Origin of the sequence: Delftia sp. WSY_16 (genome assembly GCF_043104415.1) — a bacterium.
Classification (GTDB): Bacteria; Pseudomonadota; Gammaproteobacteria; order Burkholderiales; family Burkholderiaceae_C; genus Comamonas; species Comamonas tsuruhatensis.
Genome location: NZ_JBICKS010000037.1, coordinates 334,912 through 390,511 on the forward strand (window position 1 = coordinate 334,912; position 55,600 = coordinate 390,511).

50 protein-coding genes (1 of these 50 cut by a window edge) are annotated in these 55,600 nt (G+C 67.8%); 27 read left to right on the plus strand and 23 right to left on the minus strand.

Features of this window, described 5'->3' with window-relative positions:
* Together lptC and ACF8O7_RS19495 are read left to right on the plus strand one after the other, a co-directional pair.
* A protein-coding gene (gene lptC / locus ACF8O7_RS19490; RefSeq protein ID WP_016447249.1) for an LPS export ABC transporter periplasmic protein LptC crosses the window boundary here: on the plus strand, positions 1–562 show its 3' portion. The gene continues 56 nt to the left of window position 1, outside the view; 562 of the gene's 618 nt are visible here — the last part of the coding sequence; its start codon lies off the left edge, out of view; it ends in the stop codon at positions 560–562.
* Positions 563–603: 41 nt separating this feature from the next.
* On the plus strand, positions 604–1,404 hold the full coding sequence (locus tag ACF8O7_RS19495) for an SDR family oxidoreductase (RefSeq protein ID WP_126312538.1): 801 nt from the start codon (positions 604–606) through the stop codon (positions 1,402–1,404).
* Positions 1,405–1,507: 103 nt separating this feature from the next.
* Here the strand turns inward: ACF8O7_RS19495 and ACF8O7_RS19500 are convergent, their stop codons facing one another.
* Together ACF8O7_RS19500 and ACF8O7_RS19505 are read right to left on the minus strand one after the other, a co-directional pair.
* Complete coding sequence (locus ACF8O7_RS19500) at positions 1,508–2,035, minus strand: RNA-binding protein (RefSeq protein WP_082001643.1); 528 nt, start codon at positions 2,033–2,035, stop codon at positions 1,508–1,510.
* Positions 2,036–2,290: 255 nt separating this feature from the next.
* On the minus strand, positions 2,291–2,656 hold the full coding sequence (locus tag ACF8O7_RS19505; protein ID WP_016447246.1) for an RNA-binding protein: 366 nt from the start codon (positions 2,654–2,656) through the stop codon (positions 2,291–2,293).
* A gap of 493 nt (positions 2,657–3,149) precedes the next feature.
* On the opposite strand from ACF8O7_RS19505, the gene ACF8O7_RS19510 reads away from it, so the two are divergent.
* The 4 genes from ACF8O7_RS19510 to ACF8O7_RS19525 all read left to right on the plus strand — a co-directional run bounded on the left by ACF8O7_RS19510 (position 3,150) and on the right by ACF8O7_RS19525 (position 6,798).
* On the plus strand, positions 3,150–3,728 hold the full coding sequence (locus ACF8O7_RS19510; protein ID WP_034348253.1) for a TMEM165/GDT1 family protein: 579 nt from the start codon (positions 3,150–3,152) through the stop codon (positions 3,726–3,728).
* 106 nt (positions 3,729–3,834) lie between these two features.
* Positions 3,835–4,983: a homoserine O-acetyltransferase gene (locus ACF8O7_RS19515; RefSeq protein ID WP_026062280.1), complete on the plus strand. Its 1,149-nt coding sequence runs from the start codon at positions 3,835–3,837 to the stop codon at positions 4,981–4,983.
* Positions 4,980–5,564 carry a methionine biosynthesis protein MetW gene (metW, locus tag ACF8O7_RS19520; RefSeq protein WP_012207840.1) on the plus strand — a complete coding sequence of 195 codons (585 nt, stop codon included), beginning with the start codon at positions 4,980–4,982 and terminating at the stop codon, positions 5,562–5,564. The genes ACF8O7_RS19515 and metW overlap by 4 nt, the downstream gene beginning before the upstream one ends.
* 70 nt (positions 5,565–5,634) lie before the next feature.
* Complete coding sequence (locus ACF8O7_RS19525; RefSeq protein WP_193615994.1) at positions 5,635–6,798, plus strand: glycerophosphodiester phosphodiesterase; 1,164 nt, start codon at positions 5,635–5,637, stop codon at positions 6,796–6,798.
* On the opposite strand, the gene ACF8O7_RS19530 is transcribed toward ACF8O7_RS19525, so the two are convergent.
* Positions 6,782–7,423 (minus strand): NAD(P)H-dependent oxidoreductase, encoded by a 642-nt coding sequence (locus tag ACF8O7_RS19530; protein WP_046984813.1) that lies wholly within the window; start codon positions 7,421–7,423, stop codon positions 6,782–6,784. The genes ACF8O7_RS19525 and ACF8O7_RS19530 overlap by 17 nt on opposite strands.
* Positions 7,424–7,461: 38 nt before the next feature.
* Positions 7,462–7,851: a MerR family transcriptional regulator gene (locus ACF8O7_RS19535; RefSeq protein WP_016447240.1), complete on the minus strand. Its 390-nt coding sequence runs from the start codon at positions 7,849–7,851 to the stop codon at positions 7,462–7,464.
* Positions 7,852–7,974: 123 nt separating this feature from the next.
* On the opposite strand from ACF8O7_RS19535, the gene ACF8O7_RS19540 reads away from it, so the two are divergent.
* Positions 7,975–9,489 carry a M20 family metallopeptidase gene (locus ACF8O7_RS19540; RefSeq protein WP_016447239.1) on the plus strand — a complete coding sequence of 505 codons (1,515 nt, stop codon included), beginning with the start codon at positions 7,975–7,977 and terminating at the stop codon, positions 9,487–9,489.
* The gene (locus ACF8O7_RS19545; RefSeq protein ID WP_126312536.1) at positions 9,489–10,373 is read left to right on the plus strand and encodes an alpha/beta hydrolase; all 885 of its coding nucleotides are present in this window, start codon (positions 9,489–9,491) and stop codon (positions 10,371–10,373) included. The genes ACF8O7_RS19540 and ACF8O7_RS19545 overlap by 1 nt, the downstream gene beginning before the upstream one ends.
* Here the strand turns inward: ACF8O7_RS19545 and ACF8O7_RS19550 are convergent.
* Positions 10,360–11,112, minus strand: a complete 753-nt coding sequence (locus ACF8O7_RS19550; RefSeq protein ID WP_046984816.1) for a 16S rRNA (uracil(1498)-N(3))-methyltransferase — start codon at positions 11,110–11,112, stop codon at positions 10,360–10,362. The genes ACF8O7_RS19545 and ACF8O7_RS19550 overlap by 14 nt on opposite strands.
* Positions 11,113–11,125: 13 nt before the next feature.
* Entirely contained in the window at positions 11,126–12,223 is a 1,098-nt protein-coding gene (locus ACF8O7_RS19555) for an aminoglycoside phosphotransferase family protein (RefSeq protein WP_392444047.1), read from the minus strand.
* A gap of 92 nt (positions 12,224–12,315) precedes the next feature.
* Between ACF8O7_RS19555 and ACF8O7_RS19560 the strand changes: the two genes are divergently transcribed.
* The 3 genes from ACF8O7_RS19560 (at position 12,316) to rsmA (ending at position 17,064) form a co-directional block, all read left to right on the plus strand.
* Positions 12,316–14,751, plus strand: a complete 2,436-nt coding sequence (locus tag ACF8O7_RS19560; RefSeq protein WP_126312534.1) for an LPS-assembly protein LptD — start codon at positions 12,316–12,318, stop codon at positions 14,749–14,751.
* A gap of 41 nt (positions 14,752–14,792) precedes the next feature.
* Positions 14,793–16,220 carry a peptidylprolyl isomerase gene (locus ACF8O7_RS19565; protein WP_126312533.1) on the plus strand — a complete coding sequence of 476 codons (1,428 nt, stop codon included), beginning with the start codon at positions 14,793–14,795 and terminating at the stop codon, positions 16,218–16,220.
* 76 nt (positions 16,221–16,296) lie between these two features.
* Positions 16,297–17,064 (plus strand): 16S rRNA (adenine(1518)-N(6)/adenine(1519)-N(6))-dimethyltransferase RsmA, encoded by a 768-nt coding sequence (gene rsmA, locus ACF8O7_RS19570; protein ID WP_126312532.1) that lies wholly within the window; start codon positions 16,297–16,299, stop codon positions 17,062–17,064.
* Positions 17,065–17,130: 66 nt separating this feature from the next.
* Here the strand turns inward: rsmA and ACF8O7_RS19575 are convergent, their stop codons facing one another.
* From ACF8O7_RS19575 to ACF8O7_RS19620, 10 genes are all read right to left on the minus strand, one after another.
* Entirely contained in the window at positions 17,131–17,556 is a 426-nt protein-coding gene (locus ACF8O7_RS19575) for a barstar family protein (RefSeq protein WP_126312531.1), read from the minus strand.
* Positions 17,557–17,705: 149 nt separating this feature from the next.
* The gene (locus tag ACF8O7_RS19580; protein WP_016447232.1) at positions 17,706–18,125 is read right to left on the minus strand and encodes a ribonuclease domain-containing protein; all 420 of its coding nucleotides are present in this window, start codon (positions 18,123–18,125) and stop codon (positions 17,706–17,708) included.
* A gap of 324 nt (positions 18,126–18,449) precedes the next feature.
* Positions 18,450–20,759 carry an NADP-dependent malic enzyme gene (locus tag ACF8O7_RS19585; RefSeq protein WP_016447231.1) on the minus strand — a complete coding sequence of 770 codons (2,310 nt, stop codon included), beginning with the start codon at positions 20,757–20,759 and terminating at the stop codon, positions 18,450–18,452.
* Positions 20,760–20,967: 208 nt separating this feature from the next.
* Positions 20,968–22,434 (minus strand): M81 family metallopeptidase, encoded by a 1,467-nt coding sequence (locus tag ACF8O7_RS19590; RefSeq protein ID WP_126312530.1) that lies wholly within the window; start codon positions 22,432–22,434, stop codon positions 20,968–20,970.
* Positions 22,431–23,726 carry a Zn-dependent hydrolase gene (locus ACF8O7_RS19595; protein ID WP_209670367.1) on the minus strand — a complete coding sequence of 432 codons (1,296 nt, stop codon included), beginning with the start codon at positions 23,724–23,726 and terminating at the stop codon, positions 22,431–22,433. The genes ACF8O7_RS19590 and ACF8O7_RS19595 overlap by 4 nt, the downstream gene beginning before the upstream one ends.
* A gap of 32 nt (positions 23,727–23,758) precedes the next feature.
* Complete coding sequence (locus ACF8O7_RS19600; RefSeq protein WP_013804788.1) at positions 23,759–24,469, minus strand: ABC transporter ATP-binding protein; 711 nt, start codon at positions 24,467–24,469, stop codon at positions 23,759–23,761.
* Positions 24,466–25,245 (minus strand): ABC transporter ATP-binding protein, encoded by a 780-nt coding sequence (locus tag ACF8O7_RS19605; protein WP_012207823.1) that lies wholly within the window; start codon positions 25,243–25,245, stop codon positions 24,466–24,468. Before ACF8O7_RS19605 ends, ACF8O7_RS19600 begins: the two co-directional genes overlap by 4 nt.
* Entirely contained in the window at positions 25,242–26,234 is a 993-nt protein-coding gene (locus ACF8O7_RS19610; RefSeq protein WP_026062103.1) for a branched-chain amino acid ABC transporter permease, read from the minus strand. The genes ACF8O7_RS19605 and ACF8O7_RS19610 overlap by 4 nt, the downstream gene beginning before the upstream one ends.
* A 5-nt stretch (positions 26,235–26,239) precedes the next feature.
* Positions 26,240–27,100: a branched-chain amino acid ABC transporter permease gene (locus tag ACF8O7_RS19615; RefSeq protein WP_012207821.1), complete on the minus strand. Its 861-nt coding sequence runs from the start codon at positions 27,098–27,100 to the stop codon at positions 26,240–26,242.
* Between the two features lie 194 nt (positions 27,101–27,294).
* Positions 27,295–28,500 carry an ABC transporter substrate-binding protein gene (locus ACF8O7_RS19620; protein WP_034365479.1) on the minus strand — a complete coding sequence of 402 codons (1,206 nt, stop codon included), beginning with the start codon at positions 28,498–28,500 and terminating at the stop codon, positions 27,295–27,297.
* Positions 28,501–28,744: 244 nt separating this feature from the next.
* Here ACF8O7_RS19620 and ACF8O7_RS19625 point away from each other — a divergent pair, with 244 nt between their 5' ends.
* Complete coding sequence (locus ACF8O7_RS19625) at positions 28,745–29,749, plus strand: FadR/GntR family transcriptional regulator (protein WP_016454211.1); 1,005 nt, start codon at positions 28,745–28,747, stop codon at positions 29,747–29,749.
* 109 nt (positions 29,750–29,858) lie between these two features.
* A complete protein-coding gene (locus ACF8O7_RS19630; protein ID WP_016454212.1) occupies positions 29,859–30,887 on the plus strand; it encodes a tripartite tricarboxylate transporter substrate binding protein in 1,029 nt (342 codons plus the stop codon).
* 79 nt (positions 30,888–30,966) lie between these two features.
* Here ACF8O7_RS19630 and ACF8O7_RS19635 read toward each other — a convergent pair whose 3' ends face one another.
* The gene (locus tag ACF8O7_RS19635; protein WP_016454213.1) at positions 30,967–32,325 is read right to left on the minus strand and encodes an aspartate aminotransferase family protein; all 1,359 of its coding nucleotides are present in this window, start codon (positions 32,323–32,325) and stop codon (positions 30,967–30,969) included.
* A gap of 246 nt (positions 32,326–32,571) precedes the next feature.
* Between ACF8O7_RS19635 and ACF8O7_RS19640 the strand changes: the two genes are divergently transcribed.
* Positions 32,572–33,540: a LysR family transcriptional regulator gene (locus ACF8O7_RS19640; RefSeq protein WP_016454214.1), complete on the plus strand. Its 969-nt coding sequence runs from the start codon at positions 32,572–32,574 to the stop codon at positions 33,538–33,540.
* 410 nt (positions 33,541–33,950) lie between these two features.
* On the opposite strand, the gene ACF8O7_RS19645 is transcribed toward ACF8O7_RS19640, so the two are convergent.
* Positions 33,951–34,223 carry a DUF2061 domain-containing protein gene (locus ACF8O7_RS19645; RefSeq protein ID WP_046238009.1) on the minus strand — a complete coding sequence of 91 codons (273 nt, stop codon included), beginning with the start codon at positions 34,221–34,223 and terminating at the stop codon, positions 33,951–33,953.
* Between the two features lie 138 nt (positions 34,224–34,361).
* Between ACF8O7_RS19645 and ACF8O7_RS19650 the strand changes: the two genes are divergently transcribed.
* The 5 genes from ACF8O7_RS19650 (at position 34,362) to sigJ (ending at position 41,375) form a co-directional block, all read left to right on the plus strand.
* Positions 34,362–38,150 carry a PAS domain S-box protein gene (locus ACF8O7_RS19650; protein ID WP_126312528.1) on the plus strand — a complete coding sequence of 1,263 codons (3,789 nt, stop codon included), beginning with the start codon at positions 34,362–34,364 and terminating at the stop codon, positions 38,148–38,150.
* Positions 38,147–39,148: an HD-GYP domain-containing protein gene (locus ACF8O7_RS19655; protein WP_016447218.1), complete on the plus strand. Its 1,002-nt coding sequence runs from the start codon at positions 38,147–38,149 to the stop codon at positions 39,146–39,148. The genes ACF8O7_RS19650 and ACF8O7_RS19655 overlap by 4 nt, the downstream gene beginning before the upstream one ends.
* A gap of 87 nt (positions 39,149–39,235) precedes the next feature.
* Positions 39,236–39,778, plus strand: coding sequence for a GNAT family N-acetyltransferase (locus tag ACF8O7_RS19660; RefSeq protein ID WP_126312527.1), 543 nt, complete (start codon positions 39,236–39,238; stop codon positions 39,776–39,778).
* A 102-nt stretch (positions 39,779–39,880) separates the two neighbouring features.
* Complete coding sequence (locus ACF8O7_RS19665) at positions 39,881–40,381, plus strand: NUDIX hydrolase (protein WP_017407282.1); 501 nt, start codon at positions 39,881–39,883, stop codon at positions 40,379–40,381.
* A gap of 70 nt (positions 40,382–40,451) precedes the next feature.
* Entirely contained in the window at positions 40,452–41,375 is a 924-nt protein-coding gene (sigJ, locus tag ACF8O7_RS19670; protein WP_016454217.1) for an RNA polymerase sigma factor SigJ, read from the plus strand.
* On the opposite strand, the gene ACF8O7_RS19675 is transcribed toward sigJ, so the two are convergent.
* The 3 genes from ACF8O7_RS19675 to fur form a co-directional block, all read right to left on the minus strand.
* Positions 41,376–42,590, minus strand: coding sequence for a DUF1501 domain-containing protein (locus ACF8O7_RS19675; RefSeq protein WP_046987749.1), 1,215 nt, complete (start codon positions 42,588–42,590; stop codon positions 41,376–41,378).
* Positions 42,591–42,606: 16 nt separating this feature from the next.
* Positions 42,607–44,184, minus strand: coding sequence for a DUF1800 domain-containing protein (locus tag ACF8O7_RS19680; RefSeq protein ID WP_126312526.1), 1,578 nt, complete (start codon positions 44,182–44,184; stop codon positions 42,607–42,609).
* Between the two features lie 143 nt (positions 44,185–44,327).
* Complete coding sequence (fur, locus tag ACF8O7_RS19685; protein ID WP_013804774.1) at positions 44,328–44,753, minus strand: ferric iron uptake transcriptional regulator; 426 nt, start codon at positions 44,751–44,753, stop codon at positions 44,328–44,330.
* Positions 44,754–44,909: 156 nt separating this feature from the next.
* On the opposite strand from fur, the gene ACF8O7_RS19690 reads away from it, so the two are divergent.
* From ACF8O7_RS19690 to ACF8O7_RS19705, 4 genes are all read left to right on the plus strand, one after another.
* Positions 44,910–45,458, plus strand: coding sequence for an outer membrane protein assembly factor BamE (locus ACF8O7_RS19690; protein WP_016447212.1), 549 nt, complete (start codon positions 44,910–44,912; stop codon positions 45,456–45,458).
* A gap of 124 nt (positions 45,459–45,582) precedes the next feature.
* Positions 45,583–46,419 carry a 4-hydroxy-tetrahydrodipicolinate reductase gene (gene dapB, locus ACF8O7_RS19695; protein ID WP_017407286.1) on the plus strand — a complete coding sequence of 279 codons (837 nt, stop codon included), beginning with the start codon at positions 45,583–45,585 and terminating at the stop codon, positions 46,417–46,419.
* A 30-nt stretch (positions 46,420–46,449) separates the two neighbouring features.
* Entirely contained in the window at positions 46,450–47,181 is a 732-nt protein-coding gene (locus tag ACF8O7_RS19700; RefSeq protein ID WP_016447210.1) for a MotA/TolQ/ExbB proton channel family protein, read from the plus strand.
* 24 nt (positions 47,182–47,205) lie between these two features.
* Positions 47,206–47,685, plus strand: coding sequence for a biopolymer transporter ExbD (locus ACF8O7_RS19705; RefSeq protein ID WP_016447209.1), 480 nt, complete (start codon positions 47,206–47,208; stop codon positions 47,683–47,685).
* 59 nt (positions 47,686–47,744) lie between these two features.
* On the opposite strand, the gene ACF8O7_RS19710 is transcribed toward ACF8O7_RS19705, so the two are convergent.
* Positions 47,745–48,959 (minus strand): mechanosensitive ion channel family protein, encoded by a 1,215-nt coding sequence (locus ACF8O7_RS19710; protein WP_016447208.1) that lies wholly within the window; start codon positions 48,957–48,959, stop codon positions 47,745–47,747.
* A 351-nt stretch (positions 48,960–49,310) separates the two neighbouring features.
* Here ACF8O7_RS19710 and leuS point away from each other — a divergent pair, with 351 nt between their 5' ends.
* The 3 genes from leuS (at position 49,311) to holA (ending at position 53,768) form a co-directional block, all read left to right on the plus strand.
* The gene (leuS, locus tag ACF8O7_RS19715) at positions 49,311–52,046 is read left to right on the plus strand and encodes a leucine--tRNA ligase (protein WP_392444054.1); all 2,736 of its coding nucleotides are present in this window, start codon (positions 49,311–49,313) and stop codon (positions 52,044–52,046) included.
* A gap of 157 nt (positions 52,047–52,203) precedes the next feature.
* Positions 52,204–52,710 (plus strand): LPS assembly lipoprotein LptE, encoded by a 507-nt coding sequence (lptE, locus tag ACF8O7_RS19720; protein WP_016447206.1) that lies wholly within the window; start codon positions 52,204–52,206, stop codon positions 52,708–52,710.
* 5 nt (positions 52,711–52,715) lie between these two features.
* Entirely contained in the window at positions 52,716–53,768 is a 1,053-nt protein-coding gene (holA, locus tag ACF8O7_RS19725; protein ID WP_016447205.1) for a DNA polymerase III subunit delta, read from the plus strand.
* Positions 53,769–53,778: 10 nt separating this feature from the next.
* Here holA and ACF8O7_RS19730 read toward each other — a convergent pair whose 3' ends face one another.
* Complete coding sequence (locus ACF8O7_RS19730; RefSeq protein ID WP_016447204.1) at positions 53,779–54,081, minus strand: hypothetical protein; 303 nt, start codon at positions 54,079–54,081, stop codon at positions 53,779–53,781.
* Between the two features lie 189 nt (positions 54,082–54,270).
* On the opposite strand from ACF8O7_RS19730, the gene ACF8O7_RS19735 reads away from it, so the two are divergent.
* A complete protein-coding gene (locus ACF8O7_RS19735; protein ID WP_126312525.1) occupies positions 54,271–55,551 on the plus strand; it encodes a glutamate-5-semialdehyde dehydrogenase in 1,281 nt (426 codons plus the stop codon).
* Positions 55,552–55,600 lie beyond the last annotated feature (49 nt).

Genomic DNA, 55,600 nt, shown 5'->3' on the forward strand with positions numbered 1-55,600 from the left:
GCTGATGGGCCTGCTGGCGCTGGGCACCTGGTGGCTGGTGCGCAATGCGCCGCAGCCCCTGGCCAGCGGCACCGAAAAGGCCGTGGCGCACGAGCCCGACTATTTCATGAAGGATTTCTCGATCAAGAGCTTCGATGCCACGGGGCGTCTGAAGAGCCAGATCGAGGGCAGCATGGGCCGCCACTATCCCGATACCGACACGCTTGAAATCGACAACGTCCGCATGTTCGCGGTCTCGCCCGAAGGCCGCATCACGCGCGGCAGTGCGAACCGGGCGCTGAGCAATGCCGATGGTTCCGAGGTGCAGATGTTCGGCAATGCCATCGTCACGCGCGAGCCATTTGTGACAGCAGGTAAACAGCCGCAGCCGCAGTTGCAATTCCAGGGCGAATTCCTGCACGCCTGGCCCAACGAGGAGCGCGTGAGTTCCAACCAGCCCGTGGTGCTGACCCGTGGCAAGGACCGCTTCACGGCCGACAGCATGCAGTACAGCAACCTGGATCTGGTCATGAAACTGCAGGGCCGCGTGCGCGGCACCCTGCAGCCTTCCAGGACCAAGTAAGGCGCCAGCGCAAGCGCAGGCATGCCGATGGAGAACAAGCCATGACGACATCCTCGCGCAGCCCGGCACCCCTGGCCTTCATCACCGGCGCATCCAGCGGCATAGGCCAGGCCCTGGCCTGGCACGCCTACCAGCAAGGCTGGTCGCTGGCGCTGGTGGCTCGGCGCGGCGACGTGATGGCGCAATGGGCTGCGCAACAGGGCCTGGACTCCTCGCGTTTCGCCCTCTACGAGGCTGATGTGGGCGTGCCTGACAGCATCATCGCCGCCGCCCGGCGCTGCGAGCAGCAGCAGGGCCTGCCCGATGTCGTGATCGCCAATGCTGGCGTCAGCTGGGGCGTGGACACCTCGATGCGCGAGGACCTCGACACCATGCAGCAGGTGCTGGCCGTCAACACGATGGGGGTTGTGGCCAGCTTCCACCCCTTCATCGCACCCATGGTGCAGCGTGGAAGCGGGCAACTGGTCGGAATTTCCAGTGTGGCCGGGCTGCGCGGCCTGCCAGGACACGGCGCTTATTGCGCCAGCAAGGCTGCAGTCATTGCCTATTGCGAAAGCCTTCGCGGTGAATTGCGCAGTAGTGGCGTAAAAGTCACGACATTGCTTCCTGGCTATGTGGATACACCCCTCACGCGTGGTAACCGCTATGGCATGCCATTCCTATTGGAGCCGCAGGAGTTTTCCGCAAGGGCCTGGCGTGCCATTGAAGCTCGCCGCAGTCTGGTCATCATTCCATGGCAAATGGCCTGGGTGGGGCGGTTGATGAAAATTCTCCCCAACGCGATATTCGACAGGCTGCTTGTAGGACGGAAGCGCAAACATCGGCATTTGGAAAATCCCTGATGCCCATTGCCGTTCGGAATATGTTCATGCACGCATCTTGTGCGTAAAAAAGGCTCCATGAAGGAGCCTTTTTGATTCGGGGTAACACTGAGAACCGTGGATCTCATTCCCCGTTGTTATTGTTGTTTCCCCAGCCGCCGCCACGGCCGCCATTGCGGGGGCCGGAGCCATAAGGGCTGCGGAATCCGCCGTCGCCACGACCGCCGTAGCCGCCGCCACCGCCGCCGTCACCACGGCCATAGCCGCCACGGTCGCCACCGTCACCGCGTCCGTAGCCACCGCCATCACCGCGGCCACCGCCACCGTAACCGCCGCCGCCACCATCACCACGGCCATAGCCGCCGCCACCGCCGCCAAAGCCGCCCGAACGCGGGGGGCGAGGCTCCATGGGACGTGCTTCGTTCACCACAAGGCTGCGTCCGCCCAATGGCTGGCCATTCATGCCCTGAACGGCAGCCTGAGCCTCGGCATCACTGCCCATCTCGACAAACCCGAATCCCTTGGAACGGCCTGTGTCGCGCTCCATCATGACCCGGGCGCTGGTGACAGCGCCGAACTGGCTGAATGCCTGCTCCAAGTCGTTGTCACGCACACCATAGGGAAGGTTGCCGACGTAAAGCTTATTGCCCATCAAAAACTCCTCAACTCCTCAATGCTCACTGGTTTGCGCTCGGCTTCAGGACGCACAGACATCAGGTTCCTTGTATACAAGAGCCTGGCCAACCTTCCTAAACACATAGCGTTCGAACGGGTCTGCCCGAAACTAAATTATGAAGCACAAAAATCAAAAAGATAAATGCTCGAAAACACAAGCTGATAACGTTTGGCAACAAAAAAGGGGCCCGGAGGGCCCCTTTTTTTGCTAACGCATGCTCTAAGCGAGAGCTTAGTAGCTGTTGCGACGGCCACCGCCGTAGCCGCCGTCGCGGTTGCCACCGCCGAAGCCGCCACCGCCGCCACCACCGAAGCCGCCGCCGAAGCCGCCGCTACGGGGAGCGCGGGGCTCCATCGGGCGGGCTTCGTTGACCACCAGGTCACGGCCGCCGCGGTTTTGGCCGTGCAGGCCTTGGATAGCAGCTTGTGCTTCGGCATCGCTGCCCATTTCGACGAAGCCGAAACCCTTGGAACGGCCGGTGTCGCGCTCCATCATTACCTTGGCGCTGTTAACGGCGCCGAATTCGCTGAAGGCTTGCTCCAGATCGCTGTCACGGAAGGTGTACGGCAGGTTGCCGACGTAAAGCTTGTTGCCCATGGAGGACTCCTGAAAAAACTGGAAAACGCGATGGAGCCCTAGGGAGTCAACACGGGATGACAACGTTAGAGACGCAAACGCACTAGCACTCATTGAGCCGAAGCCCGAACGAAAGCTCGCCCATTATGTGGCAGAAGTTTTCGCACGTTATTACTGTTTCGCAAAAATTCGTCGTGCCCGCCACAGAATGCCCCTGGGAGTTACCCTGAAATTGCGGCAGCGCATAAGCAAGTGCCTTGGCGGCAGTGGGGGCCGGCATGCAGATCCGAGGGCTGCTATGATCGCCGGCTCAGTCTTTGGGGAGTAGATCGTTCGGCTCAGCAGCCGGATGCATGCGTCAACAAACTTGGGCCTTCGCTGGCCTATGGCGTATGCGGCGCGCAGTGCAATGCTGCGTGTGACCGATCGAGACCATTGACCGCGCACCGATCCAAAGGCCGGAGTCGGAGCGTGGTCAATGCGTGCTCTATCCGGCCGGATAAATCCCCACACCATGGAAGCCTTCCTGATTTCAACCTCCGTCGTCGCGCTTGCCGAGATGGGGGACAAGACCCAGCTGCTGTCGCTGGTGCTCGCCGCGCGTTTTCGCAAACCCTGGCCCATCGTTGCGGGCATTTTCGTGGCCACCCTGGTCAACCATGCGCTGGCCGGTGCCGTGGGCGCCTGGATCACCAGCTATCTTGGCGAGAACGCCATGCGCTGGATTCTTGGCCTGTCCTTCATCGCCATGGCGGTCTGGATGCTGATCCCCGACAAGCTCGACGAGGACGAGGTCTCCGGGCATTCGCGCTGGGGCGTCTTCGGCACGACGCTGGTGGCCTTCTTTCTGGCCGAGATGGGCGACAAGACGCAGATTGCCACCGTGATGCTGGCGGCCAAATACAACGCCTACCTGTGGGTGGTGGCGGGCACCACGCTGGGCATGATGCTGGCCAACGCTCCCGTGGTGTGGCTGGGCGACAAGCTGGTCAAGCGCGTGCCCATCCGGCTGGTGCATGTGATCTCGGCCGTGATCTTCCTGGTGCTGGGCGTGCTGGCCCTGTTCCTTCCGGGGGCAGGCGTTTTGGCATAATGATTCTTCATGCGCCGATTTGCTTCTGCTTGCGGGCGCTTTATAAATCCAGCTAAAGACGACACCAGAGAACCCGGCCTCGTTTTTAGCGATGCCGGGTTTTTTCATGTCCTTCATCGCCACACCACAATCCATGCACTTCGACGAGCCGCTGCCGCTGCAGGGCGGCGGCTCGATCCGTGACTACGACCTCGCCTACGAGACCTACGGGCAGCTCAACGCCGACCGCAGCAATGCCGTGCTGGTCTGCCATGCGCTCAACGCCTCCCACCATGTGGCCGGCGTGTACGAGGGCCAGCCCAAGAGCGAGGGCTGGTGGGACAACATGATCGGCCCCGGCAAGCCCGTGGACACGAACCGGTTCTTCGTGATCGGCGTGAACAACCTGGGCTCGTGCTTTGGCTCCACGGGCCCCATGCACGCGCATCCGGACACCGGCAGGATCTATGGCGCCGACTTTCCTGTGGTCACCGTGGAGGATTGGGTGGACGCCCAGGCCCGGCTGCTGGACCGGCTGGGCATAGCGCAGCTGGCCGCGGTGCTGGGCGGCAGCCTGGGCGGCATGCAGGCGCTGTCCTGGTCGCTGCGCCATCCGGACCGCATGCGCCATGCCGTGGTCGTGGCCAGCGCGCCCAACCTCAATGCGGAGAACATCGCCTTCAACGAGGTGGCGCGGCGCGCCATCGTCACCGATCCGGATTTCCATGGCGGGCATTTCTACGAGCATGGCGTGGTGCCGGCGCGCGGCCTGCGCATCGCCCGCATGATCGGCCACATCACCTACCTGAGCGACGACGTGATGAACCAGAAGTTCGGCCGCCAGCTGAGGGAGGGCCTGGACCTGAAGTACAGCACGCAGGACGTGGAGTTCCAGATCGAGAGCTACCTGCGCTACCAGGGCGAGAAGTTCAGCAGCTACTTCGACGCCAATACCTACCTGCTGATCACGCGCGCGCTCGACTACTTCGACCCGGCGCGCACGCATGGCGGCGACCTGACCCAGGCGCTGTCGGTGGCCAAGGCCGGCTTTTTGCTGGTCAGCTTCACCACCGACTGGCGCTTCGCGCCCGCACGCAGCCGCGAGATCGTGAAGTCGCTGCTGGAGAACAACCGCGACGTCAGCTATGCCGAGATCGACGCGCCCCACGGCCATGACGCCTTCCTGCTCGACGACCCCCGCTACATGAACGTGATGCGCTCCTACTTCGACGGCATCGCCCAGGAAACCACGACAGCCGCCAAGGAGGCCGCATGACCGAGCTGAACACCATGCAGGCGATTGCGCGCCTGATCCCCAAGGGCTCGCGCGTGCTCGACCTGGGCTGCGGCGATGGCGCCCTGCTGTCGCACCTTCAGCGCGAGCGTGGCTGCACCGGCTACGGCGTGGAGCTGGATGACGCCAACGTGCTGGCTTGTGTGCGCCGGGGCGTGAACGTGCTGCAGCTGAACCTGGAGGACGGCCTGGCCATCTTCCAGGACAACAGCTTCGACGTGGTGCTGCAGATCGATACGCTGCAGCATCTGCGCAATGCCGAGACCATGCTGCAGGAGACGGCGCGCATAGGCCGCGCGGGCATCGTCGCCTTCCCCAACTTCGCGCACTGGCCCAACCGCCTGTCCGTGCTGCGCGGGCGCATGCCGGTGACGCGGCGCCTGCCCTACCAGTGGTATGACACGCCCAACATCCGCGTGGGCACCTACAAGGACTTCGAGGTGCTGGCCACCCGGAACCGGCTGCGCATACTGGACTCCTTCGGCCTGCAGGATGGCCGCAGCGTGCGTACCCTGCCCAATCTCATGGCGGGCACGGCGGTCTTCCATTTCGAGCACGCCTGAGCGCAGGCGGGCCATGCCCGTGTCATCCCCGGCGCGCACAATCGAATGCCCCGAGACCCCGGAGACAGACATGGACAACCTCCCACGCCGCTGCGCGCTGGCCCTGGCCGGCGCGGCCGCCGGCCTGCTGGTGGCCGGCTGCGCCGCATCGCAGGCGCCCGCCCGAAGCGATGCCGCTGCCGACTGGCCGCCCCGGCCCGCGCTGATCGCCCATCGCGGCGCATCGGCGCTGCGGCCAGAGCACACGCTGGAGGCATACCGCGAGGCCATACGCGCGGGCGCCGACTTCATCGAGCCCGACCTGGTCATCACGCGCGATGGCGTGCTGGTGGCGCGGCATGAGAACGCCATCGCCATCCTGGCGGCCGACGGCAGCCTCAAGGAGGCCACGACCAATGTGGCCGACCGCCCCGAGTTCGCGGCGCGCAAGACCACCAAAACCATCGACGGGCAGGCGATCACGGGCTGGTTCGTGGAGGATTTCACGCTGGCCGAGCTGAAGACGCTGCGTGCGCGCGAACGCATCCCGGCGATCCGCCCGGCGAATGTGCAGTTCAATGACCGTTTCGAGGTGCCCACGCTGCAGGAGGTCATCGACCTGGCCCGAGCCGAGAGCGCACGCACGAGCCGCACCATCGGCATCTATCCCGAGACCAAGCACCCGAGCTACTTCCAGTCCATCGGCCTGCCGCTGGAGCCCGCGCTGCTCAAGCTGCTCGCGGACAACGGCTGGAACCATGCGCAGGCGCCGGTGTTCGTGCAGTCCTTCGAGGTCGAGAACCTGCGCTGGATCCGTGCGCGCAGCAGCCTGCGCCTGGTGCAGTTGCTGGCGCCCAAGGGCAAGCCCTATGACAGCGTGGCACGCGGCACGGGCCCCGGCTATGCCGACATGGTCACGCCCGCAGGCCTGGCCGAGATTGCGCGCTACGCCAACGGCATAGGGCCGAGCAAAAGCATGGTGATCCCCGTGGTGCAGGGTGCGAATGCCGCGCCCACTGCGCTGGTGGCCGATGCCCATCGCGCGGGGCTGCTGGTCCATCCCTGGACGCTGCGGCCCGAGAACGCCTTCCTTCCCCTGAGCCTGAAATCTCCGCCCGCACAGGACGGCGCCCGGCGTGGCAATGCGCGCGCCGACATGGACGATTTCCTGCGCACGGGCATCGATGGCATCTTCACCGACGACCCGTCGGTGGGGCGAGCCGCCATTGACGCATTGCTCAAGTCGCGGCCTTGACCGGACGTGCTGCCGTGCGCCGGCCCGCTGCCTGCGCCTGCTCCAGCCACTGCTGGCGGCGTGCGGCATCGGCGCCGAGCACGGGTCCGAAACTGTGTATGCGCACGGGCCGGATGCCGCTGAACTCCAGGATGGCACGGCGCATCTGGTGATGGCCCGGCATGTGCGCCAGCCAGCGGTAATACCAGGGCGGGGAATCCATGCTCACCAGCAGATCGGCGGTGCGGCCGGCCAGCAGCCGGTCCCACAGCATCGAGCCCTTGCGGTACTTGAAGGCGAAGCCCGGCAGAAAGATGCGGTCGATGAAGCCCTTGAGCAAGGCCGGCAGGCCGCCCCACCAGGTCGGATAGACCCAGGCCAGGTGGCTGGCCCACAGGATGTCGGCCTGGGCCTGCTGCAGGTCAGGCTCCAGGGGCTGATCCTGGCGATAGCCGGCGCGCAGCAGCGGGTCGAATTCCAGTTCGCCCAGGCGCAGCGTGCGCACTTGGGCACCGCTGTCGCGTGCGCCCTGGGCGTAGGCATCGGCCAGGCCGGCGCACAGGCTGCCGGCCGACGGGTGGCCGAGGATGATCAGGATGCGCTGGGGATGATGGGGGTGCGTGGTGCTTGGAAACATGGCGGCCATGTTCGCCTTGCCCCAAGGGGCAGGGTCAAGACCCTGGATCAAGCCATGGCGGTCTCGCAGGCGCGTTCTCTGGAATCCGCCGGCTCCAGGCGGCATTCGAGCAGCTCACGCTCCAGTGCGGCCAGCTGCGTCTGCAGTCCCTGAAGGTGCTGCATCTGCGCCTGCACCTGCTCGCGGCGGCCGCGCAGCAGCCGGGCCAGCGCGTCCCAGCTGTCGGCGTGGTCCAGGCGCTGCAGGCCATGCAGCTCGTCGAGCCGAAAGCCCAGCCCCAGCGCCTGGCGGATGCGCTGCACCAGCACCAGATCCTGCTGTCCATACACGCGGTAGCTGCCTGCCCGCGCCACGGCACCGAGCAGGCCCCGTGATTCATAGAGCCTGACGGCCTTGGGCGAGCAGCCGGCGCGTCGGGCGAGTTCTCCGATATACATGGGGCGTGATCGTAGTCGCTGGCGCCGGGCTCTCATGGTCTGCATGGCGTTGGCGCACAATGACCGGATCGCGGCGCTGGCTTCGCTCGAACGGTGCGCCCATCCCTGACACGAGGACCCACCATGAATGCACGCACTCCTTCACAACTGCTGCAGCCCGCAGCCGCGCTGGACCGGATCAGCCGCTCCTGGGACGAGCGCATCGTCCCGGCGCTGACCGAGTACATCGCCATTCCCGCCAAGTCGCCCATGTTCGCGCCCGACTGGGAGCAACAGGGCCACCTGGAGACCGTGCTGCGCAATGCGGCCGACTGGGTGCAGGCGCAGAAGGTGGCCGGCCTGACGCTGGAGATCGTGCGCCAGCCGGGCCGCACGCCAGTGCTGTTCTTCGAGGTGGAAGGCACGCAGGACAAGGCGGCCTCCAGCCCCACGGTGCTGATGTACGGCCATCTGGACAAGCAGCCCGAGTTCGACGGCTGGCGCAGCGATCTGGGTCCGTGGACGCCCAAGTACGAGAACGGCAAGCTCTATGGCCGTGGCGGCGCCGACGACGGCTATGCGGTCTACGCCAGCATTGCCGCCGTGCAGGAGCTCAAGCGCCAGGGCGTGCCGCACCCGCGCATCCTGGGCCTGATCGAGACCTGCGAGGAAAGCGGCTCGCGCGACCTGCTGCCCTATGTCGATGCCCTGCGTCCGCGCCTGGGCGATGTGGGCCTGGTGATCTGCCTGGACAGCGGCGCCGGCAACTACGACCAGCTGTGGCTGACCACCAGCCTGCGCGGCATGGCCAGCGGCACGCTGAAGGTGGAGATCCTCACCGAGGGCGTGCACTCGGGCGATGCCTCGGGCGTCGTGCCGTCGTCCTTCCGCATCCTGCGCCAGGTGCTGGACCGTCTGGAGGACAGCAAGACCGGGCGCCTGCTGCCCGCCAGCTTCCACTGCGAGGTCCCGGCCGACCGCATGGCCCAGATGCGCGCCACGGCGGCCATCCTCGGCGAGGAGACCTATGCGCGCTTTCCCTGGGCGCACTACGACTGCGGCGGCTCCACGCTGTTTGCCCTGCCCACCACCACCGACCCGGTGCAGGCGCTGGTCAAGCGCACCTGGGAGCCCACGCTGAGTGTCACAGGCGCAGAGGGCCTGCCCGCGCTGCAGGATGCCGGCAACGTGCTGCGGCCCTACACGGCCTTCAAGCTCAGCCTGCGCCTGCCGCCCCTGGTCGATGCCGCCGCCTGCGTGCAGGAGATGAAGGCGCTGCTGGAGGACAACGCGCCCTACCAGGCCCGTGTGACCTGGCAAGGGCTGTCGGGTGCCAGCGGTTGGAATGCGCCAGCCATGGACGGCTGGTTCGAGGACGCGCTCAACGCCGCCAGCCAGGCGCATTTCGGCGCTTCCTGCGGCTACATCGGGCAGGGCGGCACGATTCCGCTGATGAACATGCTCAGCCAGGGCTTTCCCAAGGCCCAGATGATGGTCTGCGGCGTGCTCGGCCCCAAGAGCAACGCCCACGGTCCCAATGAATTCCTGCACGTGCCCTATGCCAAGAAGCTCACGGCCGCCGTGGCCCAGGTGATCGCCGCCATGGCCGGGACGCAGGCAGCTTCCGAAGCCGGTGCCGGCACTGCCGGCGTGGCGTGATGGCAGCGTCTGCCCCCGCACCCGTTCCTGCATCTGCCTCGCAAGGCCTGGTCACGCGCCTTGCGTCCAGCGACGGCGCCGAGCTGTCACTGTGCGATTGGCCTGCCGGCGAGGGCCCGGCGCGCGCCACCGTGCTGCTGGTGCACGGCCTGGGTGAGCACATCGGCCGCTATGCGGCACTGGCCCAGCGGCTCAATGCCTGGGGCTATGCCGTACGCGGCTACGACCAATATGGCCACGGACGCTCGGCAGGGCCGCGCGGTGGCCTGACGGGCGACAACCGGCTTCTGGACGACCTGGCGGCCGTGGTGGATGACACGCGCGCCCGGCAACCGGCCGGCCAGCCGCTGGTGCTGTTGGGCCACAGCCTGGGCGGCCTGGTGGCGGCGCTGTTCGTGGCCCGGGCCATCCGGCCTGTCGATGCGCTGGTGCTGTCCTCGCCAGCCCTCGATGTGGGTCTGTCGCCGATCCAGAAATTGCTCGTTGGCACGCTGCCGCGCCTGCTGCCCGATCTGCGCGTGTCCAACGGCCTGCAGATTCCGTATCTCTCGCATGACGTGGCGGTCTGCGATGCCTACCGCGCCGATCCGCTGTGCCACGACCGCATCAGCGCACGGCTGGCGCGCTTTCTGGCGCAGGGCGGCCCGCAGGTGCTGGCCCGTGCGGGCAGCTGGAGTGTGCCCAGCCTGTTGCTGTGGGCAGGGGACGACAGGCTGGTGGCGCCGGCCGGCAGCCAGGCCTTTTCCGACCGTGCGCCGCCGGCCGTGGTGCAGGCGCAGTGCTTTGACGGCGCCTACCACGAGCTGTTCAACGAAAGCGATGCCTTCGCCGCGCCCGTGTTCGCCAGGCTGCGGCAGTGGCTGGGCCGGTTCAGTCCAGCGTGAGCGCCGCCAGCGCGGCCAAGGGCGCGGTTTCCGCGCGCAGAACGCGTGGACCCAGCGTGACGGGCACGAAACCCTGGGCGCGGGCCAGGGCCTCTTCGGCCGGAGAGAGGCCCCCTTCGGGGCCCGATAGAAAGACCACGGGCGCATCCTCGGCCATGGCGTCCACGATCTCGCCCAGCGGCCGGGTTCCCTCGCCCAGCGACAGCAGCAGCCGCAGCGTGCCGGGCGGCAGCTGTTTCGCGCCGCCCTCCAGCCAGTCTTGCAGGTCGGTGGGCGCATGCAGCGGCGGCACGCGGTTGCGTGTGCACTGCTCGCAGGCCGACACGGCCACGGCCTGCCAGTGCGCCAGCTTTTTCTCGGCGCGCTCGCCCTTGAGCTTGAGCACGCTGCGCTCGGCCACCAGCGGCGTGATGCTGGCGGCGCCCAGCTCGGCGGCCTTCTCCACCAGCCAGTCCATGCGTTCGTTGGCCGTGATGCCTGCCAGCAGGTGCACGGGGCGCAGCGGTTCGCGTTCCACGGCGTGGTGCGCGCCGATGCGCACGGCCACGTCGCTGCGGCCCATGCGCAGCACGGTGGCCTCGAACTCGCCGCCGCTGAAGCCTTCGCCGGCACGGCCCTGAAAGAGGGTGATGCCGTCGCCGGGCTGCAGGCGCAGCACCTGCACATGGCGCGCCGCGCCGGGCGGCAGTTCGATGTCGTCGCCGCTGTGCAGCGCGATGGGGCAGTGAAAGCGTGGCATGGCGTACCTGTCCTCAAACGCGCCCGTAGGCCCAGCCCACCTGGGGCTGGATGTTCTCGATCTGGTCCACCAGGCGCAGCAGCGGCGTCAGCTCGCGGTAGCGGCTGCAGGTGGCGCGGATGTAGTGGATGAAGCGCGGCGTATCCGCCAGGTAGCGGGGCTTGCCGTCTCGCAGTGTCAGCCGTGCAAAGATGCCGGCCACCTTGAGGTGGCGCTGCATGCCCATCCACTCCACGCCACGGTAGAACTCGCCGAAATCGTCGCCCCAGCCGCTTTGGCTGCGCGCACCCACCAATCCCGACTTGCGTGCCTTTTCCCAGTAACGCACGGTAATGTCGATGACAAAGTCCTCTTCCCAGCTGATGAAGGCATCGCGCAGCAGGCTGGCGATGTCATAGGTCACTGGGCCGTAGACCGCATCCTGGAAGTCCAGCACGCCCAGCGGGCCGCTGGCGGTCACGGGCTGCATGAGATTGCGCGTCATGAAGTCGCGGTGCACGAAGACGCTGGGCGCCGCCAGGTTGTGGGCCACGATCTGGTCGAAGGCCTTGGCCAGCGTGGCCTGCTGCCTGTCGTCGAGCACGGTCTCGCGGTGGCGCGCGATGTACCAGTCGGGGAACAGCTGCAGTTCGCGGCGCAGCAGGGCGTCGTCATAGGCGGGCAGCACGTCGGGGCGCGAGGCGGTCTGCCAGGCCAGCAGCACCTCCAGCGCCGAGCGGTACCAGGCTTCCGCGTCCTGGGGCTTTTCCGGGTCCAGCGCCTCGATGACGGTGTGGCCGCCCAGGTCGGACAGCAGCATGAAGCCGTGCCCGGCGTCCCAGTCCAGGATCTGCGGCACGGCCAGGCCGGCCGAGGCCATCAGCGCCTGCACCTTGGCGAAGGGCGCGCAGTCTTCCTTGTCCGGCGGGGCATCCATGACGATGAGGCTGGCGCCGGCGGCGGTGTCCAGGCGCAGATAGCGGCGAAAGCTGGCATCGGCCGATGCCGGGCGCAGGGTTTCGGGGCGCAGCGCGTGGCGGGCGGACAGCGGGGCCAGCCAGGCGTCGAAGGCGGCATGGCGGGCGGGGTCGGCCCAGACAACGCCGGCCGTGGGGGTGTTTGGATGGCTCATGGATAATCGCGATTCTACAAACCGCCACCCCGGCGAATGCCCGGCGGTGATGCTAGGCTTGCGCCTTTGTCCACCCGCCGCTGTTGACCACCGTGTACCTCCGACCGCCGCTCCCCGATCCGCTGGCTGCCCGCGCGCCCGCGCGCCCCGCTGTACGCCCGCTGGCCTGGCTTGTGGCTCTCGCATGGGCCGGTGGCTCGACGCTGGCCCAGGCCCAGCCCGCTGCGGCCGATGAAGGCCGGCTGCAGCAGGTGCGCCCGCTGCGCCCCAGCACGCTGATGCAGGAAACCTACCCTGAGGCGGTCCGCTCCCAGCAGCCCGTCTACGTGCGTGGCGACGCGCTCAGCGGCCAGCCGGACATCAATGCGGTGATCGAGGGCAATGCCGAACTGCGCCGCGGCGACACCATGATCCGCGCCGACCGGCTCGAATACCAGGTGCCCGACGACCGCGTCAATGCCTCGGGCGCCGTGCACATCAACCAGGCCGGCAATGTCTACGAAGGCTCGCAGCTGGACCTGCAGGTCGATGCCTTCAAGGGCTTTTTCGACAACGCCGGCTACCGCTTCCTGGCCAACGGGGCCTACGGCAAATCCTCGCGCGTGGACTTCATCGACCGCGACCATGCCGTGGTCCATGACGCGACCTACACCACCTGCCAGCGCGATGACGAAGCCACCTGGCAGCCGGCCTGGATGCTGCGCGCCCGGACCTTGCACATCGACATGGCCGAGGAAGTCGGCGTGGCCGAAGGCGCGGCCCTGCAGTTCAAGGGCGTGACCGTGCTGCCCGTGCCGCGCATGAGCTTTCCGCTGTCGGACAAGCGCAAGTCGGGCCTGCTGCCTCCCACCATGGGCCTGGACAAGCTCAGCGGCATCGAATACACGCAGCCCTACTACTGGAACCTCGCGCCCAACCGCGACATGACCCTGTATCCCTCGGTCATGAGCAAGCGCGGCGTCAACCTGGGCGCCCAGTTCCGCTATCTGGAGCCCACCTATTCGGGCGAGGCCTACGCGGCCTACATGCCGGGCGACCGCCAGCGCGACCGTGACCGCTGGGCCTACTCGCTGCAGCACCGGGGCGTCATCAGCTCGCCCATCGGCGGCCTGGGGTTGAACATGAACCTCAACCGCGTCAGCGACGACAACTACTGGCGTGATTTCCCGCTGGCCGCCCGTACGCTGCGCGAGCGCCTGCTGCCCAGCGACGTGAACCTGTCCTGGGCGCGTGGCGACGGGGTGCTGACCCTGCGCACCCTGTACTGGCAGACCATGCAGGACGCATCGGCGCCCATTGCCCCGCCCTACGGCATGAAGCCGCAGCTGCAATGGCGCTACACGCCGCTGGACCTGCCGCACGGCCTGGACTTCAGCTTCGTGGCCGACACCACGCGCTTCGAGATCGACAAGCCCCTGGCCGGCATGACCTACAACAACGGCCAGCGCAGCTACATGCAGGCGCAGCTGAGCCGTCCCTTCCTGTCGCCGGGCGCCTTCATCACGCCCAGGATCCAGTTGCACACCAGCAACTACCAGGTGGACCGCCTGATGAGCAACGGCAGCCGCAATGCCTCGCGCACGCTGCCCACGGTCAGTGTGGACAGCGGCCTGGTGTTCGAGCGCGACACCACGCTGTTCGGCCGCCAGCTGCTGCAGACCTTCGAGCCGCGCGCCTTCTACACCTACACGCCCTACCGCGACCAGAGCTTTCTGCCGCTGTACGACACGGCGCGCAACGACTTCAACTTCGCGAGCATCTACTCCGAAAACGACTACAACGGCCAGGACCGCATTGCCGACAACCACCTGCTGACCCTGGGCGCGACCACACGCCTGATCGACGGGGCCACGGGCGCGGAGAAGGCGCGCTTCGGCATTGCGCAGCGCGTGCGTTTCTCCGACCAGAAGGTCATCCTGCCCGGCGAGGTGCCTGCCACCAGCCGACTGTCCGACGTGCTGCTGGGTGCGGCCATCAACTGGACCGATGCCTGGTCCACCGAAGGCACGACCCAGTACAACCGCGACCTGAACCGCCCGGTGCGCACCACCTTCGGCGCGCGCTACAGCCCCAGCTCCTACCGCACGGTGAACGTGGCCTACCGTACCCAGTACGACACCGTGGCACGCACCGATGCCAGCAAGCTGGTCGATGTGGGCTGGCAATGGCCCATCAACGACCTCTGGGGCGACAAGGGCCGTGACCTGGGGGCCGGCCGTGGCCAGGGCGGCGGCCGCTGGTACACGGTGGGCCGGCTGAACTACAGCCTGAAGGACCGCAAGCTCGTCGATACCGTGGTCGGGCTGGAGTACGACGGCTGCTGCTGGATTGGCCGCGTGGTGCTGGAGCGCCTGCAAAGCTCCATCACCCAGTCCAACACCCGGCTGCTGTTCCAGATCGAGTTCGTAGGCTTCTCGCGGCTGAGCCTGGGTGCCGACCCGCAGCGCAGCCTCAAGCAGAATGTGCCGCGCTACCAGTACCTGCGCGAGTCGGTGACGCCGCCCAGCCGCTTCACCAATTACGATTAGAGCCAAGGCTCCAAACACGCTTTTTGCAAGGCATCTCTCCCATGCGTTTTCTTTCCCAGACCCATTGCTGCGCAGCGGCCGCTGTGGCGCTGGCCTTGCTGGCCACCACAGCCCAGGCGCAAGGCCTGCGTGTTCCGGGCCAGTCCAGGGCGCCCCAGGCCGGCGATGCCTCCGTCTCGCGCGCGCTGGACGCCACCAACCAGCCCTTGTCGCGTGATCGCGGCGGCAATGCCGGCGTGCGCTCGGCCGACTACATCGTGGCCGTGGTCAACTCCGAGCCCGTGACCAACAACGAGGTGCGGGCCCGCATGGCGCGCGTGGCGCAGAACATTGCCGAGCAGGGCGGCCAGATGCCGCCCGAGGCGCTGCTGGCCCGCGAGGTGCTGGAGCGGCTGATCGTGGAAAAGGCCCAGCTGCAGGAAGCCAAGGACACGGGCCTGCGCGTGGATGACTACGCCGTGGACCAGGCGCTGACCAATGTGGCGCGGCAAAACGGCCTGGACAAGGCCGGCCTGCAGTCACGCCTGCGGGCCGAGGGCGTGAACGAAAAGCAGTTCCGCGAAGAACTGCGCCGCCAGATCACGATGCAGCGCCTGCGCGAGCGCGATGTGGACGGCCGCGTGCGCGTGACCGAAGCCGACATCGACCGCTACCTGGCCGAGCAGCGCAGCGGCGGCGCCGACAAGGCGCCGGCGGCCGTGAACCTGGGCCACATCCTGATCGCCGTGCGCGAGGATGCCAGCCCCGCCGAAGTGGCCGAGCGCGAAGCCCGCGCCAAGCAGGCTGCCGAGGCGGCCCGCACGCAAGGCGACTTCCTGGCCGTGGTCAAGGAGTTCTCCGATGTGCCCGACGGCCAGGGCGGCGGCGCCATGGGCATGCGCCCGCTGGACCGCTACCCCGAACTGTTCACCAAGGCCGTGGGCCAGACGCCGCAGGGCGGCATCGTCGGCCCCTTCCGTTCGGGCGCGGGCTTTCACGTGCTCAAGGTGCTGGAGAAGTCGCAGGCCGGCATGCCTTCCGTGGTCACGCAAAACCATGCGCGCCACATCCTGCTGCGCATCGGCGACCAGATGACCGAGGCCGATGCCGCCAAGCGCCTGGCCGACTACAAGCGCCGCGTGGACAGCGGCCAGGCCAGCTTCGAATCGCTGGCCCGCGAGTTCTCGCAGGACGGCAGCGCGCGCAACGGCGGCGATCTGGGCTGGGCCTCGCCCGGCCAGTTCGTGCCCGAGTTCGAGCAGGTGCTCAATGCGCTGCAGCCCGGGCAGGTCAGCGACCCGCTGGTCTCGCGCTTCGGTGTGCACCTGATCCAGCTCATCGAGCGCCGCCAGGCCGCGCTGACGCCGCGCGAGCAGCGCGACATGGTGCGCAACGTGGTGCGCGAGCGCAAGCTCGAAACCGACTACCAGACCTGGCTGCAGGAGCTGCGTGGCCGCGCCTACGTCGAGTACCGCGAGCCCCCGCAATAAGACACCCCCCAAGCAGCCATGGCTGCGGCAGTCCACAATGGAAGGCGGTGCCATGGCGCACCGCCTTGCTTTTTCTATGAAACACATTCCTCGCAAACGCTTCGGCCAGAACTTCCTGACCGATGGCGGCATCATCGACGGCATCGTGCGTGCCATCGATCCCCGGCCGGGCCAGTCCATGGTCGAGATCGGTCCGGGCCTGATGGCCCTGACCCAGCCCCTGGTCGAGCGCCTGGGCCGGCTCACCGTGATCGAACTGGACCGCGACCTGGCCGTGCGCCTGCGCCTGCACGAGCAGCTCGACGTGGTCGAGTCCGACGTGCTCAAGGTGGACTTTCGCGCCATCGCTGCGCGCCTGGGCGTGCCCAAGCTGCGCATTGCGGGCAACCTGCCCTACAACATCTCCAGCCCCATCCTCTTTCACCTGCTCGAGCAGGTGGACGTGGTCGAGGACCAGCACTTCATGCTGCAAAAGGAGGTCATCGACCGCATGGTGGCCTCTCCGGCCACGGCGGCCTATGGGCGGCTGACGGTCATGCTGCAGTGGCGCTATGCGATGGAGAGCGTGCTGTACGTGCCGCCCGAGAGCTTCAATCCGCCGCCCAAGGTGGACAGCGCCGTCGTGCGCATGGTCCCGCGCGAGGCGCCGGCGGCCCTGGACGCGAAGCTGCTGGAGGAGATGGTGCAGGTGGCCTTCAGCCAGCGGCGCAAGATCCTGCGCAACACGCTGGGGCGCTGGCTGGAAGCCAAGGGCTTTGACGGGGAGTTCGACCTGCAGCGCCGCGCCGAGGAAGTGCCGGTGTCCGAGTACGAGGCACTTGCAGCCCGGTTCAAGCGCAGCTAGACGCAGGTGGCGCACGGCGCCAGCGCCCGCATGGGACGCTGGCGCCGTGCCATCAATGTGCGGCTCTTACAGGAAAGAGTAGAAGCAGCGGAACGGGACCTTGCGCTCGGCCCAGTACTCGGCCGCGTCGCGGAAGCTGTCCAGCAGCTGCTCGCGCACTTCCTTGTCGAACTTGGGCGTGGTCGGGATCTGGTCGAGCACGAGCACAAAGCCCGGCTGCGGGCCGGCCTTGTGGATGGGGTCGGTCAGGCAGTCGTAGAGCGCGTCGAAGTTCTTGCCGAAATGCGCGGGGAAGAAGAACTGCGTGGCCAGCAGTTCCAGGATGTCGGCCTTGGTCTGCGCATGGGCCAGGTTGGCATACAGGAAATGGCACCCCAGCGTCTCGGCCGCCTGTTGCAGATCCTCCACCCTGTAGGCGCGGATGGACTGCACGATGTTGGCGCGCACGTTCCGCAAAGGGGTGTCCGGGATCTTACGAAGTGGTGCATCCATCTCCGTGGCTCTTTCTCTAACGTGGATGTGGCCTGCGGGTACGGGCACGTGGCCTGCGGCGTCCCCGGGCTGTGGATGAAATGCAGACCCCTGCCAGCGCACTGCGTCGGACGCGGAGGGTCGAACTGGCTGCAAAGACTGGGTCGAGGTCATTCGATGATCTTGCGAAAGCTGCTGTAGTGGTCGCTGGTGTAGTAGCAGGCATCGGGCTGCTGGGGCTCTCCGCCGCAGACGATGCGGCGGGCTCCGCGGTCACGCGAGCCGGGCGTGCGCACCGTGTACTCACGGTAGTAGCCGCGCGACTGGCGCGGCAGAATGCGCTCGCGGTTGCCGAACACCGTGCCGTCCTTGTCGTGGGCAAAAGGCCCGCCGCGCAGGATCAGCGTATAGGTGGAACGGCCTTCGCGCGGCAGCTCTGACAGGGTGACGGTGGCCATGGCCGCCGTCGAATCCGCGCTCTCGGGCGCCGAGCGGCGCGCATCAGCGAGCGAGGGCGACAGCACAAAGGCGGCCCCGACGATGAGCGCTAGACCGGACTGGTACGCCTTGGCGGCGGCTGCCTTCAGCATCAACTACACCTTTCAGAAATCCAGGGAAGCCCTGAAATCTCGACCCGCTAGTGTGACGGAACACCCCTCAAAATGCAAGTTCTGCCTAAAAAACAGGCAGCTTGACCGAGGAAATGTCTGGGGATTGAACAGTGAGAAGGCAACTCTGCGTCTGAGTTGCCTTCCATTCAATGCAAATACCGCCCGTTGTCTCAAAAACGCGCGCGGCCAAAACGAGGGACACCGAGCAAGGGCCGCCCCGCAGCGAGGGTGTCGTCCCCCTCCCGCGAAGCGAGAGAGGGCGCCGTGCACACGGGGGAAGCGGCGAAGCCGCTCAGGGGGTGCTTAACGGTTAGCGTTAGCGTCCGCCACCGTCAGCGCCGTCATGTTGACGATGCGGCGCACCGTCGTGCTCGGCGTGAGGATGTGCACGGGGCGGGCGGCGCCCAGCAGCACGGGGCCGATGGCAATGCCGCCGCCAGCGGCCTGCTTGAGCAGGTTGTAGCTGATGTTGGCCGCGTCGATGTTGGGCATGACCAGCAGGTTGGCATTGCCCAGCAGCGTGCTGTTGGGCATGAGCTGGGCGCGGGCCTTGCCGTCCAGGGCCACGTCGCCGTGCATCTCGCCGTCCACTTCCAGCCAGGGGGCCTGCTCGCGCAGCAGCTCCAGGGTCTGGCGCATCTTGACGGCGCTGGGCTGGTTGCTGGAGCCGTAGTTGGAGTGCGACAGCAGGGCGGCCTTGGGCTTGACGCCGAAGCGCATCATTTCCTCGGCGGCCATGATGGTGATCTCGGCCAGCTGCTCGGCCGTGGGGTCGTAGTTGACGTGGGTGTCCACCAGGAAGACCTGGCGGTCGGGCAGCAGCAGGCCGTTCATGCAGGCATAGGTCTGCACGCCGGCGCGGCGGCCGATCACCTGGTCCACGTACTGCAGGTGGTGCGATGTCTGGCCCCAGGTGCCGGTGATCAGGCCGTCCACTTCGCCCTTGTGCAGCAGCATGGAGCCGATCAGGGTCAGGCGGCGGCGCATCTCGATCCTGGCGATGGGCACGGTGATGCCCTTGCGCTCGGTCATGCGGTGGTAGGTCTGCCAGAAGTCGCGGTAGCGCTCGTCGTGCTCGACGTTGACCACGTCGTAGTCCTGGCCCTCCTTCAGGCGCAGGCCGAACTTCTCGATGCGCTGGGCAATGATGGCCGGGCGACCGATCAGCGTGGGGCGCGCAATGCGCTCGTCCACCACGATCTGCGCGGCGCGCAGGATGCGCTCTTCCTCGCCTTCGGCATAGGCCACGCGCTTCTTGGTGGCCTTCTTGGCCGTGGCGAACAGCGGCTTCATCATCGTGCCCGAGGCGTAGACGAAGGTCTGCAGATGGGCGCGGTAGGCATCCATGTCCTGGATCGGGCGCTGGGCCACGCCGCATTCGGCGGCAGCCTGGGCCACGGCCGAGGCGATCTTCATCATCAGGCGCGGATCGAAGGGCTTGGGGATCAGGTACTCAGGACCGAAGCTCAGCTGCTCGCCCACGTAGGCTGCCGCCACTTCCTCGCTCTGCTCGGCCTGGGCCAGTTCGGCGATGGCGTGGACGGTGGCGATTTCCATCTCGGTGGTGATGGTGGTCGCGCCGCAGTCCAGCGCACCGCGGAAGATGTACGGGAAGCACAGGACGTTGTTGACCTGGTTGGGATAGTCCGAGCGGCCCGTGGCGATGATGGCGTCGCTGCGCACGGCCTTGACATCTTCGGGAACGATTTCGGGGTTGGGATTGGCCAGCGCGAAGATCACCGGGCGCGCGGCCATCTTGACCACCATGTCCTGCTTGAGCACGCCGCCAGCGGACAGGCCCAGGAAGACGTCGGCGCCTTCGATGACCTGGCCCAGGGTGCGCAGCTCGGTGGCGCGTGCGAACTGGGCCTTGTCCTCGTCCATCAGTTCGGTGCGGCCTTCGTAGACCACGCCGGCCAGGTCGGTGACGAACACGTTCTCCCGGCGCAGGCCGACCTTGAGCAGCAGGTTCAGGCAGGCCAGGGCGGCAGCGCCCGCGCCCGAGGCGACGAGCCGGACCTCCTCGATCTTCTTGCCCGCGACCTTGAGCGCGTTGACCATGGCCGCAGCCACGGTGATGGCCGTGCCGTGCTGGTCATCGTGGAAGACGGGGATCTTCAGGCGGCGGCGCAGTTCGCGCTCCACGAAGAAGCACTCGGGCGCCTTGATGTCTTCCAGGTTGATGGCGCCGAAGGTGGGCTCCAGCGCGGCGATCACGTCGACCAGCTTTTGCGGGTCCTTCTCGTTGATCTCGATGTCGAAGACGTCCACGCCCGCGAACTTCTTGAACAGGACGGCCTTGCCTTCCATCACCGGCTTGGAGGCCAGCGCGCCGATGTCGCCCAGTCCCAGCACGGCCGTGCCGTTGGAGATCACGGCCACCAGGTTGCCGCGCGCCGTGTACTTGAAGGCGGCGGCCGGGTCCTTGACGATCTCTTCGCAGGGCGCTGCCACGCCGGGCGAGTAGGCCAGGGCCAGGTCATGCTGGTTGGCCATGGGCTTGGTCGGCACGATGGTCAACTTGCCGGGCTTGGGAAACTCGTGGTATTCGAGTGCGGCACGGCGCAGCTGGGCACGTTTATCGGAAGGGGTCGGGGCCGTGTTGTCGGACATCAAGCGTCTCCAGCGAAGGCATGGCCAACGCACGCGCGGATCAGCCCGCGTGCCGTCGGCCGAGGTAGGGGGGAACCGATTGTAGGCCGACAGGCAATAGCCGGGCCCTGCTGTGAAACTGTTGTGATGCCTGGTTGCCCAATGTCCTGCGGCGGCGGCGGTCTTTGCTTGCGCGGCGCCGCAAAGCCGGGCAATCAGATGGCGTCCATCAGATGGCGTCCAGCGGAAACACCGGGCGGCTGACCCGGGCGAACGGAAAGCGCGAATAGTCCGAGGTGGTCACGCCGGGGCTGTCGCACTCGACCAGGCCGGCCGACAGCGGCACGAAGACGGGCCGGCAGTACATGCGCGACTTGAGCAGCACGAAGCGAAAGCGCGTCGGGTCCATGCCCACGCAGTGGAACACGCCCAGGTCCCAGGGCTCGTGCGTCTGCTCGGTGATCACGATCTGCGCTGCGCCCGTGTCCAGGCAGACCGTGCGGCCCATGTGGCAGCGCTGGCCGGTGTAGATGGGGCCGCTGACCGTGTAGGCGCCGTCGCTGACGGCGCGCACCGTGCCGCGCAGCCGCAGCGGCTGCTTGTGAAGGCCTATGCCTTCGAGCGAGACCTTGTTGCCCAGCGCGATCTCCACCTCGGTGCCTTCGCCGGCCGCCGTGAGCGAGGCAACCGCTTCGGGGTCGCACAGCGGGCCCACGGCAATGCCTGACAGGCCCAGCTCCAGCGCGGTCTGCAGCACGTCCATGGTGTCGCAGGTGCCGCCGGACATGCAGTTGTCGCCATGGTCGAGCAGCAGCACGGGGCGGTCGGCTCCCTCGGCCAGGGCCTGGGCGCGGCGCAGCGAATCGGCCAGCGGCTCGCTGCGGTAGACGAAGTCGGCGCGGCGCTGCCAGATCCGGGCGGCCAGCGCGTCCACGCTCGCCTGGGTGGCCGCGCGCTCGTCGGTCCTGCAGGTGGCGACCACGCTCACGCAGGGCGCGGCGATGTCGGCCAGCGAGAAGCCGCCGAACACCGAGACCGCGGGCAGACCCTCCGCTTCCAGGGCGCGCGCTGCGTTCACGGCGTCCAGCATGGGGCCGTCCAGCGTGGTGCTGCGCAGCGTGTGGCTCATCAGGGGCAGGCGGTGCCAGCACACGGCGTAGCGCGCGCGGCCGGCCAGCATGTCCAGCAGCAGCCGGCCCGCGTGCTCGCCGGTCTCGTACATGTCGATGTGCGGATAGGTCTTGAAGCCCACCATCACATCGGCATTGCCCACCATTTTTTCGGTGATGTTGCCGTGCAGGTCCAGCGCCACGCCAACGGGCACGCCGGGCGCGGCGGCGCGCACGCGTTCGAGCAGGTCGCCTTCGCCGTCGGCGCTGTTCTCGGCCACCATGGCGCCGTGCAGGTCCAGCAAGATGGCATCGCAGCCCGGCGCGGCCGCCACGATGCGGCGAGTGAGTTCGTCATAGGCGGCCGCATGCACGGGGCCGCTGGGATTGGAGGTGGCCGACACGGGCGTAACCAGGGTGGCGCCCGCCGCCTCGGCCAGGTCGATGAAGGCGGCCATGGCCGTGCGCATGCCCTTGTTGGCCGAATAGGCGGCCTCGCCATAGGTGGGCGCAAACGCCTCAATGGGCGTGGGCACGGGCGAGAAGGTATTGGTCTCGTGGTTGAGCCGGGCGATCAGGATCTTCATGCCGGCACCCCGCCGTCCGCTGCCTGCACCACGCCCGCGGCCGCCAGCATGGCGCGCAGCAGCACGTTGCAGCCGGCCTCCAGGTGGGCGGGCTCGGCATCCTCGATCTCGTTGTGGCTGATGCCGTCGGCGCAGGGCACGAAGATCATGGCGGCAGGCGCCACGCGCGCCAGGTAGACGGCATCGTGGCCCGCGCCGCTGACCACGTCCATGGCGCTGTAGCCCAGGTCGGCGGCATTGGCGCGCACGGCCTCCACCAGGTGCGGCGTGAAGGGCTGGGGCGGGAAGTAGACGACCTGCTCCACGCCAACGGTCACGCCATGCGCGGCCGCAATGCGCTCGCAGGCCGCGCGCAGTGCGGCGTCCATGTCCAGCAACTGGCCGTCGTCCGGCGCGCGCAGGTCCACGCTGAGCTTGACGCCGCCCGGGATCACGTTGCGCGAGTTGGGAAACACCTCCAGCGATCCCACGGTGCCGCGCGCATGCGGCAGGCGGTCCAGGGCGATGCGGTTGACCTCGGCCACAATGCAGCTGGCGGCCAGCAGGGCGTCGCGGCGCAGCTCCATGGGCGTGGGGCCGGCATGGGCCTCCATGCCCTGCACGCTGACGTCGTACCAGCGCTGGCCCAGCGCGGCGCTGACCACGCCGATCACGCGTTCATGGTTTTCCAGCACCGGGCCCTGCTCGATATGGGCCTCGAAATACGCGCCCACCGCAGGCGCCGGGCCGGCCGGCCCGGCATAGCCGATGGCGCGCAGCGCCTCGTCCACGCTCACGCCCTGGGCATCGCGCTGGGCCAGCGCATGCTCCAGCGTGAAGGCATTGACGAACACGCCCGAGCCCATCATCACGGGCACGAAGCGCGAGCCTTCCTCGTTGGTCCACACGGCCACTTCCAACGGGGCGCGCGTGCGCACGCCGCCATCGTTGAGCGTGCGCAGCACCTCCAGCCCGGCCAGCACGCCGTAGTTGCCGTCGAACTTGCCGCCCGTGGGCTGGGTGTCGATGTGGCTGCCCGTCATCACGGGCGGCAGCGCATCGTCCAGGCCTGCGCGGCGCGCGAAGATGTTGCCGATGGCATCGACGCGGATGCTGCAGCCGGCCTCGCGCGCCCACTGCACGAAGAGATCGCGCCCCTGGCGGTCCAGGTCCGTCAGCGCCAGGCGGCACACGCCGCCCTTGGGTGTGGCGCCTATGCGCGCCAGGTCCATCAGCGATTGCCACAGGCGGGCGCCGTCGGTGCGCAGCCCGGCCGCAACGGCGGCGGCTGCAAGAGGGGTACTGAGATCCATGAATGACTCCTGGGAATGCGAAAGGCGGTGGATCAGGCGATCCCTACACCGAGATACCGGTCCTTGATGGCGTCATCGGCCAGGAAAGCGGCATTGCCTGCCTCGTGCGCAATCGCACCCTGTTCGATGATGTAGTGGCGGTCGGCCAGCTGGGTGCAGACCTCCAGGTTCTGCTCCACCAGCAAGATCGCCACGCCAGCGGCCTTGATGGTCTTGAGCTGGGCCACGATCTCCTCCACGATCACGGGCGCCAGGCCCTCGACGGGCTCGTCCAGCATGAGCAGGCGCGGCGCGTTCATCAGGGCGCGGCCTATGGCCAGCATCTGCTGCTCGCCGCCCGACAGCTGCCCGCCGCCGTTGCCGCGCCGCTCCTTGAGGCGCGGGAAGATGCGGTAGATGTCGGCCAGTTGCCAGGGCGAGCGCTTGCGCTGGCCCAGCAGCAGGTTCTCCTCCACCGTGAGCAGCTTGAAGATGCCGCGGTGCTCGGGCACCAGGCAGATGCCGCGCTGGGCCACCTGGTGCGTGGCCAGCCGGTGCACGGGCTCGCCGCCGAAGCGGATCTGCCCCTGCGAGGGCTGCATCACCCCCGCGATGGACTTGAGCGTGGTGGTCTTGCCCGCGCCGTTGCGGCCCAGCAGCGTGACCAGCTCGCCGTCCTGCACCTGCAGCGACACGCCCTGCAGCACATGGCTCTTGCCGTAGTGGGCGTGTATGCCCTCGACCGAAAGCAGGGGACCGCTCATGCCTTTCCTCCCGTGATCATGTTGCCCAGATAGGCGCTGCGAACGCGCTCGTCGGCGCGGATCTCGTGGGGCAGTCCTTCGGCCAGCACGCGGCCCTGCTGCATGACGGTGATGGTGTCGGAGATGTCCATGACGATGTTCATGTTGTGCTCGATGAGCACCACGGTGTGCTCATCCCTGAGGCCCTGGATCAGGCGCTTCATCTCGTCCAGGTCATCGATGCCCATGCCCGAGGTCGGCTCGTCCAGGAAGATGGCCTTGGGCCGCGCGGCCAGGGCCATGCCCACCTCCAGCCGCCGCTGCTGGCCGTGCGAGAGGTTGCCGGCCGGCGTGTCCGCATGGCGCTCCAGGCCCAGGCGCGAGAGCACGCTGGCCACGGTGTCGGCCAGGGCGCGAGCACCCACGGGCGCGTTCCAGCAGTCCAGCGCCCTGGCGGGCGCCACGCCCTGGGCGGCCAGGCGCAGGTTCTCGCGCACGGGCAGGGTCAGGAACAGGCTGGTGACCTGAAAGGACCGTGCCATGCCACGCCGCACGCGGCGGTGGTCGGGCTCGCGCGTCACGTCGTGGCCGTCAAAGACGATGCGCCCGCCGCTCACGCTCTTGGTGCCCGTGAGCATGTGGAACAGCGTGGTCTTGCCCGCGCCGTTGGGGCCGATCACCGAGTGCACGGTATGGGCGCGCACCTTGAGGTCCACGCCGCCCAGGGCGACGAACTTGTCATAGCGCTTCTCGACGCCCACGGCCTCGAGCAGGATGGGAGATGCTGCGGCGCTCATGCCTGGCCTCCTTTGGTTTCTGCAGCGGCCGCCGCGGCATCTGCCGGCCCTTTGCGGCGCACCAGGGCCCACAGGCTCTCGCCCAGGCCCCACAGGCCGCGCTGCAGGCCCAGGCTCACGATCATCAGCACCACGCCCAGCAGCAGCAGCCAGCGCGGCCACAGCGTGGACAGCCAGTCGCCCAGCAGCACATAGAAGGCCGCGCCCAGCACCGAGGCCAGCAGGTTGCCCGTGCCGCCGATCACGGTCATCACCAGAATCATTTCGCTGGTGTGGTACTCGGCATTGGACAGCGGGGCGATGCCCGTCATCATGGCGTGCAGCGCGCCGGCCAGGCCCGTGACTGCGCCCGAGATCACGAAGGCCTGCAGCTTCAGCAGCCTCAGGTCGTAGCCCACGGCGGCGGCGCGCTCCTCGTTGTCGCGCACGGCCAGCAGCGTGCGGCCGAACATGGAGTCGCAGACGCGGCGCAGCAGCCAGAACACCACCAGAAAGAGCACGGCCACAAAGCCGTAGTACTGCCAGGGCGTGGCCAGCGGCCACAGCGTCTGGCCGGCCACCGCGAGGGCGGGGCGGGGCACATCGAGCAGGCCGTTGTCGCCGCCGGTGATGTCCGTGGCCGAGTAGGCGATGAAGTAGAACATCTGCGCAAACGCCAGGGTGAGCATCACGAAATAGGTGCCGCGCTGGCGTATGGCCACCCAGCCGACGATGGCCGCGCCCACGGCGCCCATGGCGGTGGCGGCCAGCAGGGCCAGCGGCATGGGCAGGGGCCAGCGTGTCAGCAGCAGGGCGATGGTGTAGCTGCCCAGCCCGAAGAAGATGCCCTGCCCGAAGGACAGCAGCCCCGTGTAGCCCAGCAGCAGATTGCAGCCCATGGCCGCGAGGCCGAAGATCAGCACTTCGCTGGCCAGCGAGCCCGACTGCATGCACAGCGGCATGGCCACCACGATGGCCAGCGCGAGAAGGAGATGGGAATGCCTGGTCATGGTCTTCATCCTTTGCGGCCCAGCAGGCCATGGGGTCGCAGCAGCAGCACGGCGGCCATGGCCACGTAGATCATCAGGCGCGCGCCCTCGGGCCACAGCGTGCTCATCACGCTTTGCACGATGCCGATCAGCAGGCCGCCGACCAGTGCGCCGCCGAAGCTGCCCAGCCCGCCCACGACCACGATCACGAAGGCCACGCCCAGCGCCTCCACGCCCATGAAGGGCTCTGCGCCGCGTATGGGCGCGGCCAGCACGCCGGCCAGCGCCGCCGTGGCGGCGCCCAGCGCGAACACCAGGCTGAAGATGCGCAGCACGTTCACGCCCAGCAGGGACACCATCTCGGTCGATTCGCTGCCCGCGCGCACCGCGCTGCCCAGCCGCGTGCCTTCCAGCAGCCACCACAGCAGCACGGCCAGCACGGCGGTGAAGCCGATCACGAACAGCCGGTACTTGGGATAGACGAAGCTGCCCCACATCACCACGCCCTGCAGCAGATCGGGCACGGCCACGCTGTCGCCCAGCGGGCCCCATTGCACGATCACCAGCTCCTGCACCACCAGGGCCAGGCCCACGGTGACGATGATGTGGAACTCATGCGCCTTGGCATACACATGGCGCAGCATGAGCTTTTCCACCAGCCAGCCCAGCGCGCCCACGGCCAGCGGCACCACGACCAGGGACAGCCAGAAGCTCATGCCCCAGCGCGTCATCTGGTAGCAGAAATAGGCGCCCAGCAGGTAGAAGGCACCGTGCGCGAAATTCACGAAACGCAGCAGGCCGAAAACGATGGACAGGCCCACGGCCAACAGGAAATACAGCATGCCTATGCCGATCCCGTTGATGGTCTGAAGCAGATAGATGCTCATACAGGGTCCGAAACGATGGACGAAGGAGGCGAAGTGCCCGGTGGCTCTGAAGCACGCCGGTCATGGTGCTGTGCCTATGAAACTGGCGCAGCCTAAGTGAGGGACACCGAGGAAGGGCCGCCCCGCACCGAGGGTGTCGTCCCCCTCCCGCGAAGCGAGAGAGGGGGAAGGCGCGCAGCGCCTCAGGGGGAGCTCTAAACCAGCTTGCAGCCGGTCTGGTCTACGGGCAGGAAGGACTTGCCGGAGCTGACCACATCCACGTAGTCGTCCTTGTTCTTCATCTTGGACTTGGCCTTGCCCTTGAGCAGGTAGTAGTTCTTGAGCACCTGGTGGTCTGCCTTGCGCACCTCTTCCTCGCCCGTCAGGCCCTGGTACTTCATGCCTTCCAGCGCGGCGACTACGGCCTTGGGGTCGACCGTGCCGGCCTTGACGATGGCATCGATCATCAGCTTGGTGCAGATGTAGTGGCCGGCCAGGCTGTAGTTGGGATTGGCCTTGAACTTGTCGTTGCAGCGCTGCACCAGATCACGGTTGAGCGGCGTGTCCACCGTGTGCCAGTACTGGGCGCCGAAGTACACGCCGTCGCACAGGTCGGCGCCCAGCGACTCGAACTGCTCCAGCCCCGAGGCCCAGGCGATCAGGATGGTCATGTTCTTGTTCATGCCGAAGCTGATGGCCTGGCGCAGCGTGTCCGAGGACTGGGCGCCGAAGTTCAGCAGCAGCAGCACGTCGGGCTTGGCCGCCACGGCATTGGTCAGGTAGCCGCTGAACTCCTTTTCGGTCAGCGAGTGGTAGCTGTTGCCCACATGCTCGATGCCCTTTTCCTTGAAGATGTTCTTGGCCGCCGTGAGCAGGCCGTCGCCGAACACGTACTGCGGCGTGATGGTGTACCAGCGCTTGGCCTTGGGCAGGGATTCGATCAGCGGGCGCACGGTCTGCTCGATGGCGCCGAAGGTGGGTGCCGACCAGCGGAAGGTGGCGCTGTTGCAGTCCTTGCCCGTGATCTCGTCTGCGCCTGCGGTGGTGATGAAGATGCCGCCGGCCTTCTCGGCCTCCTTGCCCATGGCCAGCGCCTCCGACGACAGGATGCCGCCTGCGAAAAAGCGCGTGCCCTGCTGCTGCGAAGACTCCTGCAGCTTGCGCACGGCCGTGGCGGGCTTGCCCTCGGTGTCCAGCACGGTGTAGGCCAGCGGGCGGCCCAGCGCCTTGCCGTATTGCTCTATGGCCAGCTTCATGCCCAGGTCCGCGTACTTGCCGTTGGCCGCGAAGGCGCCCGACATGGGCACGGGGCAGGCGAACTGGATGCTGTCCTTGGACTGCGCCCAGACGCTGCGGCCCAGGCCCAGCGATGCGGGCAATGCGCCCAGTGCCGAGAGTTGCAGGAGGTGACGACGTTGCATGGGATCTCCGTGATGGGGACTGAAGGCGCTGCGGCCCGGGTACGCTTTTCAGAGCAAGTTGCATGCCAGTCGAAACGGGTGCGTGCAGGCTCCTTGATTCATATTTATAGTGATAAATAGAAGGAATAGGGCGCGTGCTAACCCTAGGCGCAAACGCCCACGCGCCATGGCGGTGCATACTGCACCAAACCCGTATGCAGACTGGGCGCGGACACGATCCGGTGCCCTTCCGGAGAACACAACAATGGCTACACCCAAGTCGGCCCCCCTGGCGATCCGGCAGCTCAAGCGCCCGGATCTGGTGGCCCAGGAGATCAAGCGCCTGATCACCGAAAAGAACCTCAGCCCCGGCGACCGCCTGCCGCGCGAAAGCGAGCTGCAGGCCCAGTTCCAGGTCAGCAAGGGAACGATCCGCGAGGCTCTCAAGTCGCTGGAAGTGCAGGGGCTGATCACCATCTCCACGGGCCCTTCGGGCGGGGGCATGGTCGTGGAGGTGCCGCTGGACCGCACGCTGCAGTTCATGCAGAACTACCTGTTCTTCCAGGAGGTGACCATCGACGACATCTACACGGTGCGCCAGATGCTGGAGCCCGAGCTGGCGGCAGGCGCCGTGCCCCATCTGACCGAGGCCGATTTCGAGGCCCTGGAGCACAGCATCGCCTGCTGCGATCCCACGCAAAGCAGCGACGACCTGGTGAGCCAGCGGCGCGAGGACGTGAACTTCCACGACATCCTGGCGGCCGCCAACCCCAACCCGTTCCTGCGCTTCACCTGCGAGCTGATCAACGAGATGATCCGCCAGCTCATCGTCTTCGCCAACCGTACTCCGCAGGCCGAGCACCGGCGCTTCGGCGAGGCCAATGCGCAGTTCCACCGCAGCATCGTGCAGGCCGCGCGCGAGCGCGATGCTGCGAAGGTGCGCGCATTGATGCAGGAGCACATGCGCGATGCGGCCAGCAGCGTCAAGCGCATGAAGGGCCGCATCCAGGGCCGGCTCATCCTCGATGCCGACAGCCTGCGCAGCCCGCGTCCGCGACGCGCCGTGCAGCCGGTGGAAAAGGCCGCAGCGACAGCGCCAGGGACTGCGTCAAAAACAACGGCAAGGGCGAGCGCAAGGACCACCGCAAAGGCCCCCGTAAAAACCATCCCAAAGGCCTCCGCAAAGACGGCTGCGAAGGCTCCGGCAAAGTCGCCTGCAAAGGCCACGTCCGCGCGTCCCGCTGCCGCACGCAAGCGCGCGGCCTCCTGAGCTGTCCCGCACCGGTCATCGGCGCCCCACGCCACGCGTTTCGCGCTGCCCGCTGCTGGTATGCTGCCGCGCGCTTGGCCTTCACGCATTCCCCTCACGAGACAACAGCATGAGACAAACCCCTTTCGCATCCTCCCGCACCCCGGTGCGCCGCGCAGCCCTGTGGCACGCCCTGGCCGGCGGCCTTGCGCTGGCGGCCACGCTGGCGGCGCCCCTTGCCCATGCCCAGGGCGCAGGCAGCTATCCGTCCAAGACCATTCGCCTGGTCGTGCCCTTCGCACCCGGTGGCTCCACCGACATCCTGGGCCGCCTGCTGGCGCAAAAGCTGGGCGAGAGCATGCACACCACGGTGGTGGTGGACAACAAGCCCGGTGCCAACGGCACCATCGGCTGCGACCTGGTGGCCAAGGCGCCGGCCGACGGCTACACCGTGGTGCTGGGCGACGTGGGCTGCATGGCCATGGCCAAGGGCCTGTATACCAAGCTGCCCTATGACCCGCTGCGCGACTTCGCGCCCATCAGCCTGGTGGCGCGCAGCCCGCTGGTGCTCACCGTGGGAGCGCAAAGCCCGTTCCACTCACTCAAGGAGCTGACGGCGGCGGCCCAGGCCCAGCCCGGCAAGCTCAACTACCCCTCGTCGGGCACGGGCGGACCCAACCATCTGGGCGCCGAGCTGTATGCCATGCAGGCCAAGGTCAAGATCGGCCACGTGCCCTACAAGGGCAGTGCGCCTTCGGTGGTGTCGCTGGCCGCCGGTGAGACCGACTTCGGCTTTCTCACGGCCGTGACCATTGCCGCGCAGCTCAAGGCCGGCAAGGTGCGCGCGCTGGCCGTGGCCCACAACGAACGCCTGCAGTCCATGCCCGACGTACCCACCATGTCGGAGGCTGGCCTCAAGGACTTCACGGCCGATGCCTGGTTCCTCGCGGCCGTGCCCGCAGGCACGCCCAAGCCCATCGTGGACCGGCTCTACGCCGAGATCGCCAAGGCCCTGCCCGCGCCCGAGGTCAAGGAAAAGCTGGACGCCATGGGCGTGCTGCCCTCGGGCCTCAAGCCCGATGCCTCCGCCCAGTTCCTGCGCGTGGAAGTGGACAAGTGGCGCGATGTGATCAAGAACGCGGGCATCACGCTGGACTGATTTCGCAGCCTTGCCGTTGCCATGCAAAAAGCCCCTGCGGCCTCACGGCCCAGGGGCTTTTCTCATGTGCCGGAGATGCTCAGTTCGTTTCGGTCAGGGCATCGCCCAGGGCGCTGACCAGCCGCTCGATCTCGGCCTTCTCGCTGATGAAGGGCGGCGCGATCTGGATGGTGTCGCCGCCGTAGCGCACGTAAAAGCCCTTGTCCCAGCACTTCATGGCGATCTCGTAGGGACGGCGTGCCGGCTCGCCGGGCAGCGACTCGATGGTGAAGCCCGCAGCCAGGCCGAAGTTGCGGATGTCGGCCACATGCTTTGCTCCCTTGAGGCTGTGCACGGCCTGCTCGAAGAACGGGGCCAGCGCGCGCACGCGGCCCGGGCCGTCCTCGCGCTGCAGCAGGTCCAGCGCGGCCACGCCCGCCGCGCAGGCAATGGGGTGGGCCGAGTAGGTATAGCCGTGCGGGAACTCCAGCATGTACTCGGGGCCGCCCGCTGCCATGAAGGTGTCGTAGATCTCCTTGCTGGCCACCACGGCGCCCAGGGGCTGGGCGCCATTGGTCACCTGCTTGGCGATGTTCATGATGTCGGGCGTGACGCCGAAGGCCTCCGCCCCCGTCATGGCGCCGCAGCGGCCGAAGCCCGTGATGACCTCGTCGAAGATCAGCAGGATGTTGTTCTGCGTGCAGATCTCGCGCAGGCGCTGCAGGTAGCCGGCCGGCGGAATCACCACGCCGGCCGAGCCCGAGAAGGGCTCGACGATGACGGCTGCGATGTTGCTGGCGTCATGCAGGGCGATCAGGTCCAGCAGCCGGTCGGCCAGCGCGCGGCCATCGGTGGTGGGCATGCCTTTGTGGAAGGACCCCAGCGCCGGCTGCGTGTGCGGCAGGTGGTCGGCCTCCACGCCCTGGCCGAAGGTCTTGCGGTTGCCCACCATGCCGCCGACCGAGATGCCGCCGAAGTTCACGCCGTGGTAGCCCTTCTCGCGCCCGATCAGCCGGGTCTTGCCGCCCTGGCCCTTGGCGCGCCAGTAGGCGCGTGCCATCTTCAGCGCCGTGTCGGCGGCTTCCGAGCCCGAGCCCGTGAAGAACACATGGTCCAGGCCTGCGGGCGTCAGCTCCTTGATCTTGTTGGCCAGCGCGAACGAGGCCGGGTGGCCGAACTGGAAGGCCGGCGCATAGTCCAGCTGCTGGGCCGCGCGGCCGATGGCTTCGGCGATCTCGCGGCGGCCATGGCCCAGGCCCGAGCACCACAGGCCCGACAGGCCGTCGAAGATCTTGCGGCCGTCGGCATCGGTGTAGTAGGCGCCCTGGGCGCTGGTGATCATGCGCGGGCGCGCCTTGAACTCGCGGTTGCCGGTGAAGGGCATCCAGTGGGCCTCGAGCCAGGCGGCATCGGTGCGCGTGGCGGGGGCGGCGCTTTGTTCGGTGGGAACCAGGGTCATGGCGATCTCCTCGAGCCTAGGGAAGAAATGTGGATCGGCCCATTGTGAGCGCGCTGTTTGATTTCGCGAAGAGCGCGATATCGAGGTTTACTTGCATATTTCTGCAAGTGACCAAGCGCCTGCCGGTCGCGGCATGGCGTGCGCGCATTGGGGGAATCCGTCGCCACTGCCGCCCCGTGGCTCCCCTATAGTGGCTCCCCTGTAGCGGTGGCCATGTCCGGCAAGCACACCGGGAGGCGAATGGCGATGGCGGAATTTTCTCTGGAGACCCCTGCGAGCCGCCGGGCACGCGATGGCCGTGCGCGCGCGGCGCTGGGCCAGCTGGGCGACATGGATCTGCGCCTGCTGCGCGTGTTCAAGGCTGTGGTCGAGTGCGGCGGCATGTCGGCTGCCGAGCTGGAACTGAACATCGGCAGCTCCACGCTGAGCCGCCACATGAAGGACCTGGAAGAGCGCCTGGGCCTGACGCTGTGCCGGCGCGGGCGCGCCGGCTTCGCGCTCACGCCCGAAGGCCACCGCATCTACGAGGCCACGCTGCAGCTGCTGGGCGGCGTGGAGGGGTTTCTGGGCCAGGTGGACGACATCCATGGCCGGCTGGCCGGCACGCTGGACGTGGCGCTGTTCGACAAGACCGTGGGCAATCCGCAGTCACGCATCCCCGAGGCGATAGGCCTGCTGCACGATCAGGCGCCGCAACTGCACCTGCGGCTGCACGTGGCCTCGATACAGGCCATCGAGCGCGGACTGATGGAGGGGCGCTGGCAGGTGGGCGTGCTGCCCTCTGCACCCAGTTCGGGCGCGCTGGACAGTGCCCGGTTGTTCGGCGAGCGCATGCAGCTGTACTGCGCTCCCGGCCATCCGCTGCATGGCGCCGACCATGGCGGGCTGGACTGGGACAGCCTGGGCGCACATGCCTTTGCAGGCCTGGGCTACCAGTCACCCAATATGGCGCTCAGCCACCAGGCCGGCCTGCAGCGCCAGGCCACGGGTTTTGACCAGGAGGCCATTGCCATGCTGGTGCGTTCGGGCCGCTACCTGGGATTTCTGCCCGACCACTATGCACAGGCCATGGAGGGCCAGGGTCTGCTGCAGGCCGTGGCCCCCTACCGGTTCTTCTATCTCTGTGATTTCTTCGCGGTCTGGCGCAGTGCCGTGGTGCCTGGGCGTGCAGCCCGTGTGTTCATCGACGCGCTGCTGGGCGTGCACCGTGAATGAACGGCTTTGCCACAGCCTTGGCAAGAGGAAAATCACAGGTTTGCGAAGAGGCTATGCACAGCTTTTCACACAGCTTGTGCACATATTTTCCAGCGTATGCGCTTGACAATGTTTGGCATTGTGACCGGCGCCGGGGCTTCAGTCCGCCCCGATGCGGTCGAAAGGCATGTATGGATTCCGTGCCGGCCATGGGCCGCACGGGCAGCGCCTTGATACCAACGATTTCGCATTTCCCGGGTTCTTGCACCATGCGCCTCCATGTCCACCTCTCTTGCCGCCACGGCAGGGCCGGGTTTCAGCCCGTGCCGCCATCGACCATCCTTGCCAGGGTTTCGGTCAGCCAATTGCCGAATGAGGCGTCCGCGCTGAAGGACCGCAGGGGCGTGGGCATGTTCGTGCTCCTGGCGGGTTCAGGCCGCAGCCGCAGTGGCTGCTGCAGGCGACGCCATGCCGGCGCCCGCGTCGGCACGGCGGCGCAGGCCGCGCTCCCACAGCTTTTCATGGAAGAAGAAGGCCACGGCCTGCACCGTGGGCTCCAGCAGGCTGAGCGTCAGCGCGGCCCAGAGATTGCGGGTCACGGCATAGGCCACGGCCGCTGCCACGGTGACATGGATGACGTAGTAGCTGGCAGTCTTCAACAGCGTGCGGCGGTGGTGGTGAAGGGTCTGGCGGATGCGGCTCATGGGGCTCTCCTCGGGATGAGACTCCATGCTAGGTGCGCGGAATAGTTATGGCCAATCGAAAATGATCATCAAAGTTATAAACACTATCGATGGCCGGCGGTTGCGTGCTGCGGCCTTGTGCCATGCCGGGGGCGCGCCATGAGCTGGGACCAGATTTTCGTGCTCGGCTGGGCGCCGCATCCGCAATGGTTCCAGTGGCTGCATCCGGGCCTGGTGACGCTGTCGGTGCTGGTGGCCGTGGCCACGTCGGTGATGGCCATGCAGATTGCCGGGCTGGCGCGCGATGCCGCGTCGCCGCGCATACGCCGCGTGGGCGTGCTCACGGGCGCCTTCTGCCTGGGCGCGGGCATCTGGGCCATGCACTTCATCGGCATGCTGGCCTTCGTGCCCTGCACCTTTGGCGACTACGACCCCTGGATCACCACGCTGTCCATGCTGCCCAGCATGCTGGCGTCCTGGCTGGCGCTGACGCTGATGGTGCGGCCGCAGCTGTCCACGCAGGCGCTGGTGGGCGGCGGCGTGCTCATGGGGCTGGGCATTGGCTCCATGCACTACATCGGCATGGCGGCGGCCCAGACCTGGACCTCGATGCTCTACGACCCCTGGGGCGTGCTGCTGTCGGTGATCGTGGCGGCAGGCATGGCCATGCTGTCGCTGTGGGTGCGCTTCAGGCTGGGCAACACGGGCCGGCTGTGGCCCACGCTGGTGGCCGGCATCGTCATGGGCCTGGCCATTTCCTGCATGCACTATGCGGGCCTGTATGCACTGCGCCTCAAGCCCGAGATCGATGTGCTGGCGCAGGTGGAGTCGCCCACGCATGCGCTGCTGGTGTTCTCCATCGTCGGCATGGTGGTGCTGATCTTCGGTCTGGTGTTCGCGGTCAACATGACGCTGCGCTACCGCCAGATCTACCGCCAGGTGCAGCGCAGCGAATCGCGCCTGCGCGCCGTGGTGGAGACGGCAGTGGACGGCATCGTGATGATCAACGGGCGCGGCAGCATCGTGTCGTTCAACGGTGCGGCCGAGCGGCTGCTGGGCTGGACGGCGCAGGAGGTGGTGGGCCGCAGCGCCAGCCTGCTCATGCCCGCGTCGGGCTGCGATGGCGATGGCGGCTCGCTGCAAAAGCATCTGGCCACGGGCTTTGCGGGCCTGCTGGGCTCCAGCCGCGATATCAACGCCATGCACAAGGACGGCACGCAGATCGCCGTGCGCTTGGCCGTGGGGCGGGTGGCGATTGCCGGCGATCCGCTGTACGTGGGCTTTGTGACCGATATCCGCGAGCGCCGCCAGATGCTGCAGTCGCTGCGCCGCAGCGAGGAGCAGTACCGCACCCTGATCAACAACGTGCCCGGCACCACGTTCCGCTGCCTGTACGACGGCAAATGGACGCCGCTGCTGCTCAGCCGCTCCATCGAGGAGTTGACGGGCTGGACCGAGCAGGATTTCACCGATGGCCTCACGGGCTGGGACCGGCTCATCCACGCCGAGGACCGCGACCGGCTGGAGGCTGCGGTGGCGCATTCTCTGGCGCGGCGCCAGACCTACAACGCCGACTACCGCCTGCTGCACCGCGACGGCAGCACGCGCTGGGTGTCCGAGACCGGGCGCGGCGTCTTCAACGAACAGGACGAACTGACCTGGATCGACGGCGTGATCATGGACCAGACGGCGGCGCGCGCGCGCAATGCCGAGTTCGAGGGCACGGTGCGCGCCATCGACCTGTCGCTGGCCACCATCGAGTACGACCTGCGCGGCCATGTGCTGCGCGCCAACCGCAATTTCCTGGACCTGTTCGGCTACCGGCTCGACGAGGTCGCGGGCCGCCACCACGGCATGTTCTGCGAGCCCGGCTATGCGCATTCGCCCGAGCATGTGCAGTTCTGGCGCCACCTGGCCGAGGGCGAGTTCCAGGCCGGCGAGTTCCTGCGCTGCGGGCACGAGGGGCGGCGCATCTGGGTGCAGGCCACCTACAACCCCATACGCGGTGCCGACGGCCGGCCCTACAAGATCGTCAAGCTGCTCACCGACATCAGCGCCCAGCGCAAGCTGGCCCAGGAGCTGGTGCTGGCCAAGGAGCATGCCGAAGCCGCGGCCGCCGCGCGCAGCACCTTCCTGGCCAACATGAGCCACGAGATCCGCACGCCCATGAACGCCATCATCGGCTTCACCGAGGCGTTGCGCGAAACGGCGCTGCAGCCCACGCAGGCGCGCTACCTGGACACGGTGCACTACGCGGCGCGCTCCATGCTGCGCCTGCTCAACGACATCCTGGACACGGCCAAGCTCGACAAGGGGGCGGTGGAGCTGGAGATAGAGGACTTCTCGGTGCGCGAGCTGTGCCAGCAGATCCTGGCATCGCTGCGCATCACGGCCGATCGCAAGGGCCTGGACCTGCGCCTGGACTACGACCCGCACACGCCGGCCGCGCTGCGCGGCGACGGCATGCGTGTGCAGCAGATCCTGGTGAACCTGCTGGGCAATGCCGTGAAGTTCACCGAACGCGGCCATGTGCTGCTGCGCGTGCGCTACGAGCAGGGCGTGCTCCAGCTCGATGTGCATGACACGGGCATAGGCATCGCGGCCGAGAAGATCCACCGCATCTTCGACCCCTTTGCCCAGGCCGACGCCTCGACCACGCGGCGTTTCGGCGGCACGGGCCTGGGCACGACCATCTCGCGCCAGCTGGCCGAACTCATGGGCGGCAGCATCCAGCTGCACAGCACGGTGGGCGTGGGCACGGTGTTCGAGGTGCGCCTGCCCCTGCCGGTCGGCGAGAGCCCGCTGTCCGAGCGCGGGGCGGCCAGCCGCGGCCTGCCGCCGCTGCACATCCTGGCGGTGGACGATGTGCCCGAGAACCTGGAGCTGCTGCAGATCAACTTCTCCAGCCAGAACCACCAGATGGTGCTGGCCCACGACGGTGCCGAGGCGCTGCGCTGCGTGCAGGCGCAGGAGCCGCCTTTCGACGTGGTGCTGATGGACCTGCAGATGCCGGGCATGGACGGCCTGGCGGCGGCGCGCGCCATCCGTGTCTGGGAGCGGCAGCTGCAGCGCCGGCCCGTGCCCATCGTCGCGCTGTCGGCCAGCGTGCTGGAGAAGGACCGCAGCGACGCCACCGCCGCCGGCATGGACGGCTTTGCCTCCAAGCCGCTGGACATGGCGCGGCTGCAGGCCGAGATCGCACGCCTGCTGTCGCTGCAGGTGGCGCTCAAGGAGGCCAGGCCGCCCGCGCCCGCCAGCGCCCAGCCGGGGCTGCCTGATGTCACGGTGGACTGGGCCTCGGGCATTGCGCTGTGGGGCCGGGTCGATCCGCTGGTGGCCGCCATTCGGCGTTTCCTCAATGAACAGCTGGACCTGGCCGACCGCCTGCGCCGTGCCCTGCAGCGCCCCGGACCCGAGGCCTTGATCGGCCTGGCGCACCGCGTGCGCGGCGCGGCCGGCAACCTGGGCCTGCAGGCCGTGTACCGGCTGGCATCGCGCCTGGAAGGCCTGGCGCAGGAGGGCGCCGGGCAGCCGCAGCTGCTTGCCCTCATCGACCAGCTGCACCAGGCGCTGGATGCCGTCGCGCGCGAGCTGCGCCAGCGCCACCCGGCCGCCATGCCGATGGCCGAGGCGCAGGGGGCGGCATCGGGCGAGGCGCCGGGCCAGGCGCAGGGCCATGCGTGGGCGCAGGCCGAGGGCGATGCGGCGCCCCAGGCGGGCGCACCCGCCCTGCCTGCCGATGCCCGGCCCTGGCTGGAGCGCATCGTGGCCGCCTTGCACAGCGGGGAGCTGGACGGGCAGGCCATGCAGGCCCTCGTGCGCATGCTGACGGCCGAACAGCTTCAGCCGCTGCAGCAGGCACTGGATAATTTCGACTTCGAGCGCGCGCAGGAATGCGCCCAGCAGTTGCAGCAGCAACTGCCCTCGAACGATGGAGACAGAGCATGAATGCGCCCAATCTATTGGCAACGGACAAGCGCCCGCGCCTGCTGCTGGTCGATGACGACCCGACCAACCTGCATGTGCTGCGCCAGATCCTGGGCGAGGATTACCGGCTCTCGTTCGCCACGGACGGGCGCAAGGCTCTGCAGCTGGCCCAGCACCAGCCGGACCTGATCCTGCTGGACATCATGATGCCCGAGCTCGATGGCTACGCCGTGTGCCGCCAGCTCAAGGCGCAGGCCGACACGGCCCGCATCCCGGTGATCTTCATCACCGCCCTGTCGGACGGACAGGACGAGGCCCTGGGCTTTGCCTCGGGCGCGGTGGACTACATCGTCAAGCCCGTGCGCGCGCCCGTGGTGCGGGCGCGGGTGCGCAACCACCTGTCGCTGGTCAAGCTCGACGAGCTGCGCAGCACGCGGCTGCAGATCGTGCAGCGCCTGGGCCGCGCGGCCGAGTACCGCGACAACGAGACGGGCATGCACGTGATCCGCATGAGCCACTACGCCAAGACACTGGCCTTGGCGGCCGGCTGCACCGACGAATGGGCGGACGACCTGCTCAACGCCGCGCCCATGCACGATGTGGGCAAGATCGGCATCCCCGATGCCATCCTGCTCAAGAACGGCCCGCTGACGGCCGAGGAATGGACGGTCATGCGCCGCCATCCGCAGATCGGCGCCGAGATCATCGGCGAGCACGATTCCCAGGTGCTGCAGATGGCCTACAGCATCGCGCTGACCCACCACGAGAAATGGGACGGCACGGGCTATCCGCAGGGCCTGGCGGGCGAGGACATCCCGCTGGCCTCGCGCATCGTGGCCGTGGCCGACGTGTTCGATGCCCTCACCACGGAACGCCCCTACAAGCACGCGTGGACGGTGGACGACGCCATGGATCACATAGAGCAGCAGGCCGGCGCCCACTTCGACCCGCGCCTGGTGCCGCTGTTCATCGGCCTGCGCCCGCAGCTGGAAGACATACGCGAGCGCTGGAAGGATTGACGGGGAACCGATTCCGGCAGGGTGCGCCGGGGCTTTGGCAATCGCTTACCCTGGGCGGCCTGTCTCCGGCACCTGCCTGTCCTGCCCATGTCTTGTTCGCCTTCTCCATTCTCTTCCTTGCCTGCCGCTGACCGCTTCCATGTCCGCGCACTGACCGCCGCCGACCTGCCCGGTCTGCTGGACATCCAGCGGGCCTGCTATGGCGAGGACTATGCCGAGAGCGGCGAGGTCTTTGCGCGGCGCCTGGCCGGCACGGCCCATTGCTCGCTGGCACTGGAGCAGGACGGCCGTGTGCGCGCCTATCTCGCGGCCTACCGCAGCCTCATGGCCAAGATCACGCCGCTGCACGGTGACTTCGAGGCCGTCGAGCAGGCCGACACCCTGTACCTGCACGACATGGCCGTGCACCCCGAGGCCGCAGGCCAGGGCCTGGCCCGTGCGCTGCTGGCGCCGCTGTGGGAGCGGGCGCGCGCCGAGGGCCTGCGCCACACGGCCCTGGTGTCGGTGCAGGGCTCGCGCGGCTACTGGGAGCGCCATGGCTATGCCGTGCAGGCGTTGACCGATCCGCTGCAGCAGCAGCGCCTGGTGAGCTACGGCGACGGTGCGCTGTACATGGCCCGGCCGCTGTAGGGCGGCGCTACGGGGCGCTACAGGGTGCCGTGTCGCGTGGTGGTCTGCAAGGCGCGGTGATGGGGTTTTTGGCCGGGGACGGGCCGGCCGCCTCTGGTCATAATGCGCGCCATGCCCGATCGCTGGAAACCCAATGTCACTGTGGCGGCCATCATTGAGCGCGATGGCCGTTTTCTGCTGGTGGAAGAAGACACGGCCGATGGCGTGCGCTACAACACCCCCGCCGGCCATCTCGACCCTGCCGAGTCGCCCATCACCGCCTGTGTGCGCGAGGTCGATGAGGAGACGGCGCACGACTTCGTGCCCACGGCCCTGGTCGGCGTCTACCTGAACCGCTTCGTGCGCACGCGCACCGGCTCCGACATCACCTATCTGCGCTTTGCCTTCACGGGCGAGCTGGGTGACTTCCGGGCCGGCCAGCCGCTGGACGACGGCATCATCCGCACGGTCTGGATGACGCTGGACGAACTCAAGGCCTGCACCGCCCAGCACCGCAGTCCGCTGGTGATGCAAAGCATAGAGGACTACCTGGCCGGCCGCCGCTACCCGCTGGAGCTGATCCACACCGATCCCAGCGTGCTGCAGGCTCCGCAGCCCCACTGAGTCACCAAGGCACCGAGCACCATGCCGGCCCTGTCTGTCACACAACGCCACGCTCCCGCGTCTTGATGGCATGCAGACCTCCTCCGCCACCGACGATCCCCTGGCCCTGTTCGAGCGCCACCGCCCGCGCCTGTTCGGCCTGGCCTACCGCATGCTCGGCCAGCGCGCCGATGCCGAGGACCTGGTCCAGGAGGCCTGGCTGCGCTGGCATGGCGCCGAGCGCGCCGGCATAGAGCAGCCCGAGGCCTGGCTGGTCTCCGTGACCACGCGCCTGGCCATAGACCGGCTGCGCCGCCTGCGCGCCGAGCGCGAGCACTACCAGGGCTTCTGGCTGCCCGAGCCCCTGGTCCAGCCCTGGGCCGAGGAGTCCGCACCCTCGGCCGAAGACCTGCTGGAGCGTGCCCACGACGTGTCCACGGCGCTGATGTTCGTGCTCGAGCAGCTCACGCCCGACGAGCGCGCCGCCTTTTTGCTGCGCGAGGTCTTCGATGCCGACTATGCCGAGGTGGCCCAGGCCCTGGGCCGCAGCGAGGCCGCCTGCCGCCAGCTAGTGCACCGCGCCCGCAGCCATGTGCAGGCCGGCCGCCCGCGCTTTGCGGCGCCGCCCGAGGCCCATGCCGCGCTGCTGCAGCGCTTTGCGCAGGCCGTGCAGGGTGGGGACTTTGCGCAGATCCAGGCGCTGTTCGCGCCCGATGCCGAACTCATCAGCGACGGCGGCGGCAAGGTGCCCTCGTTCGGCCGCGTGCTGGAGACCGGCCGGCGCCTGGCCCTGCTGTACTTCGCCACCACGCGCCGCATGCGGCGCAACGGCCAGCGCCAGACCCTGCACCTGGCGCGCGTCAACGGCTTGCCGGGCCTGCTGCGCTGCATCGACGGCGAGCTGGAATCCGTGCAGACGCTGCTGGTCGAAGACGGCCTGATCCGCCGCATCTACACGCTGCGCAATCCCGACAAGCTGTCCGGCGTGCCAGTGCCGCCGCAGGCGCTGCCGTAGTCAGACGAGTTGCAGGTCGCGGGGCGTCGCGCCTTCGAAGACACGCTGCAGCTGGGCGGGACTCAATCCATACATGCGCCGGAACAGGCCGCCCAGCACGGCGCGGTACTCGTTGAGCACGGGATGGTCGCGGTTCTGGAACAGGTTTTTCTGGTTGACCTCGACCTGCTCTCCCACGATGCGACCGCCCGCGCGCGCGGACAGCCCGCCGCCCAGCAGCCAGTAGGTCGTGCCGTGGCCGTGGTCCGTGCCCTTGTTGCCGTTCTCGCGGAAGGTGCGGCCGAATTCGCTGATCACCACCACCACCGTATGGCGCCAGGCCTCGGGACCTATCTCCTGGGCAAAACCGGCCAGGCCCCGGCCCAGCTCGTCCAGCCGTCCGGCCAGCGCGCCTGTGGCGCCGCCCTGGGCCACATGCGTGTCCCAGCCGCCTACATCGACGAAGCCCAGGTCGAAGCGATCGCGCATCAGGGCCGCCATGCGCTGCGCCACCAGCGCAAAGCCCCGCGCGCTGATGGCGTCGCGCCCGGCCTGGTCCATCTCTTCCTGCACGCTGCGCTGCACCGCATCGCGCACGGCAAAGCCCTCCTGCACGGCCGTGCCCAGGGCAGTGCCTGCGTACATGGCGGCAATGGCCTGGCTGCGTCTATCGTCCAGCCCGCCCTTGCCCACGGACGCCAGGGCCATGTTGGCGGACGGCAGGCCGCCACGCAGCAGCAGTGGCAACTGGGGCGTGAACGACATGGGCGACACCGGGCCCCGCCCGTCCTGCCCCAGCACCTGGGCCAGCCGGTTCAGAAAGCCCGACTGGTAGCTGCGGCGCCCGTCCAGGCCCTGGCCCAGTTCGATGGAGTCCTGTGTCTCGAAATGGCTGCGCGACAGGTCGTGCGTGCCTGCAAAGGGCACGAAGCAGGCCTGGCCGGCCTGGAACAGCGGATGGATGCTGTCCTCCAGCATCGGATGCAGGCCCCAGCGGCCATCCAGCGCCAGCGCGCCACCGGCCTCGCCGGAACGGGGGATGGCAATGCTGGGACGGGCCTCGTAGTAGAAGTCGCTGTGCGTGGGCACCAGCAGACTGTTGCAGTCATAGGCACCGCGCAGAAACACCAGCAGCAGGCGCGGCGTGGCTGGCTGGAGGGCGGCCGCCTGCAGCCGGCCCAGGTGGGCGGCAAAGGGCAGGGCCGATGCCATGGTCAGGAAGTGGCGTCGCTGCATGGAAAGTCTCCGGGGTTCAGCGGAACATCATCTCGGGTGCGGACAGGAAGTAGGTATTCCAGTCCGCCGGATTGCGGGCCTGGGCCAGTGCCGCCTGCGTGGCCTGGCTCCACTGGGGCAGGCGCTGGCGCACGCTGGCCCGTTCCGACAGCATGGGGTAGGGCGGCTTCTCCAGCGCCTCCTTGGGGTCGGCGCGAAACAGCACGGCGCTGCGCGTGGCGATCTGGCGCGCCACCTCGAAGCGTGCCGCCATCTGGCCCGAACTGGCCCAGTCGGACTGCATCTGCGGGTAGCCGTCCGGCGTCTCATGCGCGTAGAGGTTCTGGCCCAGCCGGTTGATCCAGCCCAGCACGGGCGCCACGTCGGCCGCCACGCGCTGGTCCACCGACAGCCGCGTGGCGGCCAGCACGTAGTGCAGCGGATCGCGGAACTTGCGGCCAAAGCGCGCGGCCTCCGGATCGGTCAGCAGCGCCGCCACGGTGGCTGCGATGTCGCCCCGGCTGCGCGTGAAGGCCTGTGCCGTGCGCTGCACCAGGGCCGGCGGCGGATCGTCGGCAATGAAGAACACCGCCAGCTTGTGCGCGATGAACTGCGCCGTGGCCGGCGCGGCGACGATGCGGTCCAGCGCCTCCTGGACCTCGGCCATGCCGCGCGCGTGCAGGGGCTGGCCCAGGAAGGTCTTGGCTCCGTAGTCGTGCCGGTTGGGATTGAACTCGAAGAATCCCGAGCGCAGGTAGTCGCCCTGGCGCCCGGCGCGCATGCGCGGCGGCGGCGTGCCGGCCGGCTGCAGATTGATGCCCACGCCTGTCAGGATGCGCGCCATCTCCTGCACGTCGGCCTGGGTGTAGCCGCTGCCCACGCCCATGGTGTGCAGCTCCAGCAGCTCGCGCGCGTAGTTTTCGTTGATGCGGCCCGCCGCATTGCTGGCGTTGTCCAGGTAGCGCAGCATGGCCGGGTGGCGCAGCGAGGCCTCCAGCAGGCTGCGGAAACTGCCCAGCGCATGCGGGCGTATGGCCTGCTCCTCGTAGTCGCCCACCCAGGCGCGGATATCGGCCTTGCGCAGGCTGACGCTGAAATGGTTCATCCAGAACCAGGTCATCTGCTCTTGCAGCTGTGCCGGCGAGTACAGCGCGCGGATCACGAAGCGCTTCTGGGCATCGCTGCCCAGCTGGTTCAGCGTGCGCTGGTAGGCCTGCTGCCGCGCGGCCTTTTCATCGGCCGATGCGGCGTCCTGAACGGCCTTGCGCTGGTCGCCCAGCTCCAGCAGCACCTGGTCCATGGGGCGCTGGCTGATGCCCAGCCCATCAATGCGCTGCTGCGCCTGCGCAGGCAGCGGCTGAGGCACCGGCTGCAGTTGCCGTGCCAGCCAGGCCTTGAGGCCCAGGCGCTGCAGCTGCGCATCCTCGCTGTCGGTGGCGCCCCAGGTGACGCGGTCCAGCCATTGCTGGCGCTGCGCGGCGGTGAGCGGTGCCTCGGCCACTCCCTGCAGCGCGGCCGCTGCGGACGACGGCGGGGCCTGCAAGGGCGCACAGCCTGTGGCCAGGACGATGGCGGAGAAAGTGAGAGCGATGGCGAACGGCGAAGTGCGGCGCATGGTGTCTCGGTGGGTAGGGGGCATCCATTGGACGCCAGCATCCTCCACCCATGTGCTTCGCCCTGTAAAGCGCCGGTAGCAAAAAGTAAAAGGCAAAAAAAAGCGGAGTGTGAAGCACTCCGCTTTTTCTGAGGGACCCTGCCTTATTTGCTGGGCCGGCTCGCGCATTCAGCGCACTGTCCGTACAGGGCCATCGAATGGTCCTGGATCACCCAGCCCTTGGCCTTGGCGATCAGGTTCTGGCGCTTTTCGATATCGGGATCGTAGAACTCCTCGACCTTGCCGCAGCTGGTGCAGACAAAGTGGTCGTGGTGCTGGCCTTCATTGAGCTCGTAGACGGCCTTGCCGCTCTCGAAATTGCTGCGGATGAGGATGCCTGCCTGCTCGAACTGCGTGAGCACGCGGTAGACCGTGGCCAGGCCGATGTCCGAACGCTCGTCCAGCAGCACGCGGAACACGTCTTCGGCCGTCATGTGGCGTTGCGCACCCGTCTGGAAGATCTCCAGGATCTTCAGGCGGGGCAGCGTGGCCTTCAGGCCGGTACTCTTGAGTTCGTCGATGTTCTTCATGTCTGGGTCTTTGGCAGAGACTGCCCGCTGGGCTGCCACCACGGCAGGTGCGGGACGGCGAACAAAATGGCCCTGGTGCCAGGGGCGTCGCATGATCGCAAGCCCCGGGGACCAGCCGCTACAATGATCCACGATCATATCCCTATGCTGATACCAATGCATGTTCAAGCCCGTTGCCGCGCCAGTGCGGCCCTGATGCTGTTGATCGGGGTGGCGCTGGCAGGCTGCAGCAGCCTCGATGGCGCCGCGCACCGAGTCGCCAATGTCGTCACTCCCTACAAGGTCGAGGTCGTCCAAGGCAACTTCGTCTCCCGCGAACAGGTCGAGGCCCTGCAGCCCGGCATGAGCCGCCAGCAGGTGCGTGACATCCTCGGCACGCCGCTGGTCACCAGCGTATTCCACGCCGACCGCTGGGAATATGTGTTCACCATCAAGCGTCCCGGCGTCGATTCCCAGGTGCGCAAGCTGACCGTCTTCTTCAACGGCGACCTGTTCGCGCGCTCCGAAGGCGACGAGATGCCCACCGAGGCCGAATTCGTCGCCAGCCTGGGCTCCAAGAAGAAGCTGGGCAAGATTCCTCAGCTGGAAGCCAGCGAGGAGCAACTGTCCAAGTTCCCCGCTGCCAAGCCGGTCGAAGAGCCTGTGGCCGCCGAGCCGCCGCCCGCGGCGGCCAGCTATCCGCCACTGGAGCCCGGCGCCCGCTGATATCGCCGCCCGCGCGCCGCAAGGCATGCGGGCGTTTTTCCGTGGATGGCGGCTGCCGCGGTGCCTGCCGTGCGCCCGGGCAGTCCACTTTCCACGCATTGAGCCTTTGCATCTCTTTCCCGACATGAACGCCACGACCGCCACTTCCTCCAGCAACAACCAGCGCCTGCGCGTGGCCGTGGCCGGCGCCTCCGGCCGCATGGGCCGCATGCTGATCGAGGCCATCGCGCAAAGCGATGACCTTGCGCTGACCGCCGCGCTGGACCGTCCCGACAGCCCTGCGCTGGGCACCGATCCCTCGGCCTTCCTGGGCCTGGCCAGCGGCATCGTCATCGAAAGCGATGTGCGCGCCGCGCTGTCCAAGGCCGACTGCCTGATCGACTTCACGCGCCCCGAGGGCACGTTGGAGCATCTGGCCATCTGCGCCGAACTGGGCGTCAGGCTGGTCATCGGCACCACGGGCTTCAGCGACGAGCAAAAGGCCCGCATCGCCGAGTACGCCCAGCGCACGGCCGTGGTGCTGTCGCCCAACATGAGCGTGGGCGTGAACGTGACCTTCAAGCTGCTGGAGATGGCGGCCAAGGCCCTGTCCAGCGGCTACGACATCGAGATCGTCGAGGCCCACCACCGCCACAAGGTGGATGCGCCTTCGGGCACCGCCCTCAAGATGGGCGAGGTCATCGCCGAAGCCCAGGGCACGAAGCTGGCCGACCGCGCCGTCTACGAGCGCTTCGGCCACACCGGTGCGCGCGAGGACAACACCATCGGCTTTGCCACCGTGCGCGGTGGCGACATCATCGGCGACCACACGGTGCTGTTTGCGGGCACGGGCGAGCGCATCGAGATCTCGCACAAGTCCAGCAGCCGTGCCGGCTATGCCCAGGGCAGCCTGCGTGCCGCGCGCTTCCTGGCGGGCAAGACCAGCGGCCAGTACGACATGTACGCCGTATTGGGCCTGTGACGAGGCTCGCAGCACGGGCAAGGTAAGACCATGAGCGGTCCACTCTGGCTCTGGTGGCAGCAAGGCGATGCCGTCGCGCGCGGCACGGCGCTGCTGCTGCTGGCGCTGTCGGTGGCCAGCTGGGTGGTCATCGTCTGGAAGGTCTGGTTCATGGCCGCCAGCCGGCGCCGCGTTCCCCAGGCCATTGCGGCCTTCTGGAGCGCGCCGGACCTGGCCTCGGGCCAGGCCCGCATGGGCGAGGGGGATCGCCAGCAACTGGTGGCACCCATGGCCGAGGCCGTGACACAGGCGCTGGCACCCATGGGCAGCGGCCTGGCGCTTGCGGGACGCGCGGCGCATTCCGTCCGCCTGACGCGGGGGCTTCGCCAGGCGCTGCAATCGGCCAGCCACCAGCTGCAATGGGGCCAGACCCTGTTGGCCACGGTGGGCGCCACGGCGCCCTTTGTCGGCCTGCTGGGCACCGTCTGGGGCATTCACCACGCGCTGGCCACGCTGGCGGGCAGCGGGCAGATCGGCATCGAACAACTGGCCGGCCCGGTGGGCGAGGCCCTGGTGATGACGGCGGCCGGACTGGCCGTGGCCCTGCCGGCCGTGCTGGCCTACAACCTGCTGGGCCGGGCTGCGGCCCAGATGGAGGCCCTGCTGGAAGGCTTTGCCCATGACCTGCAGGCCATGTTCGGCACCCAGCCGGCCGAGCAGGCGCCGCACGATGACGGCATGGCCGTCGCCGGCCTGCCTGCCGGCCCCATGGAAGCGCCCTGACGGGGCGGCTCGCCAGGAGCGCACATGGCCTTTGGACGACTGAGCGGCAAGGAAAGCTCCTCCCAGCCCATGCACGCCATCAACGTCACCCCGCTGGTGGATGTGATGCTGGTGCTCGTCGTCATCTTCATCCTCGCGGCACCCATGCTGGCCGCCTCGCTGCGCGTGCAATTGCCCCAGGCCCAGGGCACCCAGCCCATGGCCGCCGCGGGCGAGGACGATGCGCTGCTGCTGGAGGTCGATGCGAAGGGCGCGCTCTGGATGCAGGGCCAGCCCGCCACGGCGGATGCGCTGCGTGAGCGCCTCGCTCAGCTCGGCGCGCGCAACCCCCAGGCAGAACTGCAACTGCGTGCCGACCAGGCCGTGCCCTATGGCCGCGTGGCCGAACTCATGGGCTGGGCCCACGCGGCAGGGCTGACGCGCATAGGCTTCGTGGCCGAGCCGGCGCGAAACCAGGATGGAAAACCCGCAGCCGTCCTGGGTCCCACCGGCGCCGGGCGCTGAAGCGATCAGGCGCTCAAGCGCTCAAGCGCTCAAGCGCCGCCGGGCCTGCGCCCGCGAACCTAGTCCTGTCCTTCGGGCCAGCGCTCGTTGCCCGCCAGCCGCAGATGCTGGCCATGGTCCGAGGAGCGCTGGTACAGACTGAGCCCGAACAGCGGCAGCATGCCGATCAGGTGATCGAAGATCGCGCCCTGTATGGCCTCGTACTCCACCCAGACCGTGGTGCTGGTGTAGCAAAACAGCTCCAGCGGCACCCCCATGGGAGAAGGCTCCATGGTGCGCACCAGCAGGAACATGTTCGGTGTCTTGTGGATGTGCGGATGGCGCAGCAGGTAGGCGTATGCATAGGCCTTGAACGCGGCCAGATTGCTCAGATGCTGCGCTGCCATCTCGCTGCCCGCCGGCGCATCGGCCATGCGCAGGCCGCCATCACTGCTCCAATAGTCCTTGAGGGGCTCGAGCAATGACAATTTCTGCCGCTGCTCTGCCGTCAGCAGGCGGATGGTGTGGGCGTCTATGTGCAGCGAGCGGCGGATGCGGCGCCCGCCCGACTCGAACATGCCGCGCCAGTTCTTGTAGCTGTCGCTCATCAGCCGCCAGGTCGGAATGGTGGTGATGGTCTTGTCCCAGTTCTGCACCTTGACCGTGTGCAGCGCGATGTCGATCACGAAGCCGTCGGCGCCGACCTGGGGCATCTCGATCCAGTCGCCCACGCGCAGCATGTCGTTGGAGCCCAGCTGCACGCCGGCCACGAAGGACATGATGGTGTCCTTGAAGATCAGCATCAGCACGGCCGAGGCCGCGCCCAGGCCGGACAGCAGCAGCAGCGGCGAGCGGTCCACCAGGGTGGCGACGATGAGCACGATGGCGATCAGGAACACCAGCAGCTTGCCCAGCTGCACATAGCTCTTGATCGAGTGCGCCTGCGTGGCCTTGCGCTCTTCCTTGAGGTCGTGCGCCTCGTTCATGGCATTGAGCAGGGCGCTGATCACGCGGGCCACGTGGTAGATGGTGCAGGCGATGGCCAGATTCAGGATCAGGGTGGCCCACTGCGGCTGCAGCTGCGGTATGGCCTGCACGCCGGACTGCATGACCAGCGAAGGCACGGCCTTGGCCAGCCGCTGCAGCACGCTGTCGTGCAGCAGCACCTGGGCCCACTCCATCTCCACCAGCGTGCTGCGCATGCGTGGCAGCACGCGCAACAGCAGCCATTGCACGACAAAACCCGCGGAGCGGGCCAGCAGCACCAGCGCGCACAGCGCAGCCAGGGCCTGCATGACGGGATCCCAGCCGGAAATCAAAGACCAGTTCAGCAAGAGAAAACTCCAGGGCGCGGAAAAACCTGCCGCGCGATGGCGGCATGCCCGGGATGTCCGTATCCGTTCCTGCGCAAGTCCGGGCTGGCGATGGCGGAACGTCTGCGGCGCACTGCCACAGAGGGTGCCAAGCATACGCAGCGCGGCTTTTCCCCGCGCGGCGGCCGGGCAACCGGGTGCCGATGGCGCAGTACCGCCTGCGGGCTTGTGGGCTGCTTGCGGCACCGGCGGGCCGGGGCCCTAAAATCGTCGGTTGATTCCGGCCATCCGGCTCGTCCGGCCACCTTGTCCGGCCCTTGGGGCCGCAGCACCATGCAAGAGAAATACAACCACATCGACGTTGAGCGCGCAGCGCAAGACCACTGGTCCGCCCGCGACGCCTACCGCGTGACCGAAGACCAGGCCAAGCCCAAGTTCTACGCCTGCTCCATGCTGCCCTACCCCAGCGGCAAGCTGCACATGGGCCATGTGCGCAACTACACCATCAACGACATGCTGGCGCGCCAGCTGCGCATGAAGGGCTACAACGTCCTCATGCCCATGGGCTGGGATGCCTTCGGCCTGCCGGCCGAGAACGCGGCGCTCAAGAACAAGGTGCCGCCTGCGCAGTGGACCTACGACAACATCGCCTACATGAAAAAGCAGATGCAGGCGATGGGTCTGGCCATCGACTGGAGCCGCGAAGTGGCCACCTGCGATCCCGACTACTACAAGTGGAACCAGTGGCTGTTCCTGCAGATGCTGGAAAAGGGCATTGCCTACCGCAAGACCCAGGTCGTGAACTGGGACCCGGTGGACCAGACCGTGCTGGCCAACGAGCAGGTCATCGACGGCCGCGGCTGGCGCACGGGCGCGCCGGTCGAAAAGCGCGAAATCCCCGGCTACTACCTGAAGATCACCGACTACGCCCAGGAGCTGCTGGACCATGTCCAGGTGGGCGGCGACAAGGCCACGCTGACCGGCTGGCCTGAAAAAGTGCGCCTGATGCAGGAAAACTGGATCGGCAAGAGCGCGGGCGTGCGCTTCGCCTTCACCCACGACATCCGTGGCACCGACGGCCAGCCCATCCAGGACGGGCGCCTGTATGTGTTCACCACGCGCGCCGACACCATCATGGGCGTGACCTTCTGCGCCGTGGCGCCCGAGCACCCGCTGGCCCAGCATGCCGCGGCATCGCAGCCCAAGCTCGCGGCCTTCATCGAAGAATGCAAGAAGGGCGGTACCACCGAGGCCGAACTCGCGCTCAAGGAAAAGGAAGGCCTGCCCACGGGCCTGTTCGTCACCCATCCGCTGACGGGTGCCCAGGTCGAGGTCTGGGTCGGCAACTACGTGCTCATGAGCTACGGCGACGGCGCCGTCATGGGCGTGCCCGCGCATGACGAGCGCGACTTCGCCTTTGCGAAGAAGTACGGCATCGCCATCCGCCAGGTCATCGCGGTCGAGGGCGAGACCTTCAGCACCGAGGCATGGGCCGACTGGTACGGCGACAAGCAGCGCGCTGTCTGCATCGAATCCGGCGAACTCGACGGCCTGCCCCATGGGGCTGCCGTGGACAAGGTGGCCGAACTGCTGGCCGCCAAGGGCCTTGGCGAGAAGAAAACCACCTGGCGCCTGCGCGACTGGGGCGTGAGCCGCCAGCGCTACTGGGGCACGCCGATTCCCATCATCCACTGCGAGGACTGCGGCGCCCAGCCCGTGCCTGCCAAGGACCTGCCCGTGGTCCTGCCCCAGGACCTGGTGCCCGATGGCTCGGGCAACCCCCTGGTCAAGAGCGAAGCCTTCCACGCCGGCGTGGTCTGCCCCTGCTGCGGCAAAAGCGCGCGCCGCGAGACCGACACCATGGACACCTTCGTGGACTCGTCCTGGTACTTCATGCGCTATTGCGACGCCAGGAACAGCGAGCAGATGGTGGGCAAGGGCACGGACTACTGGATGCGGGACCAGCATGCCGCCACCGGCGGCAGCGGCATGGACCAGTACATCGGCGGCATCGAGCACGCCATCCTGCACCTGCTGTACGCGCGCTTCTGGACCAAGGTCATGCGCGACCTGGGCCTGGTCAAGGTCGATGAGCCCTTCACCAAGCTGCTGACCCAGGGCATGGTGCTCAACCACATCTACAGCCGCCGCACGGCCAAGGGTGCCAAGGAGTACTTCTGGCCCAAGGATGTCGAGCATGTGTTCGACGAGACCGGCAAGATCGTGGGCGCCAGGCTCAAGGCCGAGGTGGACAGCGCCGACGGCCTGCTGCCCGTGGGCACGGACATCGACTACGAGGGCGTGGGCACCATGTCCAAGTCCAAGAACAACGGCATCGATCCGCAGGAGCTGATCGAGAAGTACGGCGCCGACACCGCGCGCCTGTACACCATGTTCACCGCGCCGCCCGAGCTGACGCTGGAGTGGAACGATGCCGCCGTCGAAGGCAGCTACCGCTTCCTGCGCCGCGTCTACAACTTCGGCGCCAAACTGTCGCAGATGGACATGGCCGGCGCCGTGCAGAGCGTGGCCGGCGCCAAGTCTCTGGACGACGTGGCATTCGGCAAGGCCGCCAAGGCGCTGCGCCTGGAGATCCACACCGTGCTCAAGCAGGTGGAGTACGACTACCAGCGCATGCAGTACAACACCGTGGTCTCGGGCGCCATGAAGATGATCAACGCGCTGGAGGACTTCAAGTCCCACGACGACGCGGGCGCCCAGGTGGCGCTGATCGAAGGCTTCGGCATCCTGCTGCGCGTGCTCTACCCGGCAACGCCCCACCTGGCCCATGTGCTGTGGAGCGAACTGGGCTACGCCGCCCACCTGGGCGATGTGCTGGACGCGCCCTGGCCCCAGGTCGATCCCCTGGCCCTGGTGCAGGACGAGATCTCTCTGGTGCTGCAGGTCAATGGCAAGCTGCGCGGGGCCATCCTCGTGTCCTCGACGGCCGACAAGGCCGAGATCGAGCGCATTGCCCTGGCCAACGAGGAATGCCAGAAGTTCACCAATGGCGCGGCGCCCAAGAAGGTGATCGTGGTGCCGGGCCGCCTGGTCAACGTCGTGGTCTAGGCCATGGCATGCCCCCTGAGGCGCTGCGCGCCTTCCCCCTCTCGCTTCGCGGGGGGGACGACACCCTCGCTGCGGGGCGGCCCTTGCTCGGTGTCCCTCGCTTTGGGCGCGACCGTTGCAAGGGCTGTGAGTGGCGCAAGCGCCTTGGAGAACTGATATGCAAAAACGTACCCTGCTCACCGCCCTGGCCCTGGCTCCGCTGCTGGGGGCCTGCGGCTTTCGCCTGCGGGGGGTGCCGACCTTCGTGTTCCGCTCGCTCTACATCCAGGCGGGCCGGGGCTCTCCGGTGGCGCGGGAGCTGTCGCGCAACCTGGCCAGTGCCAGCGACAAGCTGACCGTGCTGCGCGATCCGGCATCGCCCGACGATGCGGATGCGATCTTCCAGATCATCAGCGAGCGGCAGGAGCGGGTCATCGTCGGCATGAACGCGCTGGGCCAGGTGCGCGAGCTGCAGCTGCGCCTGCGCGTGCGCTTCAAGCTGCGCACGCCCAATGGAGACGAGCCGATCCCCGAGACCGAGATCCTGCAGCAGCGCGACGTGACGTACAACGAAACCAATGCGCTGTCCAAGGAGGCCGAGGAGGCCATGCTCTACAAGGACATGCGTACCGACATCGTCCAGCAGTTGCTGCGCCGCCTGTCGGCCGTCAAGAGCCTGACCTGAGCCCCATGCAGCTTGCCCTGAACCAGCTCGGCGGCCATCTGGCCAAGGGATTGCGCTCGCTCTACGTGCTGCACGGCGACGAGCCGCTGCAGCAGCAGGAGGCTGCCGACGCCATCCGTGCCGCCGCGCGCGCCGCGGGCTACACCGAGCGCAGCAGCTACACCGTGGCCGGCGCCCATTTCGACTGGAGCGCCGTGCTGGCGGCCGGTGGCTCGCTGTCGCTGTTTGCCGATCGGCAGATCATCGAGATCCGCATTCCCTCGGGCAAGCCCGGCAAGGACGGCGGCGCCGCGCTGCAGCAGATCGCCGAGGCGGCGCGCGGCAATGACAGCACGCTCACCCTGGTCATGCTGCCGCGCCTGGACAAGGCCACCAGGACCGGCGCCTGGTTCAGCGCGCTGGAAGCCCAGGGCATGACGCTGCAGATCGATCCCATAGAGCGCGGCCAGCTGCCGGCCTGGATTGCCCAGCGCCTGGCAGCCCAGGGCCAGCGCGTGGCACCCGGCGAGGAAGGCCAGCGCACGCTGCAGTTCTTTGCCGACCGCGTCGAGGGCAACCTGCTGGCCGCACACCAGGAGATCCAGAAACTGGCCCTGCTGCACCCCGCCGGCGAGCTGAGCCAGGCGCAGGTGGAGCAGGCAGTGCTCAATGTGGCGCGCTACGACGTGTTCAAGCTGTCCGAGGCCGTGCTGTCCGGCCAGTTGGCGCGCGTCTCGCGCATGCTCGACGGCCTGCAGGCCGAGGGCACGGCCGAGGTGCTGGTGCATTGGACCCTGGCCGAGGACATCCGCTCCATCTGCCGCGTCAAGGACGCCATGGCCGCAGGTCAGCCCCTGCCCATGGCCCTGCGCGCCCAGCGCGTCTGGGGCGTCAAGGAGCGTTTGTTCGAGCGCCTGCTGCCGCGCATCACCGACGCCCAGGCCGCGCGCCTGCTGCAATCGGCCCACGCGGTGGACGGCATCGTCAAGGGCCTGGCCTTCGAGGGCTGGCCCCGCGACGGCTGGCAGGCCCTGCGCCGCCTGGCCATGGACCTGGCCCAGGCCGGCGCCAAGGGCTGACGTACCGTTCCTAGCTCGTCTTTTCCAGCTGCGCCTGGGCCTTGGTGGCCCAGGTCTCGAGGTTGTCCAGCAGGTCCTTCTGGCTGAAGGAGCAGCTTTCCTCGCTGAACAGCGCGCTGGATTCCAATCGGTCCAGCAGATTGAGCAGCACTTCGCCGTAGCGCGGCGGCAGGGCCTGCAGCAACTCCGAGGAAGCCCTGGCCTGCTGCCCGAGCACGGCGGCCGGCAGCTGCTGCTGTGCCAGTTGGGCGAAGCCCGCGCGCAACTGTGCGAGCTGCTGGGCGGCGAGAAGAGTGTCGTGGCTGGTGGACATGGCGGGAAAACCTCTGCGTACTGGGCAGCAGTGTAGGGTGGCCGCGACATCCTGCCGGCCGCCGGAACGCGGGGTTTGCCCTCTGGTGGCCGTGCGAGGACGCATCCCAGCCGCATCCCAGCCGCATGTTGGCGCGGGGCATGCCCGCTCTCGGTGCGCAAATGGGCGCAACTCGGCGAGAATCTCGGAATGAACGCGCTCAATATCGTCGAATACACCCACAACCTGGGCGTTCAGGCCAAAGTGGCCTCCGCCCAGATGGCCCGAGCCTCGGCTGCCGTCAAAAGCCGCGCCCTGCTGGCGCTGGCGCGCCTGCTGCGGGAGAACGTGGAGCCGTTGCAGACCGACAACGCCCGTGACCTCGACCGCGCCGTGGCCAACGGCCTGTCCGCTCCCATGGTGGACCGCCTGCGCCTGACGCCCAAGGTGCTGGAAACCTGTGCCCAGGGATGTGAGCAGCTGGCCTCCATGGCCGATGTGATCGGCGAGATCATCGGCATGAAGCAAATGCCCAGCGGCATCCGCGTAGGCCAGATGCGTGTGCCGATCGGCGTGTTCGGCATGATCTACGAAAGCCGCCCCAACGTGACCATCGAGGCGGCCAGCCTCAGCATCAAGAGCGGCAACGCCTGCATCCTGCGCGGCGGCTCCGAGGCCATCGACTCCAACAAGGCGCTGGCTGCCCTCGTCGCCAGGGCGCTGGCCGAAGCCGGCCTGCCCGAGCACGGCGTGCAGCTGGTGCAGACCACGGACCGCGAGGCCGTGGGCCAGCTCATCGCCATGCCCGACTACGTGGACGTCATCATCCCGCGCGGCGGCAAGGGCCTGATCGAGCGCATCAGCCGCGAGGCCAAGGTGCCCGTCATCAAGCACCTGGACGGCAATTGCCACACCTATGTCGATGATCCCTGCGACATCGCCATGGCCGTCAAGGTGGCCGACAACGCCAAGACCAACAAGTACAGCCCCTGCAATGCCAGTGAAAGCCTGCTGGTGGCGCGCGGCGTGGCCGCCGAGTTCCTGCCGCAGATCGGCGCCATCTACGCCGCCAAGGGGGTCGAGATGCGCGGCTGCCCCGAATCGCTGGCCATCCTGAAGTCCGTGGCCGGTGCCCAACTGGCCGAGGCCACCGAGCAGGACTGGAGCGAGGAATACCTGGCGCCCATCATCAGCGTCAAGATCGTGTCCGGTGTGGACGAGGCCATCGCCCACATCAACCGCTACTCCAGCCACCACACGGACGCCATCCTGACGCGCGACCATATGCACGCCCAGCGCTTTCTGCGCGAAGTGGACTCGGCCAGCGTCATGGTCAACGCCAGCACGCGCTTTGCCGACGGCTTCGAGTACGGCCTGGGCGCGGAAATCGGCATCAGCACCGACAAGTTCCATGCGCGCGGTCCTGTGGGCATCGAAGGTCTGACCTCGCTCAAATACGTGGTGCTGGGTGAAGGCGAAGTCCGCACCTGACCGAGCCGTGCTGCGCGCCGGAATGCCCCGCGCCGGCACCGCAGCACTG

Bases quoted from the DNA above. Each gene is read 5' to 3' on its own strand.
- ACF8O7_RS19700 (WP_016447210.1), top strand. From the start codon at position 46,450: ATGAGCGGTCCACTCTGGCTCTGGTGGCAGCAAGGCGATGCCGTCGCG.
- ACF8O7_RS19530 (WP_046984813.1), bottom strand. From the start codon at position 7,423: ATGGCCGCCATGTTTCCAAGCACCACGCACCCCCATCATCCCCAGCGC.
- ACF8O7_RS19575 (WP_126312531.1), bottom strand. From the start codon at position 17,556: ATGGATGCACCACTTCGTAAGATCCCGGACACCCCTTTGCGGAACGTG.
- ACF8O7_RS19495 (WP_126312538.1), top strand. From the start codon at position 604: ATGACGACATCCTCGCGCAGCCCGGCACCCCTGGCCTTCATCACCGGC.
- ACF8O7_RS19500 (WP_082001643.1), bottom strand. From the start codon at position 2,035: ATGGGCAATAAGCTTTACGTCGGCAACCTTCCCTATGGTGTGCGTGAC.
- ACF8O7_RS19625 (WP_016454211.1), top strand. From the start codon at position 28,745: ATGGCTACACCCAAGTCGGCCCCCCTGGCGATCCGGCAGCTCAAGCGC.
- ACF8O7_RS19705 (WP_016447209.1), top strand. From the start codon at position 47,206: ATGGCCTTTGGACGACTGAGCGGCAAGGAAAGCTCCTCCCAGCCCATG.
- metW (WP_012207840.1), top strand. From the start codon at position 4,980: ATGACCGAGCTGAACACCATGCAGGCGATTGCGCGCCTGATCCCCAAG.
- ACF8O7_RS19690 (WP_016447212.1), top strand. From the start codon at position 44,910: ATGCATGTTCAAGCCCGTTGCCGCGCCAGTGCGGCCCTGATGCTGTTG.
- ACF8O7_RS19650 (WP_126312528.1), top strand. From the start codon at position 34,362: ATGAGCTGGGACCAGATTTTCGTGCTCGGCTGGGCGCCGCATCCGCAA.
- rsmA (WP_126312532.1), top strand. From the start codon at position 16,297: ATGAAACACATTCCTCGCAAACGCTTCGGCCAGAACTTCCTGACCGAT.
- ACF8O7_RS19600 (WP_013804788.1), bottom strand. From the start codon at position 24,469: ATGAGCGGTCCCCTGCTTTCGGTCGAGGGCATACACGCCCACTACGGC.
- ACF8O7_RS19710 (WP_016447208.1), bottom strand. From the start codon at position 48,959: ATGCAGGCCCTGGCTGCGCTGTGCGCGCTGGTGCTGCTGGCCCGCTCC.
- ACF8O7_RS19660 (WP_126312527.1), top strand. From the start codon at position 39,236: ATGTCTTGTTCGCCTTCTCCATTCTCTTCCTTGCCTGCCGCTGACCGC.
- ACF8O7_RS19550 (WP_046984816.1), bottom strand. From the start codon at position 11,112: ATGCCACGCTTTCACTGCCCCATCGCGCTGCACAGCGGCGACGACATC.
- ACF8O7_RS19620 (WP_034365479.1), bottom strand. From the start codon at position 28,500: ATGCAACGTCGTCACCTCCTGCAACTCTCGGCACTGGGCGCATTGCCC.
- ACF8O7_RS19535 (WP_016447240.1), bottom strand. From the start codon at position 7,851: ATGTATATCGGAGAACTCGCCCGACGCGCCGGCTGCTCGCCCAAGGCC.
- ACF8O7_RS19580 (WP_016447232.1), bottom strand. From the start codon at position 18,125: ATGCTGAAGGCAGCCGCCGCCAAGGCGTACCAGTCCGGTCTAGCGCTC.
- ACF8O7_RS19645 (WP_046238009.1), bottom strand. From the start codon at position 34,223: ATGAGCCGCATCCGCCAGACCCTTCACCACCACCGCCGCACGCTGTTG.
- ACF8O7_RS19665 (WP_017407282.1), top strand. From the start codon at position 39,881: ATGCGCGCCATGCCCGATCGCTGGAAACCCAATGTCACTGTGGCGGCC.
- ACF8O7_RS19610 (WP_026062103.1), bottom strand. From the start codon at position 26,234: ATGACCAGGCATTCCCATCTCCTTCTCGCGCTGGCCATCGTGGTGGCC.
- ACF8O7_RS19510 (WP_034348253.1), top strand. From the start codon at position 3,150: ATGGAAGCCTTCCTGATTTCAACCTCCGTCGTCGCGCTTGCCGAGATG.
- ACF8O7_RS19585 (WP_016447231.1), bottom strand. From the start codon at position 20,759: ATGTCCGACAACACGGCCCCGACCCCTTCCGATAAACGTGCCCAGCTG.
- ACF8O7_RS19655 (WP_016447218.1), top strand. From the start codon at position 38,147: ATGAATGCGCCCAATCTATTGGCAACGGACAAGCGCCCGCGCCTGCTG.
- ACF8O7_RS19615 (WP_012207821.1), bottom strand. From the start codon at position 27,100: ATGAGCATCTATCTGCTTCAGACCATCAACGGGATCGGCATAGGCATG.
- ACF8O7_RS19730 (WP_016447204.1), bottom strand. From the start codon at position 54,081: ATGTCCACCAGCCACGACACTCTTCTCGCCGCCCAGCAGCTCGCACAG.
- ACF8O7_RS19515 (WP_026062280.1), top strand. From the start codon at position 3,835: ATGTCCTTCATCGCCACACCACAATCCATGCACTTCGACGAGCCGCTG.
- ACF8O7_RS19540 (WP_016447239.1), top strand. From the start codon at position 7,975: ATGAATGCACGCACTCCTTCACAACTGCTGCAGCCCGCAGCCGCGCTG.
- ACF8O7_RS19525 (WP_193615994.1), top strand. From the start codon at position 5,635: ATGGACAACCTCCCACGCCGCTGCGCGCTGGCCCTGGCCGGCGCGGCC.
- ACF8O7_RS19595 (WP_209670367.1), bottom strand. From the start codon at position 23,726: ATGGATCTCAGTACCCCTCTTGCAGCCGCCGCCGTTGCGGCCGGGCTG.
- ACF8O7_RS19555 (WP_392444047.1), bottom strand. From the start codon at position 12,223: ATGAGCCATCCAAACACCCCCACGGCCGGCGTTGTCTGGGCCGACCCC.
- ACF8O7_RS19505 (WP_016447246.1), bottom strand. From the start codon at position 2,656: ATGGGCAACAAGCTTTACGTCGGCAACCTGCCGTACACCTTCCGTGAC.
- ACF8O7_RS19635 (WP_016454213.1), bottom strand. From the start codon at position 32,325: ATGACCCTGGTTCCCACCGAACAAAGCGCCGCCCCCGCCACGCGCACC.
- ACF8O7_RS19605 (WP_012207823.1), bottom strand. From the start codon at position 25,245: ATGAGCGCCGCAGCATCTCCCATCCTGCTCGAGGCCGTGGGCGTCGAG.
- holA (WP_016447205.1), top strand. From the start codon at position 52,716: ATGCAGCTTGCCCTGAACCAGCTCGGCGGCCATCTGGCCAAGGGATTG.
- leuS (WP_392444054.1), top strand. From the start codon at position 49,311: ATGCAAGAGAAATACAACCACATCGACGTTGAGCGCGCAGCGCAAGAC.
- lptE (WP_016447206.1), top strand. From the start codon at position 52,204: ATGCAAAAACGTACCCTGCTCACCGCCCTGGCCCTGGCTCCGCTGCTG.
- ACF8O7_RS19675 (WP_046987749.1), bottom strand. From the start codon at position 42,590: ATGCAGCGACGCCACTTCCTGACCATGGCATCGGCCCTGCCCTTTGCC.
- sigJ (WP_016454217.1), top strand. From the start codon at position 40,452: ATGCAGACCTCCTCCGCCACCGACGATCCCCTGGCCCTGTTCGAGCGC.
- dapB (WP_017407286.1), top strand. From the start codon at position 45,583: ATGAACGCCACGACCGCCACTTCCTCCAGCAACAACCAGCGCCTGCGC.
- ACF8O7_RS19640 (WP_016454214.1), top strand. From the start codon at position 32,572: ATGGCGGAATTTTCTCTGGAGACCCCTGCGAGCCGCCGGGCACGCGAT.
- ACF8O7_RS19590 (WP_126312530.1), bottom strand. From the start codon at position 22,434: ATGAAGATCCTGATCGCCCGGCTCAACCACGAGACCAATACCTTCTCG.
- ACF8O7_RS19630 (WP_016454212.1), top strand. From the start codon at position 29,859: ATGAGACAAACCCCTTTCGCATCCTCCCGCACCCCGGTGCGCCGCGCA.
- ACF8O7_RS19735 (WP_126312525.1), top strand. From the start codon at position 54,271: ATGAACGCGCTCAATATCGTCGAATACACCCACAACCTGGGCGTTCAG.
- ACF8O7_RS19680 (WP_126312526.1), bottom strand. From the start codon at position 44,184: ATGCGCCGCACTTCGCCGTTCGCCATCGCTCTCACTTTCTCCGCCATC.
- ACF8O7_RS19565 (WP_126312533.1), top strand. From the start codon at position 14,793: ATGCGTTTTCTTTCCCAGACCCATTGCTGCGCAGCGGCCGCTGTGGCG.
- fur (WP_013804774.1), bottom strand. From the start codon at position 44,753: ATGAAGAACATCGACGAACTCAAGAGTACCGGCCTGAAGGCCACGCTG.
- ACF8O7_RS19545 (WP_126312536.1), top strand. From the start codon at position 9,489: ATGGCAGCGTCTGCCCCCGCACCCGTTCCTGCATCTGCCTCGCAAGGC.